We start from the raw sequence: 54,212 nt of genomic DNA on the forward strand, positions 1-54,212 counted from the left end.
GGCGCGGGGCGCGGGGCGCGGGGCGCGGGGCGCGGGGCGCGGGGCGCGGGGCGCGGGGCGCGGGGCGCGGGGCGCGGGGCGCGGGGCGCGGGGCGCGGGGCGGGCTGGGCGTGTGATTTCGGTCGCGTCCGGAAGGGCGGCGCTGCCGGGCCACGGATGCAGGTGCTGCGGCCAGGTCGGTCCACGGCCGATGTTTCTCCGCCGATGGCCCGTCGTTCGGTGCGGTCGTTGCAGGTGAACGACCGCGTCGGTGGAGGGCCGGACCGACGGTGGGCGGCCCGTGCGGTGGGAAAGCCTTCCCGGTCGGGCCGCCCGGCTGGGTAGCCTCGCGGGCATGAGGATCGGCATTGTGGGGGCCACCGGCCAGGTCGGTGGCGTGATGCGGCGGGTGCTGGCGGAGCGCGACTTCCCGGCGGAGCAGGTGCGGTTGTTCGCCTCGGCCCGCTCCGCCGGGCGCACCCTTCCCTGGCGGGACGGCGAGGTCACCGTCGAGGACGCGGCCACCGCGGACTACCGGGGCCTGGACATCGTGCTCTTCTCGGCGGGCAAGGGCACCGCCAAGGAGCTGGCCCCCCGGGTCGCCGAGGCCGGCGCGGTCGTCATCGACAACTCGTCCGCGTTCCGCATGGACCCCCAGGTGCCGCTGGTGGTGGCCGAGGTCAACCCGCACGCCATCGCCGACCGGCCGAAGGGCATCGTGGCCAACCCGAACTGCACCACCATGGCCGCGATGCCGGTGCTGCGCCCGCTGCATCAGGAGGCCGAGCTGGTCGGCCTGGTGGTCTCGACGTACCAGGCGGTCTCCGGCGCCGGGCTGGCCGGCGTGGCCGAGCTGGACGAGCAGGTCCGCAAGGTGGCCGAGCACGCCAGCGAGCTGACCTTCGACGGGTCCGTCGTGGAGTTCCCCGCGCCGCGCTCGTTCGCCCGCCCGATCGCGTTCAACGTGCTCCCGCTCGCCGGCTCGATCGTCGACGACGGCTCCTTCGAGACCGACGAGGAGCAGAAGCTGCGCAACGAGAGCCGCAAGATCCTGGAGATCCCCGGGCTGAAGGTCTCCGGCACCTGCGTCCGGGTGCCGGTCTTCACCGGCCACTCGCTCCAGATCAACGCCCGTTTCGCCCGGCCGATCAGCCCGGCCCGGGCCCGCGAGCTGCTGGCCGGCGCGCCCGGCGTGGCGCTGTCGGACGTGCCCACCCCGCTGCAGGCGGCCGGCCAGGACCCGACGTACGTCGGGCGGATCCGGGCCGACGAGACCGTCGCGCACGGCCTGGCCCTGTTCTGCTCCAACGACAACCTGCGCAAGGGTGCGGCGCTCAACGCCGTGCAGCTGGCCGAACTGGTCGCCGCCGAGCGCCGCTGACCCGGAACCAGGCATGACGGTGCTGCCTCGGGGGCGTCTCGACGCCGCCGAGGCGGCACGCTGTCCGGCCTCGTGCCGGCGCGGTCGGCCGATCGCCTCGCGGCGGGCCCGGCGGTGCGCTGGGATGGAGGCGACCACGACGCGTCGACCCGGGAGGCCGCCATGGCGGACGAGCAGACCCAGCAGGCCCTGACCGATCTCATCGCGAGCCGGTGGCTCGGCGTCCTCGCCACGCTCAAGCGGGACGGCCGGCCGCAGCTGTCCAACGTGGTCTACGCGTTCGACCGGGAGCCGGGCGTCATCCGGATCTCGGTCACCGACGGGCGGGCCAAGACCGCCAACCTGCGCCGCGACCCCCGCGCCAGCTTCCACGTCAGCAGCGAGGACGGCTGGGCGTACGCGGTGGCGGAGGCGCGCGCCGAGCTGACCCCGGTGGCCGAGCGTCCGGACGATCCGACCGTCGAGGAACTCGTCGGCCTCTACCGGACGGTCCAGGGCGAACACCCGGACTGGGCCGACTTCCGGCGGGCCATGGTCGCCGAGCGCCGCCTCGTGCTGCGGCTGCACGTCGAGCGGGTCTACGGCATGCCGCCACGCTCCTGATTCACCGGTCGGCCACCGCGGTCCGGGCCGGGTTACCCCGCCCGGAGCGGCGGGTAGACGGCGGTGCCGACACCGAGAGGGGAGCACCATGACAACGGTCGGAGAGTTCATGACGACCCGGTTGGTGACGATGGACGGCAACGACACCCTCACCGCCGCAGCCCAGGAGATGCGCGACAGCGCGATCGGCGACGTGGTGGTGACCGACGGCGACAACGTGGTCGGCATCATCACGGACCGGGACATCACGGTCCGCGCCGTCGCCGAGAACCTGAACCCGAGCACCACCCAGCTCAACCAGATCACCAGCAAGGACGTGGTGACGGTGAGCCAGTACGACGACGCGGTCGCCGCCGCCGACCTGATGCGGACGTACGCCGTCCGCCGATTGCCCGTGGTCGACGACGGCCGACTGGTGGGGCTGGTCTCGATGGGCGACCTCGCCGTCGAGCGGGAACCCCAGTCGGTGCTCGCCGACATCAGCGCCGACGAACCCAACAACTGAGCTGTCCGCCGCGGTGACGCCGGCCCCCGGTTCGGGGGTCGGCGTTCGCGTTGCCTGGGTCAGCCGCGTGGACCCGTACGGGGTCACCCACTCCTCGCCCGCGTCGGACGTCACCGCCCCGGCCGCACCGCAACGACCGGGCGACTCACCCGAACCGGGCGAGGTTGACCCCGTACCCGGCGGGGACCCCTCCTCGGACGCCGCACGCCGCGGATCGCGGGAGGAGTTGGAACCGATGGTGGACGCGACCACGAGGTTCTTCGAGGACCTCGACCGGCGGGGGTTCGAACCCCTGCTGGCGAAGACCGCCGGAACCCTGCGTTTCGATCTGCACGAAGGGGCACACACGACGCACTGGCTGCTGCACATCGACCGGGGCAAGCTTCAGGTCCGGCAGGAGGACCGGGAGGCCGACACGGTGGTGGGGACCGCTCCCCGGCTCTTCGGCGAACTGGTCACCGGCCAGGAGAACGCCATCTCGGCCCTCCTGCGGGGCGACATGACCGTGTCGGGCGACCTGCGCCTGGTGCTCCAGGTCGAACGGCTCTTTCCCAGCCCGCCGGACTCCCGCGGGCCGCACCACGCGTTCCGGAGGGAGGGACACTGATGGCCGACACCAACACCATCCGGATCCTCGACGGCAACACCTTCGTGGTCTCCGAGGACACCGGCGACATCGAGGCCACCCCGAGCGAGCCGACCGGCCTCTTCTCCATCGACACCCGGTTCCTGTCCCGCTGGGTGCTGACCGTCAACGGCGAGCGGCTCAACGCCCTGTCGTACGACGACCTCCAGTACTACGAGGCCCGGTTCTTCCTGGTGCCCGGCATGGCCACCCACTACATCGACGCCAAGCTGTCGATCATCCGGGAGCGGGCGGTGGGCGGCAGCTTCCGCGAGACGGTGACCATCCTCAACCACGACGAGAAGCCGGTCGACCTGGAGGTACGGATGGAGGCGGCCTCCGACTTCGCCGACCTCTTCCAGGTCAAGGACGAGATCCTGAACAAGAAGGGCGAGATCTACACGGAGGTGGAGCTGGACCGGTTGCGGTTGGGCTACCGCCGCGGCAACTTCCGGCGGGAGACGGTCATCTCCTCCTCCCAGACGGCCCGGTACGACCGCGACGGCTTCGCCTTCACCATCCACCTCGAACCCAACGAGCAGTGGGAAACCGCCATCGACGTGCAGACCTTCGCGGTCGGCCCGGGCGGCCGGGACCTGCGGATGGGGCTGCGCGCGCACGGCACCGAGCGGGTGGCCCTCCAGCGCGACCTGGAGGAGTGGATCGCCAAGGCGCCGAAGGTGAACAGCCAGCACCCAGAGCTGGCCTCCACCTACCGCCGGAGTCTGATCGACCTGGCGGCGTTGCGGTTCTCGCCGCTCTCCCTCGGCGGGCAGACGTTGCCGGCGGCCGGCCTGCCCTGGTTCATGACCATGTTCGGCCGGGACAGCATTCTGACCTGCCTCCAGGTGCTGCCGTTCGCGCCGGACATGTCCAAGACCACGCTGCGGATCCTCGGCGCGTTGCAGGGCACCCGGTTCGACGACTTCCGGGACGAGGACCCGGGCCGGATCCTGCACGAGATGCGGTACGGCGAGACCGCCGCGTTCGAGGAACAGCCGCACTCGCCGTACTACGGCTCGGTGGACGCCACCCCGCTGTTCGTGGTGCTGCTCGACGAGTACGAGAAGTGGACCGGCGACGTCGCGCTGGTCAAGGAGCTGGAACGGGAGTGCCGGGCGGCGCTGAAGTGGGTCGACGACTACGCCGACCTGGTGGGCAACGGCTACGTCTGGTACGAGCGCCGCAACACCGACACCGGCCTGGAGAACCAGTGCTGGAAGGACTCCTGGGACTCCATCTCGTACCGCGACGGCATGCTGCCGCCGTTCCCCCGGGCCACCTGTGAGGTGCAGGGGTACGCATACGACGCGAAGATGCGGGCCGCCCGGCTGGCCCGGGAGTGCTGGGACGACCCGGCGTACGCCGACCAGCTGGAACGGGAGGCCGCGGCGCTGAAGGAGCGGTTCAACCGGGACTGGTGGGTGGAGGACGGCGGGTACTACGCCCTCGGCATGGACCCGAACGGCCGGCTGTGCGACGTGCTCAGTTCCAACATCGGGCACCTGCTGTGGAGCGGCATCGTCGAGGACGACCGGGCGCCGCGGATCGCCGAGCACCTGGTCGGGCCCCGGCTCTTCTCCGGCTGGGGGGTCCGCACCCTGGCCGAGGGCGAGGTCCGCTACAACCCGATCGGCTACCACAACGGCACGATCTGGCCGTTCGACAACTCCTTCATCGCCTGGGGCCTGCGCCGGTACGGCTTTTCCGAGGAGGCCGCCACCATCGCCAGCGGCATCCTGGACGCGGCGAGGTACTTCGACGGCCGGCTGCCGGAAGCGTTCGGCGGGTACCCGCGGGAGCTGACCAAGTTCCCGGTGGAGTACCCCACCGCGTGCAGCCCGCAGGCCTGGTCCACGGGGACCCCGCTGCTGCTGATCCGGACCATGCTGGGCCTGGAGCCGCACGAGGGGCACCTGGCGGTCGACCCGCGGCTACCGGTGGGCATGGGCCGGATCGAGGTGCTGGACATCCCGGGCCGGTGGGGCCGGGTGGACGCGTTCGCCCGGGGGCGGATGGACATGCACAACCTCGCCGCCGGCTGAGGCGGCCGGGTTCCGTGGCGCCGTCGACCCCCGGGTCGGCGGCGCCACCGCCCGCTCAGTGCCCGGGCAACAGCGGGTCGGCGTGCGCCTCGGTGCGGGGGAGCAGGCAGAACTCGTTGCCCTCCGGGTCGGCCAGCACGGTCCACCGGGGCAGCTCGCGGACCACGGTCGCGCCCGCCTCCAGCACGGCGGCCCGCTCCTCGGCGTCCCCGACCAGGTCGAGGTGGATCCGGCCGGGGCCGGGCAGGTCGTCGGCGGGACTGATCCAGATGTCCGGCCGGTGCCCAGCGGCGTCCCGCAGCAGCACCGCCTCGGTCGGGCCGAGGGACCGCTCGGCGAGCTTCACCCGGTCCTCCTCGACCACCGGCAGCCCGGTGACCGCGCTCCAGAACGGGGCGAGCAGGTACGGGTCGCGGCAGTGGATGACGACGGCGGCGAGGTCGGGCATGCCCTGACCGTAGTCGGCTCAGCCGGGCGGCAGGACGGTGTCCAGGAACGCGGCGGTGACCGCCCGGATGTCCGGTCGGGCCAGGTCGAGGGCGTGCCCGCCGTCGGTGAGCCAGGTGTGCACCGGATGCCCGGCGGCGAGCAGCCGGCGCGCGAGGTCGAGCGACTGGCCGGCCGGCACCGACCCGTCCTCCCGGCCGTGGACCAGCAGCACTGGCACGCCGGAGCCGAGGTGGCTGGCGACCGTCGCGTCGACGGTGGCCGGGTCGCCCGCGGCCGGCGGGTGGCCGAGCAGGCCGGCCCACGGGTCGTCGTCGGCGCGCAGCCGCCGGTACTCCGGATCGAGCGGGTCGTGCGGCGCCCAGTACGCCAGCCCCGCCGCCACGTCGCCGGGCCGGTCCACCCCGCGCAGGGCGAGGTGCAGGGCGAGCATCCCGCCGGCCGAGTCGCCGCCGACCAGCAGCGGCAGCCCGCCCGCCACGGCGCGGGCCGACCGGGCCGCCGCGCGTACGTCGTCGAGCTGGGCCGGCCAGCGGGCCTCGTCCACGAACCGGTAGGTCGCCGCGACCACCCGCAACCCGAGCGGGGCCAGCGCCGCGCCGTCCTCGTGGTACCGGCCCCGCCAGCCGCCGCCGTGGATCCAGAGCAGCACCGCGCGTTCCGTCATCCGGCCATGGTGGCCGCTCGGCGGAGGTCACCGCGAGCCGCTCTGCCGCAGGCAGAAGGAGGGCGCCGAGGGCGGCATTCGCCCCTACGGTTGCGTAACCTACTCGGGGTAAAGTTGCCGGATGTCGGAACTCGTGTACCCGCCCGTGATCGCCCTCGCCAAGACGATGTTCCGGGTCCTCGACCTGCGGCTGACCGTCAAAGGCAGCCACCACGTGCCGCGTACGGGCGGCGCCGTGCTGGCCAGCAACCACGTGAGCTACCTGGACTTCATCTTCTGCGGGTACGGCGCGCACGAGTCCCGGCGCCTGGTCCGGTTCATGGCCAAGGACTCCGTCTTCCGGCACAAGGTCTCCGGCCCCCTGATGCGGGGCATGAAGCACATCCCGGTCAACCGGGCGGCCGGGGCGGGGTCGTACGCCACGGCGGTGAGCGCGCTGCGCCGCGGAGAGGTGGTCGGCGTCTTCCCGGAGGCGACCATCAGCCGGTCGTTCACCGTCAAGGAGCTCAAGAACGGGGCCGCCCGGATGGCCCAGGAGGCCGGCGTGCCGCTGCTGCCGGTCGCCCTCTGGGGCACCCAGCGGCTCTGGACCAAGGGCCGGCCGCGCACCCTGACCCGGCGGCACACCCCCATCACCATCCTGATCGGCGAGCCGATGGACCCGGCCGCGTACGCCGACGCCAACGGCCTGACCGCCGAGCTGAGGAGTCGGCTGGCCGCGCTGGTCGACCGGGCCCAGCGGGAGTACCCGGAGCAGCCCGCCGGCCCGGAGGACGCCTGGTGGCAGCCGGCCCACCTGGGCGGCACCGCGCCCACTCCGGAGGAGGCGGCCGAGCTGGACCGCCCGGGCCGCCGCGCTCCCGCCGCCTGACCGGATCGTTCCGCATCCGGTCCTGATGGTGCCTGCCCACCCGGCGCCCGCCCGGCAAGGATCGAGGCCATGAGCAGAGCAGCACTCGTCGTCATCGACGTCCAGGAGTCCTTCCGGCAGCGCCCGATCTGGGCGTACGCCTCGCAGCCGGACATCGTCGACCAGGTGAACCGGCTCGTCGACGCGGCCCGCCGCCGGGGTGACCTGGTGGTCTGGGTCCTGCACGCCGAGCCGGGCAGCGGTGGCGTCTTCGACCCGGCCAGCGGGCACGTCCGGCCGATCGAGGGCCTGGCCCCGGCCGCCGGGGAGCCGACGCTGGTGAAGACCGCGCACAACGCGTTCACCACCACCAACCTCCAGCAGATCCTGACCCTCGCCGGGATCCGCGAGCTCACCGTCTGCGGCATCCGCACCGAGCAGTGCGTGGAGACCACCACCCGGGTCGGCTGCGACCTCGGCTACGAGATGACCTTCGTGACCGACGCGACGGTCACCTTCCCCACCCCGCACCGGGACCTGCCGGCGGACGCCACCCTGGAGCAGATCCTCGCCGACCCGCGCACCCTGTCCACCGCGGACATGATCGCCCGGACCGAGTACGCCCTGGCCGGCCGGTTCGCCACCGTGCGTACCGTTGCCGAGGTGACCGCCGTCCCAGTCGGAGCCTGACCCGATGGCCCGGGTCGTGTTCCTGCTCGTCCCGCAGGTGCACCTGCTGGACCTCGCCGGGCCGGCCCAGGTCTTCTCCGCCGCCGCCGACATCGGGTACGACTACCGGCTGCACTACGTCGCGGCCACCCCCGAGGTGCCGACCGTGCAGGGGGTGACCCTGCGGGCCGACACCGAGTGGCCCGCGCTGGATCGCGAGGACCTGGTGGTCGTACCCGGGTGGCGGGTGTCCGCGCACGGCCCCGCGGGCCCGGTCGGCCCGGCGGACCTGCGGCGGCTGGCCGGCCACCACGCGGCCGGCGGCACCGTGGCGAGCGTCTGCGCCGGGGCGTTCGCGCTCGGCCGGGCCGGGCTGCTCGACGGGCGGCGCTGCACCACCCACCACGAGGTGCAGGACGAGCTGGCCCGGCGGCACCGGGCGGCCCGGGTGGTCCGCGACGTGCTCTACGTGGTCGACGACCGGGTGGTCAGCTCGGCCGGCATCGCCAGCGGGATCGACGTGGCGCTGCACCTGGTCGCCACCCGGCACGGGCCGGCGGCGGCCGCCCGGATCGCCCGCGCCCTGGTGGTGTACGCCCGACGCAACGGCCACGAGCAGCAGGCCAGCGCGATGATGCGGCACCGCTCGCACCTGTCCGAGGCGGTGCACCGGGCGCAGGACCTGATCGACGCGCGCTACGCCGAACCGCTGCCGCTGGCCGACCTGGCCGCCGCCTGCGGGGTCGCCGAGCGCACCCTGAGCCGGCTGTTCCGGCAGGCCACCGGGCTGACCCCGCTCGGCTACCAGCAACTGCTGCGGGTGGAGCGGGCCGAGCACCTGATCGGGCACGGCAGCACCGTGGAGGCGGCGGCCCGGGCGGTCGGCTTCACCGACGCGCGGATGCTGCGCCGGTTGCGTGCCCGGACCCGGCCCACCCTCGCCCTGGCCGGCTGACCACCCGCGCTCCGGCTGGTCGCCCCGCGGCCTGATCGACCCCGGTTGCCGCAGGCCGGGGCATCCCCGGACCAGGACACCGCGACATACCGCAAGCCGCGCGGATCAACCTGCCCGGCGGCAGGGTCAGCAGGCCGAGCCGGGCCGGCCGCGCGCCGGGGACACCTGGCGCGGCCAGTCGAACGTCTCCTCCTCGGCCGGACGGTAGTAGTCGTCGCGGGACAGGAACTCCACCGGCAGCGACCCCGGCAGGGTCACCGCGCCCCGGGCCGGGCCGGGCACCGCGCTCACCCGGGTCAGCAGGGTGTCCCGCTCCGGCGGGGAGAGGTCCACCAGTTCGGGGTGGACCAGCCGGAACGCGGCCACCGAGCGGCGTACCTGGCGGGCCAGCGCGGTGACCAGGGCGGCCGGGCCACCCAGGGCGAGGGCCGGCTGCCGGATCGTGCGCAGCGCGTCGCAGACCACCCGCAGCTCGACCGCGCCGTCCGGGTCGTCGACCAGCTCCAGCCGGGACGGCCACTGCCAGCGGATCTGGCCGCTGACCAGGCGGGACAGCCGGACCGGGCGCCGGTGCCGGGCGCCCGTCCGGCCGTCCCGCCCGGGGACCAGGGACAGCTCCGATCCGGTGCAGACGTACGCGAGCCGCCGGTCGGTCACCGTCACCGTCGCCGGACCGGGGAGGCTCCAGGCCCGGTCGCTCTCGGTGGGGCCGAGCAGGTGCCCGGTCACCTGCAGCCGGTGCTGCGCGAGCACCTGCTCACCCGGTTCGGGGACCAGCGCGTACCGCCGGTCGAGCACGGGCCGGGCGGTGTCGTCATCCGCGTCGAAGCGGTGCGGCCCGATGAAGAAGGGAGCGGCGTCCTCCTGCACGGTCACGACCTCCCGGGGGACGGTTGCGGTACGTCGAGCGTGGCCTACGCCACAGTGACTGTCATGACACCCGTTAGGGGGTCGGCCGGTCGGTCTGAGCCTGTGACCGGTAGATGCCGATCTCCTCCGGCCGGACGAGCCCATCCTCGATCGCCCGGGCGAGCAGCGCCGCCTTCGTGGCGGCCGGTCGACCCGCCCGGGTGTACTTGATCCGCGCCCGGTCCACGTACTGCTTCACGGTGTGCTCGCTGATCCGCATCCGGCGGGCCACCGACGCCTTCGACATGGACTGGAACCACAGCAGCAGCGCCTCGCGTTCCTTGTCGGACAGCGCCGGCCGGTCCGGCCGGGGGTCGCCCACCATCGCCCCGGCCAGCGTCGGCGACACGTACGGCCGGTCGGTCGCCGCGGCGAGCACGGTCGCCACGCAGTGTTCGCGTCCCTCGTGCTTGGCGAGGAACGCCACCGCCCCGGCGTCCAGCGCGGCCAGCATGGTGTCCGGGTCGGTGTGCTCGGAGTAGACCACCACGCGGCGCCCGGCCGCGCTCAGCTCGGCCAGCTTGTCGATCACCATCCGCCCGTGCAGCCGCAGGTCGAGCAGGACGACGTCGGCGCTCGGGGCGAGCCGCAGCACCTCGTCCGGATCGTCCCCCGTGGCCAGTACCCGCAGCCGCCGCTCGGTGGCCAGCCAGGCGCGTACGCCGTCGATCACCACCGGATGGTCGTCCACGATCGCCACCCCGATCGGCTGGTCGCCGGTCACGTCCTCCGCCACCGGGTCTGCGTCCATCTGATCTCCCCGTTCCGCTCGTGCACGTGTTCCACCGGCCCGCTCCCGTCCACCTCGGGCGGGCCGGTGGCGTCCGGCCCGTCGTGGTCGGGGGTGACCAGGCTGACCACCACCTCGTCCGGCCCGGCGACCACGGTCAGCCGGGCCCAGCCGCGGGCGTCGGCGAGCGCCGTGGTGAGCGGGTCGGCCAGCCGCCGGCGTACCTCGACGGGCAGCTCCGGCGGGGTGCCGAGGGCGACCAGGTCGATCGGCGGGCCGTTCCGTTCCGCCAGGTCGGCGGCGGCGCGCAGCTCGTGCAGCAGCGGGTCCGGCACGTCGTCCGACTCGGCGATCAGCCGGCGCAGCCGGGCCGCGGCCAGCACGCAGCGGCGGCGTACCTCCGGGTCGGCCGGGTCGGCGTCGCCGGCGGCGAGGGCCGCGAGCACCTCCTCGGCGGTGCCGCTGACCAGGCCGAGCCGGGCCTGCCGGTCCCGGCGGGCCCGTTCCGCCGCGTCCCGCTCCGCCGTCATGGCCAGGGCCGCCTCGGCGGTGCCGGCCCGCTCCCGCGCCAGCGCGGCGATCGCCGCCGCGCCGGCGAAGACCGCCACCGGCAGCGACGAGGTGCCGTAGACGTACATCGCGTACCGGGCGAGGTCGGCGGGGGCGGTGGCGTCGGAGCCGAGCACCGCGCCGAGCGCGATCGCCCCGTGCGCGCCGAGCAGCGCGAGCAGCCACCACACCGGCCGTCGCCAGAGCACCAGCAGGAAGAACCAGGCCAGCCCGTCCCACACCCAGTTCGCGGTGGTGAACAGGTACCGCTCGCCCGCCGCCGCGAAGACCGCCACGTCGACCACCAGCAGCACCGCCGCCAGCCGCCGGGCCGGCGGCAGCCCGTCGCGCAGCAGGCGTACGCCGGCCCCGACGCCGACCGCTGCGGTCACCAGCCAGCCCACCGTGACCACGGCCGGGGCGGCCATCCCGGGCCCGGCGTCGAGCACCGCCGGCAGGCTGATCGCCAGGTGCCAGGCCAGTGCGATGGTGGTCGCGGCGATCCGGGCGCCCCGGTCGGAGGCGTGCGCCACCGCGCTCGCCGCCGACGGGGCCGCCATCGTGGCCGGGGCCGGTCCGGGCGTGCCGCGTCGCCGGGTCGGGCGACGGAGCGCCGGGCCGCGCGCGCCGGCGCTCAGCGCCGTGCCGGATTCAGTGGACACCTGGCCACTCCAACCGGATCCGGGTGCCGGCGCCAGGGGCGGAAGTCACCACTGCCCGGCCGCCCACCGTGGACATCCGCCCGTGAATGGACTCGCGCAGCCCGTACCGGTGGGCCGGGACCGTGGCCGGGTCGAAGCCGGGGCCGTCGTCGCTCACCTCGACCACGACGGTGCCCGCGATCCGGGTCAGGCGCAGCTCGGCGGACGCGCCCGGCGCGTGCCGGGCCACGTTGGCCAGCGCGGCGGCCGCGCTGTCGGCGAGCGCGTCGGCGACCTCCGCCGGCACCGTGCACGGCTCCAGGGTCGCGGCGACGGTGTCAGCTCGCGGCGCGGCGCGAGACGCGCCGCGCTGACGTGGTCGCAGCGTGAGCTCCGGCGTCCGCGCGAGGACCGCCCGCAGCCGGTCGTCCAGCGCCACCGGGCCGGCGGCCGGCGTCGTGCGCGCGTCGGCCAGGGCGGCGAGGGTACGCAGGTCCGCCGCGCACCGCTCGCGGAGCGCGGCCGACGGTCCGGACACCGCGCCGAGCCCGACCATGGTCAGCGTGGCGAGCACGGTGTCGTGCAGGTCCCGGTTCTGCCGCCGCTCGGCCTCGCGGGCGGTCCGCGCCACCATCGCCGCGCGGGCCAGCCGGTGGTAGTCGGCGAAGGCGGCGTCCGCCCGCCCGATCCGCTGGCGCATCACCGCGGTCGTCATCGCCGTGCAGGCCGTCTGCACCAGCAGGGTGGCGGCGTGCCCGCGCGCCTCGACCGGGTTGCCGGCGGCGGCCGCGCCCCCGACGTACCCGGCGATGACCAGCAGCGCGGCCGGGACCGACCAGCGGGCCGGGGCGGTGGCCTGCGCGTTGATCACCGTGGTGCTGGCGAGCACCGCGATCCAGCTCCCCTCGCCGGGCAGCACCTCGGGCGCGACCAGCCAGGGAATCGCCGCCGCGGCCACCGTGGTGAGCGCGACGTCGCCGGCCACCAGGGCCGGGCCGATGCCGTGCCGCAGCGCGCGGACCGCGTACCAGACGGACCAGGCGGTCAGCACCGCGACCACCGGTGCCAGCAGCGCCACCCGCACGGGCGGGGTCCGCACCGCCAGGGCCACCACCGCGCCGGCCAGGCCGCAGGTCAGCCGCAGCAGCGCCGGCAGGGTGGTGAAGATCAGGGTGAACGCGCTGCCGGCCGGCCGGTCCAGCGGACCGGGCGGCGAGGTCGTGGCGGCTACGACCGGCATTGGGGGAGGTGTCCTTCCGGCAGCGACCCGGTCGGGTCCGCACGGCCTAGATCGACGCCGGAGAATAACATGTCGAACCGCAACTGGTCACCCTCGGTACGCGGCGCGTCGCTGCGTCGCTCGCGGCGAAGGGTTCAGGCCGGTGCCGGCGCGACCGCGAGCAGGTGGGAGCTGGCGCCGAGCACCGCCGGATCCCGCTCGAACGCCTCCGCGCAGGCGACCGCGTCGGCGAAGAGCCGGTCGTCCGGGGCGGTGTCGAGCGCGTTCAGCAACGGCCAGAGCGGACCCTCCACCCCGTACAGGGCCGGCGCCGGCAGGCCGGCCGCGGTGAACTCCGCCACCACCTGCTCGGGCCGGTGGAAGTACGCGGTGGTGAAGCCGGTCTCCGGGTCGTTCACCCCGGTGGCGTACGCCCGGTGCAGGAGCGGCCGGCTGCGCGCGTCCACCAGGCCCTTCGCGGTCAGGTCGAGCAGCGCCGCGTTGCGGCTGATCACCGCCGCGACCACCGGCCCGCCGGGTCGGGTCAGCCGGGCCGCCTCGCGCAGCGCGGTCACCCGGTCCGCCTCGGCGGTCAGGTGGTAGAGCGGCCCGAGCAGCAGGGTCGCGTCGACCGAGTCGTCGGGCAGCGGCAGCTCGCGGGCGTCCCCGACGGTCGCGGTGAGCCGCGGGTACGCCGCCCGGGCGGCGGCCACGTGCGCCGGCACCAGGTCGACCAGGTGCACCCGGTGACCGGCCGAGGCCAGCCAGCCCGCGTACGCCCCGGTGCCGCCGCCCACGTCGAGCACCGCCGCCGGCGGCGCGGGCAGCAGCCGGGCGAGCAGGTCCCGGGTACGCCTCGCCTCGAGCCGGCCCTGCGCGGTCCGGTGCAGCCGGTCCGCCTCGACGAAGACCTCGGTGTAGTAACGCTGGATGTCCGGCTCCGCCGGTCGATGCTGGGGCATCCGTCGATGGTGAACGAGCCGGTCCGCCCGGATCATCTCGTTTATCGGGTGGTGGCGGGCCCCGCCTACCCTCCGGGCATGACGTACCAGCCGGCCATGGTGCCGCCCCGGAAGTCGAACACGACAAGGACCGTGCTCATCGTCGTCGGTGTGGTGCTCGCGCTCTGCTGCGTGGGCGGCGTCATCGGCGGCTTCGCGATCTACCACGCCGTGCGAGAGGCCACCGGCCCGGCCCGGACCACCGTGGACACCTTCGCCGGCGCGCTGGTCGCCCGCGACTACCCGACCGCGTACGGGCAGCTCTGCCGCCCGGTGCGGGACCGGGTCAGCAGGGAGGAGTTCGTGCGCCAGCAGTCCGCCCGGCCCGCGCTGACCGGCTACGAGATCGTCGGCCTGAACGTCACCAACAACAACGGGCAGGTGAGCGGCTCGGCGAGCGTTCGCTTCAACCCGGCGAGCGGGACCTCGGAGACCCAGGCGTACCGCCTGGTCAAGGAGGACGGGAGCTGGCGGATCTGCGAGTGACCCCGGCGCGGCCGCCCGACCCGTCGCCGGGCGGCCGCTTTGCCGGTCAGGCCGGGCAGTTGTGGTACGCCTCGACCCGCCACCCGTCGTCGGCCCGGGACAGCACCCAGGTCGCCCGGCGACACCGGTCGGCGGGCAGCGTCTCCTCGCCGGGCAACAGGAAGCCGCTGCGGCTCACCACCACCGCGGTGTCCCCGCCGACGATCCGGACGCACTCCGGCTCGTCGACCGAGGTCGAGCCCTTCAGCGGGCCGCCGAACGCCCCGGCCATGTACCGGCGCACCTCCGCCCGGCCCCGGTGGAACACCCCGCCCGGGAGCACCACGGTGGCGTCGTCGGCGTACCGGTCGGCGAAGGCGTCGGCGTCGCCCGCCGCCCAGGCCGCGACGAGGTCGTGCAGCAACTCGCGTACCTCCCGCTCGGCGCGGGTGTCGATGGTCGCGGTGTCGGTCATGGTGGTTCCCTCCTGATCGGGTGTCTCGCCGGTACCTACTCGGCGGCCGCGCCGAACTCATCGGCCCCGCGCGGATGAATTTCGCGGACCCGGCCGGTAGGTATGGAGGGAGCGCGGCGAAGGGAGCGGAAGCGTGGCGATGGGCGGCGAGGACTTCGACCGGCGGACCGGGCCGTACCGGCCGGAGTTGCTGGCCCACTGCTACCGGATGCTCGGCTCGGTGCACGAGGCCGAGGACCTGGTGCAGGAGACGCTGCTGCGGGCCTGGCGGGCCTTCGACCGGTACGACGACCGCCGCGCCTCGCTGCGCACCTGGCTGCACCGGATCGCCACCAACGCCTGCCTCACCGCGCTGCGCGGCCGCGCCCACCGCCCGCTGCCGTCGGACTTCGTGGCGCCCAACCCGGACCCCGAGGCACCCATGGTGGTGGGCGAGGTGCCCTGGTTGCAGCCGCTGCCGGACGCGCTGCTGGACCCGGCCACCGTGGTCGCCGCCCGGGGCAGCCTGCGGCTGGCGCTGGTCGCCGCGATGCAGCTGCTGCCGCCCCGGCAGCGGGCCATCCTGATCCTGCGCGAGGCCCTCGACTGGTCGACCGCCGAGATCGCCGAGGCCCTGGACACCACCCCCGCGGCGGTGAACAGCGGCCTGCAACGGGCCCGTGCCCGGCTCGGCGCGGTGGCCGTCCGCGAGGAGCAGGTCGCCGAGCCGGCCGACCCGCAGCAGCGGGCGCTGCTCGACCGCTACGTGACGGCGTTCCAGCGCGCCGACATCGCCGCGCTGACCCGGCTGCTCACCGACGACGCCGTGCTGGAGATGCCGCCGGTGCTCAACTGGTACGTGGGCCGGGAGCGCTACGGCCGGTTCATCGCCCGGATCCTCGCGCTGCGCGGCACGGACTGGCGGATGCTGCCCACCGCCGCGAACGGGCAGCCCGCGCTGGCCGCGTACGTGCGGGACGGGGACGCGTACCTGCCGCACACGGTGCAGGTGTTCACCGTCTCCGGCGGGCGGATCAGCCGCACCGTGGTCTTCCAGGACCCGGCGGTGTTCACCGCGTTCGGGCTGGCGCCGCTGCCGGCCGACGGTCAGCCGACCGGGAGCACCCGCGTGCCGCCGCCCTTGATCGAGCGGGTCACCTTCTTCCCGCTGGACCAGTAGAAGCACCGGATGCCCCGGTCGCCCCGGGCCCACGCCTCCTCCGACGGCAGCTGGAACCGCGTGCCGGTGCGGTAGGGCAGCATCCGGTCGACCGGCACCTTGGCGTACCGGGCGACGAGGGTGCGGCACCGGGCGTGGATCGCCTTGGCGTCCCGATCGGCGTCGGCGTACCCGACGTCGGGCGCGGACCAGGAACCGACGTACTCGAACTGGTGGGCCTTCGTGCAGGAGGTCTGCTGCAACTCGTCCCACTTGTCCACGGTCAGGCAGCCGTACGCCAGCGGTGCCGGTCCCTTGAGCGCGTCCCGCAGGCTGCCGCGGTACGGCATCGAGTAGTCGGCGGACCGGCCGCCGAAGAGGCGGGGTTCCACGGTGGGCACCGCCATCAGGTCGCAACGGAACCAGCGGGCACCACCCGCCCACCCGGCGGGCGACGGCGGCACCACCCGGACCGTCAGGCGGGCGCCCCGCCAGTCGCCACCGACGAACGCCGTGGCCCGGGCGTCGCACTCGGCGAACGCGGGACGGATCGCGGCGGACCGGACCGGCGGGGGAGTGGGCCGGTCGGCGAGCGGACCGGTGAACGTGCCCAGATGGAAGGTCTCCGTCCCGCCGTGCGCCTGGCAGTCCACCGGGCGGTAGGTGGCCGGGTAGCTGACGGACTCGACCCTCAGGTGGCAGTCGCCCACCTTCGGGGCGAACTGCACGACCTCGCCCACCGGCCGCCAGTCGTCGGTCAGGTCGCCGTCCAACCCGGCCGGCGCCCCGCACCCGCCGGCCAGCGCCACCGTGAGCAGGGCGGCCGCCGCCCCGAGAGCCCGCCACCGTCGCATGTGAACCTCCCCCGTGCGGGCGCAGCATATGTCACCGGCTCGGGCGTCCGGCGCCGCGGACCTGCGCGGTTGCCCTAGCCTCGCGCACATGGCGAGCAGCAGGGACGGACGTGGCCGGCCGGTGGACCTGGTGGCCCGGGCGCGGGCGGAACTCGTGGCCCGGCCGGCCGAGGACGCCGGTTCGCCGTCCGCCGGGGTGGACCGTCCCGATCCGGTACGCGGACCCGGCACCGGGCCGCACGGCGGTGCGGACCGGACCGGCGGCCGTACGCTCGCGCTGCTCCTCCCGCTCGGGCTCATCGGCTACCTGGTGCTGCGCGTCGCGGCCGGGGACGAACTGCGGGCCCGGGTGGACGAGCAGGCCTGCGCGCTGACCGGCTGCACCGGCACCGGGATGGCGGTGGCGGGGTGGCTGATCGTCGCGCTGCCGGCAGTCTGGGCGGCGGCCGCCGCCCGGCTCTGGTCCCGGCTGAGCGGGCCGGCCCGGGTCGCGGCCGTGCTCGTCGGGCTGGCGCTCGGGCTGCTGGCCTGGGTGCACGTACCCGGAAGGGGCTCGTCGCCGGCGGAGATCCTCGCCGGACCGGCCGGCGGGGCGATGGCCAGCGGGCTCCGCTGGGCCGGCGTGGGTGTCGCGCTCAGCGTGGTCGCCGCCCTTGTCATGGCCGGCCGCCCGGCCGACGGCGGGCGGCCGGCCCGTCAGCTCGCCGGCCCCGCGCTCGTGGTGGCGGCGCTGCTCGGCTCGCTCGCCGTGGCGGTGGCGCGGGCCGAGCCGGTGCCGGTGACCCTCGCCGAGGCGATGCCGGAGAAGACGTTCCGCGCGGCGGGGGACACCCTGACCCGGACCGGCGGCAGGGACCTGCGCGGCTGCGCCGGCGTGCTCGCCGACGACGACCTGCTGGACGGCTGCGTGCGGGCCGTGCGGGTCAGCTACACCACCGACGACAGTGACGCCGTGGTGCACCTGGCGGCCGTGCTCTTCCCCAGCGAGCGGTGGGCCCGGGAACGGCGCGGCGGCCTGCGGCGCGGCGTGGGCCGGACCGGGGTGCCGGGGGACGCCGTCACGGTGAGTTCCACGACCGGGAGCTGGCTGCTGCTGACCAGCGTGGGGCACGCCGACGGGCGACCGGTAGCCGAGGCCGACCGGGGGTACCTGCTCTGGGCGGCGAAGCAGGTGGCGTACCGGTTCATCGGGCACCAGGTCGGCCTGCTTCTGGCCCCCTCACCCGCCGACGGCATCGGTCCGCGTACGCCCTGACCCGACGGTCCGCCGGCGCCGTCGCTGTCCGTCCGGCCGCGGTGCCCGGAAAGTGACGGTGTGACATCTGGCGCAAGGGTGGCGCTGAGGGGCACGGAATGAACGCACCGGACTCTCGACCAGCACGCCTCCGGCGTCACCGACTGATGACTCAGCGGCGCCGTCGGTACGTGCCGGTCGCCGGCCACCCCCAGCCGGTCCCCGGGCCGCCGGGTGCGTCCGTCCCACCTTCCGGCACCACCGCCGGAAGGTGCGCTGATCCGGAGGCACGCCGGGCGGCACGTCCGACAGCCAACCCCACAAACGGAGCCGTTCGATGTCCCAGTTCGCCCTCGCGAAACTGCTCACCCTCAAGGTCGGTACGGCGGTCCTCGCCGTGACCGCCACCGGTGGGGTCGCGCTCGCCGCCGCGACCGGCACCCTGCCGAACCCGCTCACCGACCCGAGCGCGAAGCCGTCGGCGCACGCCACGGGCAAGCCGTCCGACGCGGCTGACCAGGGCAAGGGCCCTGCCGGCGCGAAGGGCTCGCCCTCGCCGAACCTGGCCGGCCTCTGCCACGCCTTCCAGGCCGGTGCGGGCGACAACCCGGGCAAGGCGTTGGAGAATCCGGCCTTCCGGGCGCTGATCACCGCCGCCGGTGACCAGGAGAAGGTGGCGGCGTACTGCGACACGCTGCTCGCCGCCGAGAAGGGCAAGCCGAGCCAGGCGGCCCGGGCGACCGCCACCCCGAGCCACCCGACGGGCAAGCCCAGCGCCCGGCCGACCACCACCGAGACCGAGCGGACCGACGCCCCGGCCGGCGGGAACAAGCCGACCGCCCGGCCGACGAACTGACCTCCGACGCCGGGCGGGCACACACCCCCCCTCCCGCCCGCCCGGCGTCGGCCCGCGGCCCCGCCTGGACGACCGTCCCCCCCCCCGGTTCTCCGTAGGGCGTCGCGATCCGCGCCCGAGGGCGCGGCGAGGCGGCGGCCGGCCCCCCCCGGCCGCCGCCCCATCCCAGTTCCCTTCGCTAGCGGGCGGCCGTCGCGTCGACGCGCTCGCGCAGCCACTCCAGGGCCGCCCCGGCGTGCCGCAGCACCGAGATGTGGCCGTCCTCCGGGTAGCGGCGCAGTTCGGCGGTGGGGCAGTGCCCGGCCAGCCAGGCGCCGTGGGTCGCCGGCACGATCCCGTCGCGTTCGCCGTGCAGCAGCAGGACCGGTGGTGTGACCCGCTCGGGCCGGAACCCCCACGGCGCGACGTACGCCAGGTCGTCGTCGATCAGCGCGCCCGGACCGGCCTGCGTCGCCGGGCCGACGACGCTGTCGAACCAGGACCAGTCACCGTGCAGCTCGGCCAGGTCGGCCGGGGTGAAACCCGGGTCGTACTCGACGCCCGAGGTCTCGTACGCCTCCTTGGCGGCCCGCCCCGCGACGGCGGCGCGCAGCGACGCCACCCCGGACGGCACCATGCCGGCGAACCAGTCCAGCCCGTCGGCATCGTACGGCGCCAGCCCGGCGCCGCTGACCACCGCGACCACCCGGTCCGGCAGGAGCGCCCCGCAGGCCAGCGCGTGCGGGCCGCCGCCGGAGTGGCCCATCACCGCGAACCGCGCGATGCCCAGCGCGTCGGCGACCGCGGCGACGTCGGTGGCGGCCGAGGCGATGTCCCGTCCGGGGACCGGGGTCGAGCCGCCGTAGCCAGGGCGGTCGTGGGAGACCCAGCGGAGGCCGAGCCGGTCGGCGGCGGCGAAGAGGGGCGCGGGCGGCGCACCGATGTTGGGTGTGCCGTGGTGCCAGAAGACGGCGAGCCGGTCCGCGCCGCCGGTGTCGTAGACGTGCAGGACGCGGCCGTCGGCCAACCGGAGATCAGTCTCGGTCACCATGGGCGGGAGCGTATCCATCCGGGGTGACAGGATCCGGGCCGGCGGAATCCACCGGCGGCGACGGCGGTGTGGCCCAGGTCACATGTATCTCGAGGCTGGGCCTGTCGAATGGCAGGGCCTCCGGCCGTCGGCACGATGAGAGCCGGCGCAGGGCCGGCCAGTCGAGGGAGGCAGCACCATGCGACTCACCGTCACCACGTTCCTGACCCTGGACGGCGTCATGCAGGCCCCTGGCGGGCGGGACGAGGACGTCCGCGACGGCTTCGACCTGGGTGGCTGGCTGCCGCCGCACTTCGACGAGACGGTCGGCGGGTGGATGGGCGAGATCCTCGACCGCGCCGACGCCCTGCTGCTCGGCCGCCGAACGTACGACATCATGGCCGCGTACTGGCCGCACGTCACCGACCCGGCCGAGGGCGGCCCCGACAACCCGCTCAACCGGCTGCCCAAGTACGTCGCCACCAACCGCACCGACGAGCTGACCTGGTCGGGCTCGCAGCGCCTCGACGGGGACCTGGCCACCGCGATCACCGAACTCAAGAACCGCCCGGGCCGCGAACTCCAGGTGCACGGCAGCGGCGCGCTGGCCCAGTCGCTGATGCGCGAAGGGCTGGTCGACACGTACCACCTGCTGCTCTTCCCGGTGGTCCTCGGGCGCGGGCGGCGGCTGTTCGCCGACGGCGTCGTGCCGGCCGGCCTGCGGCTCACCGGCAGCCGCACCTCCGGCAGCGGGGTCACCATGCTGACGTACGACAGCGCCGGCACGCCGGCGTTCGGCACCGTCGGGGAGTGAGGCATGGCGACGGGGGCCGGTGGCGGTCCCGCCACCGGCCGCGCCGCCCTCACGGTCGGGTCAACACCGCCACACCCGCGGTCCGCGGTTCTGGTCTTCCTCGCCGCCAGTGGTCCGTCCCTGCCCCACGACCAGGCCGGTGTCGGACACGGCCGCCGCCAGGCTGGTCTCCTCGCTGGACGTCTGGAGTTCGACCGTGACGCCGTCGCGCCACACCGCGCCATTGGCGACGACCCAGCCGGAGGCGTTGACCGAGTCGCCCGGACCGTCCGTCGTCAGCTGGGTGACCTCGCCGGTCCGTAGGTTCCACAGCGCCGCCGACCGGGACGGCCACAGGCCGCCCGTCGCCCAGTCGCCCTGTGCCGCGTAGGCCGCGCCGGTCTCGCCGGCCGGCGCCGTCAGCTTCCGGCCCTTGCCCTGCTGGTCCCAGGCGTACGCCGCGTACGCGACGCCGTCCTTGTACATCGCGCCGACGATCGTCCCGTCATCGGTGATGTCGAAGGCGTTGGCGCCGTCGGGCAGCGGCAGCTTGACCGCTTTCGTCGACCCCGCCTTCCAGAGCAGGACGATGCTGTCCTTGCCGCCCGAGTTCCCGCGCGGCTCGGCGTTGATGACCACGTCGCCGGCCGAGTTGATCGCCGGGGTCGGGTAGACGTGCCAGTTCCCCGGGGGCGTGCGCAGCCGCGTGTACGCGCCCTTCTCGTAGCGGAAGACGTACTCCTGCTTCGCGTCCTCCACGAGGCCGACCGCGACCCCGCCGGCGTTGACCGCGGTCACCTGGACCGACTTGCCGGGCACCGGCAACGCCTGCGGCTTCCCGTCGGTCCACAGCACCGGGCGGAAGTCCTGCCCGACGACGTCGTTGCCGACCACGTACCGCCCGGTCGGATCCACCCCGCCCGCCGTGACGTCCGTCATCCCGGACGGCACGGGCAGTTCGGTCGCCGGGCACGGACCGGTCGTCGCCGTCGCCGTCGCTGTCGCTGAGGCGGTCGCCGTCGCCGACGCGTTTGCGGTGCCGGTCGATGCCGCTGAGCCGCTGGCCGGGGCCGCGCCCGGTTGCGCTCCCGCGGTGGTCACGATCGACGGCACCGCCAGCAGCACGGCTGTCGCCAGCGCCACGCCTCCGGCCCCCTGTACCGAGCGGCGGCGAAAGGCGCGCCGGCGGCCGGCGCGGACCAGTGCGTCGATCTCGATCCGGCTGGCCGGCACGTCGACCGCGCGCAGCCGGTCCCGCAGTTCCTGTTCCTCGTTCATGACCGGGCCCTCCCTCCCTGTGCGATCGTGACCGGACGCCCGGCGTCGAGCACCTCGCGCAGCGCGGCGAGCCCGCGCGAGCACTGGCTCTTGACGTTGCCCGCCGAGCACCCCAGGGCCTCGGCGGTCGCCTCGACCGACAGGTCACCGAAGTAGCGCAGCACCACGACGGCCCGCTGGCCCCTGGGCAGCGCCCGCAACGCCGTCACCAGCGCGTCCCGCTCCTCGACCACGTGGTCCGCGGGGGCGGGCAGTTCCGGCAGGCGGTCGCCGAGCAGCACCCTGGACCACCCGCGCCGCCGCTCGTCGAGGTAGCGCCGCACCAGGATGCGGTGCACGTACCCGTCGAGATTGTCGGCGCCGGCGGCCCGCTTCCAGTTCACGTAGAGCGCGGTGAGCGTCGCCTGGACGATGTCGTCCGCCTGGAAGGCGTCGGCGCAGAGCAGGTACGCCGTGCGGTGCAGGCGGGGTAACCGCGCCGTCACGTACTCGACGTACTCCCTTTCGAGGTCGGGCCGCATCGTGCTCCCTCTGGTCAGCCGGCGTGGACGTTGGGCTCTGGTCGTCTCTTTGTCGGAGCTGGCCGACAGGAAGGTTGCACCCGGGCGGCGGTCAGTCCCACCAGAACGACCAGTGGTCGGCGGGCGCCTGCCGGCGGGCGACGTCGTCCACCTCCCCGAGGATCTGGGACAGGTCGTCGCAGTAGGAAAACTGCTCGATCGCGCAGGTGGCGATCGCGACCGGGTCGCGCGGCGGCCGGGTGACCGCCAGCTCCAGGTCGACGAAGCCCGGGTGGTACAGGTCCGCGCCCCAGGCCCGCTCCCAGTGCCGCAGCACGAAGACGTGGTCGGCGTAACGCAGGTCGGGGTACGAGGGGCCGCCGTTCCAGTTGTTCATGATCGCCATGAGTCCCGGCACCAGGGCGAGCACCTCGTGCCCGGCCGCCGCCGGCACCAGCAGCACCTCCGTGGGCGGGTACGAGCTGGTCTGGCGGCGGATCCCGGGCGGGATCCCGGTGAGCGGGCCGAGCATCGCGGCGAGCCGCACCGGGTCGAACGCCGCCCGGTCCTCCTCCTGCCACTGCGCCACCTGCGGGTCGGCGGGATCGCCCCCGCCGAGCGTCCACTCCAGCTTGGACCGGACGATCAGCGCCATCCGCTCCGCCGGGTCGACCTCGCGCAGCGCGGCCAGCCAGGCGGGCCCCTGGTGCCGGCGACACCAGTTGTACGTCCCCTCGGCCGCGCTGCCCGCCGTCCAGCCCAGCACCGGCCACAGCCCCGTACGGGACTGCTCGGCCCGCAGCGTCCGCCAGACCCGGTCGTGTTCACCCGCCGGGAAGGTCCCGCTGACCAGCGGCACACCGGCCACCGTCTCGGCGCGCTCGATCCCGTCGAGCCGGTTGAGCAGGGTCTCCATCCGGCGATCATCACCGCCGCCCGGCCGGCCGGCCCACCGGTTTTTGCCGGCCGCCGGTCGACTCGCCAGCCCCTTCGGCTGCGCCGCGTCCTCAGTCGGCCGGCGAACCGGATTCCCGATTCCGATGAGCGCCGCCGGACGGCATACCAATCAAATGCGTTTGATGTATTGTACGGTTCATGGCCGCTTCGAGTCAGGACGTTCCGGCGTTCCTGCGCCTGGCCGCACACCCGCTGCGGTGGCGGCTGCTGACCGAGCTCGCTCGCAGTGACCTGCGGGTCCGCGAGCTGGTCGCGCTGATCGGCCAGCCGCAGAACCTCGTCTCCTACCACCTGCGGCTGCTACGTGACGGCGGCCTGGTCACCGCCACGCGGAGCAGCTTCGACGGCCGCGACAGCTACTACCACCTGGACCTGGACCGCTGTGCCGAAGCGCTGGCCGGCACCGGTCCCGCCCTGCATCCGGCCCTGCGCGCGGATGGCGCCTCGCCGGCCCCGCCGCTCCACCAGCGGCGGTCACCCCGCCGCGCCGTGCTGTTCGTCTGCACGGGCAACAGCGCCCGCTCACCGATCGCCGAAGCCCTGTTGCGCCACCACACCGCCGGAACTGTGGTGGTCACCAGCGCCGGCAGCCGCCCCCGGCCGGAGCTGCACCCTCACGGCGTGCGGGTGCTGCGCGACCGGTACGGCATCGACCTCGCCGGCCAGCGCCCCCGCCACCTGGACTCCCTCACCGGCCGCCGGTTCGACTACGTGATCACCCTCTGCGACAAGGCCCGCGAGGTCTGCCCCGAGTTCGGGGGCCAGGCGCGCCGGATGCACTGGAGCATCCCCGACCCCGCCTCGGCCGGCGACCGCGACCAGGCCGGCTACTCGGCCTTCGCCCGCACCACGGCCGAGATCGACACCCGCATCCGCCACCTGCTACCCGTCATCGCCACCCACCGAATCACGAGTCAAGGAGGTTGAGCCATGACTGGATCCAACGAGTACGCCAGCGTCCGCTACCTGGTGGACGACGTCCAGGCAGCCGTCGACTTCTACACCACGCACCTGGGCTTTCAGCTGAGCACCCAGGCCGGAAACGCCTTCGCCGACGTGGTCCGCGGCCCGCTGCGGCTGCTGCTGTCCGGGCCGGCCAGTTCCGGTGCCCGAGCCACACCCGAGGACGCCGCGACTCCCGGCCGCAACCGCATCCACCTCGTCGTCGACGATCTGGACGCCGAGATCGACCGGCACCGGGCCGCCGGACTGCCGTTCCGCAGCGAGGCGGTCTCCGGCCCCGGCGGGCGGCAGATCCTGCTGGCCGACCCCGCCGGCAACCTGATCGAACTGTTCCAACCAGCCCGGCGCTGACCAGGGGGCGTGGCGCCCCCGGTGACTGGTCCCGTGATGATCATTTGGCTGAACGGCTCGGTCGCAGGGGGCAGACTGGCGGGCATGGCTGACATGGGCGACCCGAAGACCGTGCTGCACCACTACCTTCAGGCAACGCGCGAGGACCTGATCTGGAAGCTCGACGGACTTGGTGAACGCGATGCCAGATTGCCTCGCACCTCGACCGGCAACAACCTGTTGGGAGTTCTCAAGCACTGCCTCAATGTCGAAGCTGGCTACTTCGGTGCCACCTTCGGCCGCGAGTTCCCGACGCCCGAGGAGCTGGTCCCGATGGAGGCGTACGAGAAGGACCCTCAAGCAGACTGGTATGCGCGGGAGGACGAGACGAAAGACGGGCTGATCGACCTCTACCGTCGGGTCGGGGCCTTCGCGGACCAGACGATCGAGCAGCTGCCGCTCGACGCCCCGGGGCGGGTGCCGTGGTGGCGGCCAGGCAGCCAGGACGTGACTCTGCAACGGATCATCGTGCACGTCATCTATGACCTGGCCCGTCACGCAGGCCATGCCGACATCATGCGGGAGCAGCACGACCGGGCGGTCGGCTGGCAGCGGGAGAACACCAACGTCCCCGATGACTACGACTGGCCGGCGTACGTGGCCAAGCTGACCGAGCTCGCCGACCGGTTCCGGTAGCCGGCCGCTCCCGCCGATATGAACACGGCCGAGCAGCCCGTGCCACCGATAACGGTTTCACTGTGGACAAAGCGCCGATGCGTACCCACCGCGATAGCCGCGACATCGATCAGGAGCCCCGAGGCCTTCACGGTCTTGTCGTCCCCCATGCGTGACCGGCCGGCCCGGCCGATGCCGGCCGGACGCGGCAGATCCGGGTGTCTGATCGAGGTGTATCGGTGTGTACTGGCCTGCGAGCGGTAGGTCACGTGTGGGGACGGCTGGTGATGCCGTCCAGGATGGTGATCAGGTTGTGGTGGAAGGTTTCCTCGGCGTTGAGGTGGGCGCCGTCGATGACGAGCCGGGCGACGGTGGGGTAGCGGCCTGTCTCGAGCATGCGTGTCAGGTAGGGCCCGAGGGCGGCCTGCCAAGCGGACACGTCGGTGCCGGTTGAACGGGCGGTGCGGCGCTCGGTGATCTCCCTGCGGAGTGCTCCGACGATGAACGCGTTGAGGGCGCCCAAGGCCCGCTGGAGATCGTCGATACCGCGCACGCCAGGGGCCTGGCTGAGCGCCGCCGCGGTCGATTCGCCCACGGCGAGCGCGTGAGGTCCCAAGTGTGGCCTTGCGCCGAGCAGGTCGACGAACCACTCATGATCAAGAGCGGCTTCGCGGGTCCGGTGAACGATGGCCAGTACCGTGGCGCGCCACTCGGAGTGCTGGCCGGCCTCGGCGATCTGCGCGTACACGGCGTCGACCATCAGATCGAGCAGTTCGGACCTGTTGATCACGTAGTCGTAGAGCCGCATCGGACCGACACCGAGCTCTTTGGCGATCTTGCGTACCGACAGCCCGTCGAGGCCGTGTGCGTCGGCGATCCGGATCGCCGTGGCGGCGATCTTCGCGCGGCTCAGCGGCACCGGCGCCGCCCGCGGCTGGGGCTCGGGCCGTTCCCAGACGGGCAACGGTGCGCTACCGTACGGCGTATCCATGAGGTACAGCGTACGGTAACGGAGATGATGATGCGAATTGCGATCGCCGGTGGTGGCCTCGGCGGCCTGACGCTGGCCCGAATCCTGGACCGGCAGGGGATCGGCGCGGTGGTGTACGAACGCGAGGCAAGCCGATCGGCGCGATTACAGGGCGGCTCGCTCGACCTGCACCCGGAGTCCGGGCAACGGGCCCTGGCCGCGGCGGGTCTCGCCGGCCGATTCCGGTCCGAGGCACGGCCGGAGGGCGAGGAACATCGCATCCTCGACCCGGCCGGACGCACCCTCGTGCACCACAAGCCACAACCCGGCTCATTCTCCGGACGCCCCGAGATCGACCGCAGCGCACTGCGTGACCTTCTGCTCGATTCGCTCCCCGCCGACGCGGTGGCCTGGCAGCACCGGCTCGTCTCGGCGACGCCACGACCCGACGGAGGCTTCGGGCTGACGTTCGATGGCGGCCACCGCGCCGACTGCGACGTCCTCATCGGCGCGGACGGCGCACGCTCGGTCGTCCGACCGCTGCTGACCGAGGCGACACTGTCCTCCGTGGCCACCTTGGTGGAGCTCGGCATCAGCGACGCCGACCGGCGCCACCCGGATCTCGCCGAGCTGGTCGGCCCCGGAAACCTCTGGTGCATCGGCGTGAGCCAGATCCTGGCAGCGCAACGCCTCGGCGACGGCAGCATCCGCGTCGGGATCTCCCTACCCGCGGACGATCGCCACCTGGACACCTACCGCAGCAAGCGCGCTCTGCTGGACATCTTCGATGGCTGGGACCCCAGCCTCACCGCACTCATCGAAGCCGGCGACAGCCCGCCGACCCCACGCAGGATCGAGGCGATGCCCACCGGTACACGCTGGACCCACCAGCCGGGCATCACCCTCATCGGCGACGCCGCGCACCTCATGCCGCCGGTCGGCGAGGGCGCCAACCAGGCCATGCTCGACGCCGCCGAACTCGCCGCCGAACTCGCCACCAACCCCGCCGACCCCGACTCGGCGATCCGGACGTACGAGGAGGCGATGTTCACCAGAATCCACCCGATCGCCGAAATGTCCACACGAGTCCAGGCAATGATGCTGTCCCCCACCGCAGCCGACGACATCATCCGCTTCTTCACGCCGCGGCCACGTCCTGCCAGAGATCGAGCGGGCGGCCGTGGAGGCCGCGAAGGAGCTCTTGGCTGACTTGGCCGACACGGCTGTACGGGGGCCGTGGTGATCGGCTGGACCGGGAGCGACAAGCCGTTGACCAGGAGCGATGCTGGTGCGCCCGGCAGGATTCGAACCTGCGGCCTTGGGATTAGAAGTCCCCTGCTCTATCCGCTGAGCTACGGGCGCGCGGCGACGTGTCGCGCCAAGAGGGTACCGCCGTGCCGGGGCTCGCCGGGGGAACGGGTGGTCGTGGCCACGTCGGTGATCAGGGTGCCATGAGCCACCCTCTGCCGACATCCGGGATACGCGGGTCCGGGCCGGCGACGGTGTCCGGTTCCGTACCCTCGGCGTCGTGCTGCTCGACCAGGAAACCGAGAACGAGATCGTCTACGAGCTGTGCCAGCTGCTCGGGCGCGCCATCGTGCCCGTCAGCCGGTCCGACCGGCCGGGCGGGGCCGGCGAGGGCTTCGGCACCGCCTTCTTCTACACCGAGCTGGTCGGTGCCACCGACGACGGGGAGGTGGTGCACGAGTGGCTGCTCACCGCGGACGTGGCCACCCGGGCGGCGTACGGGGAGATCGGTCTGCGGCCCAGCGTCACCGAGCCGGCCGACGCGGCGTCCGAGCCGATCACGCTGCCGGACTTCGCCGACCAGTGGCTGCACGTGCCGGCGGTGGGGCTGGCCGCGATGCCCACCGGCGGGCTGCACGGGTACGCCGAGGACCGGGGCTGGCGCTGGCGTACCCAGCAGGTGACCGACGCGGTGGCCGCGGGCGTTGACGCCGTCGCCCGGATCGGCGCGGCGCCGGGCTCGGCGTTCGTGCTGGCGCTCGGCGTCGCGGACGACGGCTCGCGGCCGCTGGAGGCGGTGATCGAGCGGGTCGTCCGGGACGGCGACGTGCCGCGGATCACCACCGAGCTGCCGGCCGGGTACGTCGGCGCGCCGGTGTTCGGCGTCGAGACCGGCCCGGACGGCGAGCTGGCGCTGCACTGCCTCGGCCTGGTGCTGCCGGCCGAGGACGGTGGTCACCCGGTGGCGACGTTCGACCGGATCCGCTCGGCCCTCGCCGAGGCCACCGCCGGCTTCCGCTGACCGGCCGGCTCAGCCCTCGGCGTTCGCGCCGGCCCGGTCCTCGACCGGCCGGCGCGCCGCCGGCGGACCGGTGGGCTCCGGGTCGGTCGGCCCGGCCCCGAGGAACCCCTCCGCCCACCGTCCGACCTCCGCGAAGACCTTCTCGCGTACGGCGGGGCCGGAGAGCGTGAGGTCGTGCAGGCCACCGTCGAAGCGGGCCAGGGTGACGTGCGGACCGAGCCGGGGTGCCCAGCGGACCATGTGCTCCACGTCCAGCACCGCGTCGGCGAGGGTGGCCGACTCGTGCCACTTCGTGCCCCGGTAGCTGCGGGTGGAGCAGGCGAGCAGCACCGGCACCTGGATGTCCAGGCCGGCCCGGAGCTGCCGCTGGCCGGTCCGGATCGCGTTGATCCAGCCGGCCCGCACCGGGAACCCGGCGAGCGGCTTCCAGGCCAGGTCGTACCGCCATTCGCCGCGGTGGTCGGCGTGCAGGCTCTCGCCGTACACGGTGCCGAGCCCGAACGGGAGGATGCGCTGCGGCGCCCGGCGGCCCAGCCGGGAGACGGCGGCCGCGAGGGGTCGACGGACCAGCCAGGGCGCGTTGATGTCGAAGAAGGGGCTGTTGAGGACGATCCCGTCGACCAGGCCGGCCGCGCGGCGGGCGTGCGCCCAGAGCGAGATGATCAGGCCGCCGGTGGAGTGGCCCATGGCGAGCAGGGTGTCGTGGCCCTCGTCCTCGCGGATGATCTTCGCGGCGGCGTCCAGCTCCGGGAAGTACTCGCTGAGGTCGCGGCAGAAGTTCGGGGTCTGGTGCGGTTGCAGGCTGCGGCCGTACTTGCGCAGGTCGAGCGCGTAGAAGTCCCAGCCCCGCTCGGCGAAGAAGTCGGCGACGTGGGTCTGGAAGAAGTAGTCGACGAAGCCGTGCACGTAGAGCACGGCCCGGCCGGTCGGGCGTTCGGCCCGGCGGCGGACCAGGGTCGCGACGACCGGACCCTCGTCGTCGGTGCCCAGGTCGATGGTCTGCCGCTCGTACGGCGGTCCCAGCACGTCGGGTTCCACGACCGCGACGGTACGCCGCCACGCTACCGGGCGGTAGCCCCTGCGGGTCTGCCCTCCTCCGCATGCGGCATGTCGGGGTGTGCCGTCTCCGGACACCCCGACATGCCGCACCGCGGCGTAGATCACCACCGGTGGTCGGAGCGTTGGTCCGGTCAGGCGGTCTCGGCGTCGGCCGGGCTGAGGTCGGCGTCGCCGTCCGCCACCGGAGCCGCGCCCGGCCGGGCCGGCTCCCGGACGTGCTTGTTGTGTCGCGGCTCCTGCCGGGTCTTCGCGTCGTTGAGCCGGCGGCGCAGGTCGTCCCGGACGTCGTTCAGCGCGGCGTGCAGGTCCTCCTCGGCGGAGGTGGTGACGATCTTCTGCCGGCCCGCGATCCAGCACTCCAGGGTCACCTTCTGGCCCCGGGCCGCGCGGTCCTTCACCGACACCTCCAGCTCGGTGGCGTCGGCGTGGAACCCGGCCAGCCGGGCGTCCAGGGTGGCGAACTGCTCCGCGATCCAGTTCCGGTCGCCCTGGGAGAACCCGGCGCCGACCCGCAGGCACTCGGCCACGGTCGCGGGGTTCGCCACGGCACTCATCGAGGGGCCTCGCAGACGTCTCGGAGAAGCATCGTCGCTCCCTTTCTCTCGGTTGATCAACGCCATACCCGGTCGACGCGGGTCCGGAAACCGCTCCACCGCCGCCCCTCTCGATCGTGCTGCGACGCAGGTCGGCGGCGCAGGGGCCGTTGGTACCTAGCAGACGGGACCTTGATCAGGTCGTTGTCCACAGGTCGCCCCGCCGTCCACAGCCCGTGCCGGCGCGGCTGGTGGCGGGGCCGCTGCCGGTCGAGGCTCGGCCCGACAAGCCGAGTCTCCCTGGGAGGGGCGATGTTCGATACGTACGTCACCGTCGTCGGCAATGTGCTGACCGCGCCGGAGTGGCGCCGTACCACGCAGAGCAACACCCTGGTGGCCAACTTCAAGGTCGCCTCCACCGCCCGCCGGCTCGACCGGGACTCCGGCCGCTGGGTCGACGGCAACAGCCTGCGCGTCCGGGTGAACTGCTGGCGGAAGCTGGCCGAGGGGGTGGCCGCCTCGGTGATGGTCGGCGACCCGGTGGTCGTCGCGGGCCGCCTCTACACCCGCGACTGGACCGACGACGCCGGCAACCACCGCACCCTCTACGAGCTGGAGGCGGTCGCGGTCGGGCACGACCTGTCCCGGGGGCGCGGCCGCTTCCTGCGCAACCGTCCCGGCATGGCGACCAGCATCGTCGAGGACGCCGAGGCGGAGCGCCGGGTGCACGGCGAGGCGACCGAGCCGGTGCCGGACGCGCACGCGCCGGCCTCGCTCGACGACCGCCCGTTCGACGACGAGTTCGAGGCGCTGGAGTTCGCCGCGCCACGCGCCGGGCACGGGCTCGCCGACGACCCGGACGGGTCGCCGACGGGTGAGTTCGACGAGGCGGCCGACCCGTTCGACGACCTGGGCGACGGGGACGGTGACGAGGAGGACGGCGAGGTGACCGCCGAACCCGACGAGGCCGGCGAGCCGACGCCGGCCGGCGACGCCGACGGGGTCACCCCGACCGGTCGGGGCCGGCGGGGCGGGCGGCGGGCAGCCGTGCCCGCCTGAGCCCAGGCGGATCGTGCAACGGGGGAGCGGGGTGGCGACGCCGACGTGGCCACCCCGCCGTACGGCATGGCCTAGGCTGGCCGGCCGGAGGTGGTGACGGGTGCGGCAGGCGACCGCCATGGCGACCGCGGCGGGACTGGTGGCGGGCTACGCCCTGGACTCGCTGCTCGGCGATCCCCGCCGGTGGCATCCGGTGGCCGGCTTCGGCCGGGCCGCCGGCGCCCTGGAGCAGCGGATCTACCGGCCGGAGCGGGCGGCGGGGGCGGCGTTCACCGCGCTCGCCGTCGGCGCCCCGGTGCTGCTCGGGGTGGCCGGCACCCTCGCCACCCGGCGTCGGCCGCTGGCCCGCGCCGCGCTGGTGGCCGCGGGCACCTGGACGGTGCTGGGCGGCCGCACCCTGCGGCACGAGTCCCGGGCGATGGCCCGGTCGCTGGGCGCCGGTGACCTGCCCGCCGCGCGCCGCCGGCTCAACCACCTCTGCGGCCGCGATCCGTCGGCGCTGGACGAGCCGGAACTGGCCCGGGCCACCGTCGAGTCGGTCGCCGAGAACACCTCCGACGCGGTCGTCGCACCGCTGGTCTGGGGTGCGGTCGCCGGGCTCCCCGGCCTGCTCGGCTACCGCGCGGCGAACACCCTCGACGCGATGGTCGGCCACCGCTCGCCCCGCTACGCCCGGTTCGGCACTCCGGCCGCCCGGCTGGACGACCTGCTCAACCTGGTCCCGGCCCGGCTGACCGGGCTGCTCACCGTCGCCGTGGCGCCCACCGCGCACGGTGACCGCCGGGCGGCCTGGCGGGTCTTCCGGCGGGACCGCAGCGACCACCCGAGCCCCAACGCCGGGCAGTGCGAGGCGGCGATGGCCGGGGCGCTCGGCGTCCGGCTCGGCGGGCGCAACGTCTACTTCGGGCGTTCCGAGACCCGGCCGTTCCTCGGGGACGGGCCCCGGCCGGAGGCGCGGCACCTGAAGCGGGCGGCCCGGATCTCCGGCGCGGTCGGCCTGGCCGCGCTCGGGCTCGCCGCGGCGTACCCGGTGACGGTGGGCCGGCTGGTCGGGGCGGCCGGTCGGTCGGCCCTGGGCGGGCTGCGCCGGGTCGCCGCCGGTCCCCGGCGGGCAGGTGAGGTCGACGCGGCGCTCGGCCGGGCCTCGGCGGCGACGTCTGCGCTGGCGAGCACGGCGCGGTCGGGGGCCGGGCGATGAGCGGCGGGCTGCTGGTCGCCGGCACCACCTCCGACGCCGGCAAGAGCGTGCTCACCGCCGGCATCTGCCGGTGGCTGCGCCGCCGAGGGGTCCGCGTCGCGCCGTTCAAGGCGCAGAACATGTCCAACAACTCGGCCGTGGTGGTCGGCCCGGACGGGCGCGGCGGCGAGCTCGGCCGGGCCCAGGCGATGCAGGCCGCCGCCTGCGGGCTCGCCCCGGACCTGCGATTCAATCCGGTGCTGCTCAAGCCGGGCAGCGACCACGCCAGTCAGGTGGTGCTGCTCGGCGAGGCGGTCGACACCGTCACCGCGGGCAACTTCCGGGAGCTGCGGCCCCGGCTGGCCGAGACCGCGTACCAGGCGCTGGCCGAGCTGCGGGCCGCGTACGACGTGGTGATCTGCGAGGGGGCCGGCAGCCCGGCCGAGATCAACCTGCGGGCCGGGGACTACGTGAACATGGGGCTGGCCCGGCACGCCAACCTGCCCACCATCGTGGTCGGCGACATCGACCGGGGTGGCGTGTTCGCCTCGATGTTCGGCACCGTGGCCCTGCTCGACCCGGCCGACCAGGCCCTGGTCGCCGGCTTTGTGATCAACAAGTTCCGGGGCGACCTCGGGCTGCTCCGGCCCGGGCTGGACATGCTGCACCGGGTCACCGGCCGCCCCACGTACGGGGTGCTGCCGTGGGAACTGGACCTCTGGCTGGACGCCGAGGACTCGCTCGCCTACGGCCGGGTGCTCGGTCGCCCGGCGGCCCCGCGCGGCACCGACTGGCTCGACGTCGCCGTCGTCCGGCTGCCCCGGATCAGCAACGCCACCGACGTCGAGGCGCTCGCCACCGAGCCGGGCGTCCGGGTGCGGCTGACCGTCGAGCCGGCCGAACTGGCCGCCGCCGACCTGGTCGTGCTCCCCGGTTCCAAGTCGACCGTGGCCGACCTGGCGTGGCTGCGGGAGACCGGTCTGGCCGACGCCGTGTCGGCGCACGCCGCCGCCGGCCGGCCGCTGCTCGGCATCTGCGGCGGGTTCCAGATGCTGGCCCGGGCGATCCATGATCCGGTGGAGAGCCGGCAGGGCAGCGTTCCCGGGCTGGGGCTGCTGCCCGTCGAGATCACCTTCGATCCGCGCAAGACGGTCCGCCGCGCCGCCGGCACCGCCGACGGCGACGTCCCGGTCCACGGCTACGAGATCCACCACGGGTACGTCTCCACCGCCGACCCCGGCCTGCCGCCGCTGCTCCGCCACGCCGACGGCACCGGCGAGGGCGCGCGGCTCGGCGCGGTGCACGGCACGCACTGGCACGGCGCCTTCGAGTCCGACGGCTTCCGCCGCCGGTTCCTGACCGAGGTCGCCCGGCTGGCCGGGCGGACCGGCTTCAAGGTTGCCCCGGACACCGAGTTCGCCGCCGCCCGCGAGCGGACCCTGGACCTCCTCGGCGACCTGGTCGAGGAGCACCTCGACACCGTCGCCCTGTGGCGGCTGATCGAGTCCGGCCCGCCACCGCACCTGCCGTTCATCCCGCCCGGCGCGCCGGGCTAGCGCGCCCCCGGGGGGCTGCCGGCGAGCGGGGCCCACCAGCAGGGCCGCCCCGGGGCGGTCGGGCCGCCGCGCGGCCGCCTGCCGTCAGTACCGGACGTCGGCCGGGCGGTCGGACATCGGTAGGCCGGCCTCCTGCCACCCCTGCACGCCACCGATCATGTCGGTGGCCCGGCGCAGGCCGAGCGCCTGCAGGCTGGCGGCGGCCAGGCTGGAGCTGTAGCCCTCGCGGCACACCACCACGACCTCGCGGTCGTACCCGGTCGCCTCGGGGATCCGCCAGGCGCTCCCCGGGTCCAGCCGCCACTCCAGCACCGTCCGGTCGACGACGATCGCCCCGGGCAGCTCGCCCTGCTCCCGCCGCTGCGCCTCGGTGCGCGTGTCGACCAGCAGCGCCCCGGCGCGGACCGCCTCGACGGTCTCGTGCGGGGTGAGCCGGCGAAGCCCGGCCCGGGCCTGTTCCAGCAGGGCGTCGACGCCCGGACTCATCACGTCATGGAGCACCACCCGATGATGCCGGCCGGCCGGCGGCCACGGCGGGTGAACGACCAGCCCACGTCGGGCCGCCACGACGAAATCCCTCGGAGGCGTTAGCCCCGCCCCGTCTCAGGCCGCGGCGAGTCCGGCCGCCACCACCGTCGTGAACTCCTCGGGCGCGTCGAGCATCACGTTGTGCCCGGCATCGGGCACGGTCACCACGCGTACGCCGGCGGCGGAGAGGCCGGCCGCGTCGTCGACGGGCCCGGTGCGTCCACCCTGCACGTACAGCCGGGGCATCGGCAGCCGCTCCAGGAGGTGGCGCATCGTGGGCCGGGTGCCGGCGACCAGGCCCACCGCGCTCCGGTGCAGGCCGACCGGATCGGCGAGGCGCATGGTGGCGGCCCACAACGGCCCGACGCGGTCCAGTGTCTCGGCATAGCCGCCGGCCAGGAAGTCCGCCAGGGCGTAGCGGGTGACGCCGCTGCTGGCGGCCGTCAGGGGCGGGTTCGGGTCGAGGTTCGCCTCGACCAGCACCAGCCGGCGCACCAGATCCGGCCGCTGGTGGGCGAGGACGATCGCGACCGCGCCACCCATGCTGTGCGCCACCACGTCGGCGCCGCGGACGCCGGCCACGTCGAGCGTCGCGGCCAACGCCGTTGCGTGGTCGGCCAACGTGTAGCCGAAGCCGGCCGGCCGGTCGCTCAGCCCGAAACCGAACAGGTCGACGAAGAGCGAGCGGTGCCCGGCCAGCCCGGGCCGGGTCGCCACCGGCACGAAGTACGCCGCCGACGTGGCGCCCAGCCCGTGCACGTACACGCGGGCCGGCTCCTCGCCGGCGATCTCCACCCAACGCATCCGGGCCCCGTCCGGGCCCACCACAGCTGCCTGCATGACCGTCACTATACATCCGCGCCGAGGTATATCGGAAGCGGGATATGATCGGCCCGTGCTCGAACTCGCGATCCTCGGCCTCCTCGCCGAGCAGCCCCTGCACGGCTACGACCTCAAGCGGCGGGTGGCCCAGCTGACCGGGCACGTACGCCCGATCGCCGACGGCACGCTCTATCCGGCGATCAAGCGGCTGGAGCGGGCCGGCTGGCTGACCCGGCGCGCCGAACCGGGATCCCGGGCGGCGCCCCGGCAGATGCTGGTCCTCACCGAGCAGGGCCGCGCCGAGCTCCGGCGCCGGCTGGCCGAGCCGGAAGAGGTGGAGATCAGCGACGAGAACCGCTGGTTCACCCTGCTCGCCTTCCTCCGCCACCTCGACGACCCGGCGGCCCGGGACGCGGTGCTCCGGCGCCGGCTGGCCTTCCTGTCCACCCCGAGCAGCTTCTTCTACGAGGGGGACCGGCCGGTACGCGCGGAGGAACTGGACGACCCGTACCGGCGGGGGTTGCTCACCATCGCCCGGGCCACCACCCGGGCCGAGCTGGCCTGGCTGCGGGAGACGCTGGGCGAACCGGAGTGAGGCCGGTGGCGGTGGTCGAGGCGTACGCCGGGCTGGCCCGGCGGGTGCTGGCCGGGCCGGCGCGGTTGGGGCGTACCCGACTGGTGGCGGTCGACGGGCCCAGCGGCGCGGGCAAGAGCGTCTTCGCGGCGCGCCTCGCGGACGCCTTCGCCGCGCTGCCCGGCGGTGACCGGCCGCCGGTGGTCCGCACCGACGACCTGCTCGACGGGTGGGACGACCAGCTCACCTTCTGGTACCGGCTGGAGGAGTGGGTGCTCGGCCCGGTCCGCGCCGGGCGGCCCGGGACCTACCGCCGGTACAGCTGGGTGCGCCGGTGCTTCCTGGACCGGCCGGTGCCGGTGCCGGCCGGGCCGGTGCTCATCGTCGAGGGGGTGAGCGCGGCGCGGGCGGCGGTCCGGCCGGAGCTGACCCTGTCGGTCTTCGTCACCGCGCCGGCGCCGCTGCGGCTCTCCCGCGCGCTCGACCGCGACGGCGCGGAGATCCTGCCCGAACTGCGCCGGTGGCACGCGGGGGAGCGGGCGCACTTCGCCGCCGACCGCACCGAGGCGGCCGTGGACGTCGTGGTCGACGGCGCCCCGGGACTCCCGCACGACGCGGACCGGTATTACGTCCGCCGGCCCTGATCACGGGCCTGGCCCGCGGGCGCAGGGGACCGCCGACGGAAGCAGGCTCCGGCGCTGCCCGCGGTAAGGCCGGCATACGATGCCGGTCATGACCACACCGATCATGTCCGAGTCCGAGGTGCGGGCCGCCGTCGAGCGGGAACTGCCCGGAGTCCGTGCCGACCTCGAACGCCTCGTCCGCATCCCGGGCATCGCCTTCGAGGGCTTCGACCACTCGCACGTCGAGCGATCCGCCGAGGCGGTGGCGGAGCTGCTGCGCGGCTGCGGCCTCGACACGAAGATCGTGCGCTCCGGCGGCCAGCCGGCGGTGATCGGGAAGAAGCCCGCCCCGCCCGGCGCGCCCACCGTGATGATGTACGCCCACCACGACGTCCAGCCGGTCGGTGACCTCACGCTCTGGCTCTCCGACCCGTTCGAGCCGGTGGAGCGGGACGGCCGCCTCTACGGGCGGGGTGCCGCCGACGACAAGGCCGGCATCATGGCGCACATCGCCGCGCTGCGCGCGTTCGGCGACCGGCTCCCGGTCGGCGTGGTCCTCTTCATCGAGGGCGAGGAGGAGTACGGCTCGGACTCGCTGGAGCGGCTGCTCGCCGAACACCGCGAGGAACTGGCCTCCGACGTCATCGTGATCGCCGACTCCACCAACTGGGACATCGGGGTACCGGCGCTGACCACCTCGCTGCGCGGCATCGTCAACTGCTTCGTCGAGGTGCGCACCCTCGACCACGCCGTGCACAGCGGGATGTTCGGCGGCGCCGTGCCGGACGCGCTCACCGCCCTGGTCAAGCTGCTCGGCACGCTGCATGACGACGCCGGGAACGTGACGGTCGAGGGTCTGGTCGGCCGGGAGGGCGCCAGCGTCGACTACCCGGAGGACCGGTTCCGCGCCGAGGCCGGCCTGGTCGACGGGGCCGAGCTGTTCGGCACCGGCCGGATCACCGACCGGCTGTGGACCAAGCCCGCCCTCGCGATCCTCGGCGTCGACGCCCCGGCCACCGGTGAGGCGCCGAACGCGCTGGTCCCGTCGGCCAAGGCGAAGCTGAGCGTGCGGCTGGCGCCCGGCGACGACCCGAAGAAGGCGTACGCCGCGCTCACCGCGCACCTGGAGCGGCACGCCCCGTGGGGCGCGCAGGTGACGGTGACCTTCGAGCACGACGGCGCGCCCTGCGTCATCGACGCCACCGGGCCGATGTTCGAGGCGGCGCGGGCGGCGTTCCGCGGAGCGTGGGACGGCACCGACCCGGTGGACATCGGTGTCGGCGGCTCCATCCCGTTCATCGCCACCTTCCAGGAGATGTTCCCTGCGGCGGCCATCCTGGTGACCGGCGTGGAGGACCCGCACGCCCGGGCCCACGGTCCGAACGAGAGCCTGCACCTGGGCGAGTTCGCCCGGGTCTGCCTGGCCGAGGCGCTGCTGCTGGCGAAGGTCGCCGAGGCGGGGGCCGACCGGAGTTAGGTGTCGGAACCGTAACTTCGGGGCCGATGTCGGAGTTTGCGGTGTGTCGGGCGGCGGGGTGTTATAGCCTTTCGAACATGCGTACGAACGACGAGATGGCGCGGCTCCAGGCCGCCATCAGTGCTCTGGGGGACGTCGATGTCTCCGCGTGGCCCGAGGACACGCTCAAGGAACAGCTCGGTGAGCTGTCCGCCGCGCTGGTCACGCTCGACGCGCTGCTGAGCCGGGTCGCCGACGAGGTTCGCGCCCGCGGCCTGCGGATCGAGGAGCCGGTCTCGGCCTGACCGCGACCGGCCCCCGGTCACCGCCCCCGGCCCCGGCAACCCGGCCGGCCCTCGGCGGGCCGTGGTGATCGACTCGGGCTGCCGGAATCCGGGTGGATCGTCGGCGGACGAGGCCGGGCGGTGTGGCCGGGGTGGCCTGGCCGGGTGGCGTACGGGACCCGTCGCCCGGCCAGGATGCCCCGCCGCGTCAGGGGTGGCTGGCAGGATGAGTCCGTGCGGTTCCTCGACCTGGCGGCCACCTCCGCCGCCGTGGGCGCCACCAGCGGCCGGCGGGCCAAGGTGGAGCTGCTCGCCGCGGCGCTGCGGTCGCTCGACCCCGACGAGATTCCGGCCGGCGCCGGCTACCTGGCCGGGGAGCTGCGCCAGCGACAGACCGGGGTGGGCTGGGCGAGCCTGCGTGACCTGCCGCCACCGGCGGCCGAGCCGACGCTGACCGTGGGCGGGGTCGACGCGGCCGTCGAGGAGATCGCCGGCGTCCACGGTCCCGGCTCGCAGGCCCGCCGGCGGGACCTCGTCGGCCGGCTCTTCGCCGCCGCCACCGCCGACGAACAGCGGCTGCTCGCCGGCCTGTTCCGCGGTGAGCTGCGCCAGGGCGCCCAGGCCGGCCTGCTCACCGACGCGGTGGCCCGGGCCGCGGAGGTGCCCGTGGCCGCCGTACGCCGGGCCCTGCTGCTCGCCGGCGACCTGCGCGCGGTGGCCGTCGCCGCGCTCACCGGCGGTGCCGCGGCGCTGGCCGGGTTCGGGCTCCAGGTGGGTCGCCCGCTGGCCCCGATGCTGGCCCAGAGCGCGCCCACCGTGGACGAGGCGCTCACCGCCACCGGCACCCCGGCGGTGGTCGACGTGAAGCTCGACGGCATCCGGATCCAGGTGCACCGGTCCGGCCAGGACATCGCGGTCTTCACCCGCAGCCTGGACGACATCACCACCCGGCTGCCCGAGGTGGTGGCCGCGGTGCGCGCGCTGCCCGCCCGGGAGCTGGTGCTGGACGGCGAGGCGATCGGGCTGGACGCCACCGGCCGCCCGCTGCCGTTCCAGGAGACGTCCAGCCGCGCCGCCCGGCGCACCACCCCCAGCACCACCGGGGGCACCCCGGTGGCGCCGGCGGTGCTCGCCGCCGCCGAGCGGACCGGCGACGCGGTGCTGACGCCGTACTTCTTCGACCTGCTGCACCTCGACGGCGCGGACCTGATCGACCTGCCGGGCCGGGACCGGTGGGCCGCGCTGGCCGGCGCGGTCGACCCGACCCTGCTGGTGGGGCGGGCGGAGGTGGACGACGCGGAGCAGGCCGGCGCGGCGTTCGCCGCCGCGATCGACGCCGGCCAGGAGGGGGTGGTGGTCAAGGATCCGGCCGCCCCCTACGACGCCGGGCGGCGCGGCTCGGCCTGGGTCAAGGTCAAGCCCCGGCACACGCTCGACCTGGTGGTGCTGGCGGTCGAGTGGGGCAGTGGCCGGCGGCAGGGCTGGCTCTCCAACCTGCACCTGGGCGCCCGCGACCCGCGCACCGGGGAGTTCGTCATGCTCGGCAAGACGTTCAAGGGGCTCACCGACGAGCTGCTCCGCTGGCAGACCGAGCGCTTCCTCGGCCTGGCGGTGGAGAAGGGGGACTGGGTGGTCCGGGTCCGGCCGGAGCAGGTGGTCGAGATCGCGTTCGACGGGGTGCAGACGAGCAGCCGCTACCCGGGCGGCATGGCGCTGCGGTTCGCCCGGGTGGTGCGCTACCGCGACGACAAGACCGCGGCCGAGGCCGACACCATCGACGCCGTTCGGGCCATCCACGAGGGCCGGGTCACCGGCTGAGGCCGCTCCGGCGGGCCGGTCAGGCGGAGGCCGGCGCGGCGGGCTCGGCGGCCCGGTCCACCGGCGTACGCGGCCGGTCGAGGCCGGCCATCCGGCGCGCCTCCCGGCGGGCCACCCAGCCGTAGCCGACCAGGCTCATGCCCGCGAAGAGCCACCACTGCACCACGTACCCGAAGTTCTGCCAGTTGTTCGTGTGGCCGATCGGGACCGCCTGGAACGCCGGGTCGGCCGCCGGCGTCTGCTGGTCGAGCAGCACGTAGCCGCCGGCCACCGGGTAGGGGAGCTGCTTCGCGATCCGGGGGATGCTGATCCGCCGGGTCTCCAGCTTGCCCTCGCGCCGGTCCACCCCGCCGCCGCCGCTCTCGCTGGACACCACCCGGCCGGTGACCGTGACGTCGCCGGCCGGCGCGGCCGGGACCTGCGGTTGGGTGGTGGCGCTGCCGCCCGGGGCCGGCGGGATCCAGCCCCGGTCCACCAGCACGGCGGTGCCGTCGGCGAGCACCAGCGGGGTGAGCACCTCGAACCCGACCTCGTTGTCGACCGTACGGCCGCGGACCAGGACCACGTTCGCGCCGTCGTACCGGCCGGTGGCGGTCACCTTGGTCCAGGTGACCCGCTCCGCCGGGGCCGGCCCGGTGCTGCCGGCGCCGCCGCTCGGCGCGGGCAGGGCGTCCCGCAGCGGTACGGGGGCCATCGTCGAGCCCGCGTCGATCCGCTCGTTGATCGCGGTACGGCCCCGGTAGCGGTCCAGCTGCCAGTTGCCGAGGAACACCATCAGCGCGGCGGCGACCAGGGTCAGCGCGAGATAGCCCAGCCAGCGCGGGGTCAGCAGGAACCGGTACACGTTTGCCAAGGCTACCCGTGTGAGCGGGGCCACCGGCCCGCGCCGGGCCGGAAGCCGTTGCCGGGCCCGGCAGCGGCCGGGCCGGAACCGACCGGTCGGCGGCCGCCGCGCGTCGGCCCGGGCGGGTATGGTCACGCGGGCGGAAACCACCCCAGACCAGGAGTCGACGATGACCCTCGTGCCGCGCGTCGTGCTCAGCGCCCCCTCGTCGGGGCACGGCACCGGTGGCCTCGCCCTCGGCCTGCTCGCCGCGCTCGCCGACCGGGGGCTGGACGTGGCCGGCTGCAAGGTCGGGCCGGACCAGGTGGACGCGGCGTACCTCGGGCTGGCCGGCGGGCGCCCGGGGCGGAACCTGGACCCCCGGCTGGTCGGCCCGGAGCGGGTGGCGCCGCTCTTCGCGCACGGCGCGGCCGGGGCCGACTTCGCGCTCGTGCAGGGCACCATGGGCCTCTACGACTCGGTCGCCGGCCGTCCGGAGACCGAGTCCACCGCCGCCGTGGCCACCGCGCTGCGCAGTCCGGTGGTGCTGGTGGTGGACGTGGCGGCGATGGGCCAGTCGGTGGCCGCCCTGGTGCACGGCTTCCGGGCGTACGACGAGCAGCTCTGGCTGGGCGGGGTGATCCTCAACCGGGTGGCGTCGCCCCGGCACGAGGCGATGCTGCGCGAGGCGCTCGACGACGTCGGCGTGCCGGTCTACGGCGCGCTGCGCCGGCACGAGCTGCCCCCGGTGCTCCCCGCCCGCCGGCACGGGATGGTCCCGGCGGTCCAGCGGGACGGCGAGGCACTGCGGGCGGTGCGCCGCCTCGGCGAGGCCGTCGCCGCCACCGTCGACCTGGACCGGTTGCTGGGGCTGGCCCGCTCCGCGCCGGAGTTGCCGGTCGAGCCCTGGTCGCCGGCCCCGGCCGGTGACCCGCCGACCGGCGAGCGGCCGGTGGTCGCGCTGGCCGGCGGCCCGGGCGGCAGCTACAGCCACCCGGAGACGGCCGAGCTGCTGCGCGCCGCCGGGGCCGAGGTGGTCACCGTCGACCCGCTGCGCGACGAGGCGCTGCCCGCCGGGACCCGCGCGCTGGTCGTCGGCGGCGGCCTCCCCGAGACGTACGCGGACCGGCTCTCCGCCAACCGCCGGCTCTGCATCGCCGTGGCGGAGCTGGCCCGTACCGGCCGGCCGGTGATCGCCGAGGGGGCCGGCCTGCTCTGGCTGGCCCGGGAGCTGGACGGGCTGCCGATGTGCGGGGTGCTCGACGCGATCGGCGCGAGCCGGGACGGCCTGGTGATCGGCTACCGGGAGGCGACCGCCGCCGCCGACAGCGTGGTGGCCGCGGCCGGCGCCACGGTGGTCGGGCACAAGCAGCACGCCGCCGTGGTCACCCCGCGGGCCGGCGAGCGGGCGGCGTGGAGCTGGGACGGCGGCACCCCGGAGGGCTTCGTCTGGCGGGGCGTGCACGCCTCGCAACTGGTGCCGCACTGGGCCGCGTACCCGGAGATCGCGGCCCGGCTGGTCGCGGCGGCCGGGGCTCCGGCGGAGGCCCCGGCGTGATCGGGCAGGTGGCGGTCCGCCGTTTCCCGACGCTGACCGTCTCCACCCCGCGCACCGAGGTACGCCCGCTGGTGGTGGCGGACGTCGAGGCGGTGGACGAGGTGTTCGCCGACCGGCAGACCCAGCGCTGGCTGCCGCTGGCGGACGCGTCCGGGCAGATCGACGGTCAGGCGTGGTGCACCGAGCTGGCCCGGCAGCGCCGGGACAGCGGCGACGGCGACCACTACGGGGTGGTCCGCCGGGAGGACGGGCGGCTGGTCGGCTGCCTCTGGACCCGGCGCACCGACTGGGGCGCCCGGTTGACCGAGGTCTCGTACGCGCTCGCCCCGCACGCCCGGGGGTTCGGCCTGGCCGCCGAGGCGGTGGACGCGGTGGCCATCGCGCTGCTCCTGGAGCACGGTTTCCAGCGGGTCGAGCTGCGGGTCGCGCCGGGGAACGTGGCCTCCCGCCGGGTGGCGGAGAAGGCCGGGTTCAGCTACGAGGGGCTGCTGCGCAACGCGGGCGTCGTCCGGGGCGCCCGGGTCGACCTCGAACTCTGGTCCTTCGTCGCCGCCGACCTGCGCTGAAGCGGCGGTCAGGGGGTTCGCGGCCGGTACCGCGAACCCCCTGACCGGTCAACCCGGGCGCACCCCCGGGTGGTCAGCCGACGATCTGGTCGGACGGTGGGGTGAACTGGCGGGTGGGCTTGCCCTTGAGCGCATCGCGCAGGGTCATCGCCACCGCGTCCACCGGGACCTGCGACAACCCGTCACCCACCGCGTTGAACGGGTTGTCCGGGTCGGCGATGAAGCTCGCCGCGGCCAGCTCCGGGGTGTAGCCGACGAACCACGCGGACCGGGTGCTGTCGGTGGTACCCGTCTTGCCGGCGACCGGGCGGCCGACCGTGCCCCGGACGCTGTCGGCGGTGGACCAGCCGCCGCAGCCGCCCTTGGCCGGCGTGTCACCCGTCGGGCAGCGGGCGGCGTCGGTGGCGGCCCGGGCGGCGTCCGCGTTGACCACCTGCCGGCATCGCGGCTTGGCGACCTCCCGCTCCACGCCGCCGGCCGTCGTGTACATCGCCGGCGTGCCGTCCCGGTTCATGATCGAGTTGACCGGGATGGCCTCGCAGTACCGGCCGTCGGCGGCGATCGCGGCGTACGCGTTCGCCATCTCCAAGGGAGTGGCGTCGGAGACGCCCAGGGTGAACGCGCCCCACTTGTTCGCCTTGTCCGGCGCGGCGTGCTCGCGGTCCACATCGGTACGCCAGCGCAGCCCGAGCTGCTCGGCCAGGCGTACCCCCTTCTCGGCGCCGATCTGCTCCTCCAACTGCACGAAGTAGGTGTTCACCGACTTGCCGAAGCCCGACCACATGGTCTGCACGCCGGTCATCGCACCACTGGCGTTCGAGGGCGCCCAGCCGTCGTACACCTTGGACGTGTAGCGGTACGGCGAGTTGATGGAGGTGGAGAGGGTCATGCCGGAATTGAGCGCGGCGAGCATCGGGAACATCTTGAACGTCGATCCGGCCTGGTAGCCCGGGAGCGTGCCGCCGCCCAGCAGGGGCGCGACGGTGTTCGGGTAGTTCGCCTTGACCTTCGGGCCGGCCTCCGGGTTGGAGCTGTTCGGGTTCTCGCTCAGATCGAGCGAGTAGGTCCGGTTCACCGCCATGGCCTTGATCCGTCCGGTGCCCGGTTCGGCCACCACGATGCCGTTGGCGAACGGGCTGCCCGTCCCGTCCTTGGCGCCCACGTTCTTCTCCGCCGCTTCCTGGATCTTCGGGTCGAGGGCGAGCACGATCCGGTAGCCGCCCCGGCGCAGCCTGTCCATCCGCTCGAGCCGGTTGCTCCCGAACGCGGGCTGCGCGCTCCACCAGTTCTTCAGGTAGTCGCAGTAGAAGCCCCAGGTCGCCCGGTACTTCTCGTCGAGCGCGGCGCAGTCGTTCGGCGGGTTGGTGAGCTTGAGCTTGATCGGCTCGGCCTTGGCCCGCGCGACGGCGTCCGGGGACAGGTAGCCGAGCCGGGCCATGTTGTCGAGCACGTAGTTGCGCCGGCCGGTGGCGTCCTTCTGGTCGGAGGTGATCGGGTCGTACTCGGACGGGGACTTGACCAGGCCGGCGAGGGTGGCCGCCTCGACCGGGCTGAGCGTGGCCGGGGTCTTGGAGAAGAAGATCTGCGCGGCCGCGTAGATCCCGTACGCCCGGTGGCCGAAGTAGGCCGAGTTGAGGTAGCGCTCCAGGATCTGTTCCTTGCTGAGATGCTTCTCGATGTCCAGCGCCATCCGCATCTCCTTGACCTTGCGGAGGCTGGTCTGCTGGGTGGCCTCCTGGACCTCCTTCGGCGTCTTGGCGCTGTCCCGCAGGGCCATCCGGACGTACTGCATGGTGAGGGTCGAGGCGCCCTGGGAGACGCCGCCGGAGCGGGCGTTGGACACGAAGGCGCGGGCCACGCCCTTCGGGTCGACGCCGTGGTGCTGGTAGAAGCGGTTGTCCTCGGCGGCGACGATCGCCTGCTGGATGTTCGGCGACATGTCCTCGATCTTGGTGTACTGCCGGTACTCCTCGTAGAACATCGTCAACACGGTCTTGCCGTCCGGCGCGTAGACGTACGAGGTCTCGGCGGGTAGCGCGGTCTTCAGGATGCTCGTCTTCTGCTCCACGGCGTGCGCGGTGGCCTTCGCGCCGATGCCGGTCACGGCGGCGAGCGGGTACGCCGCGGCGGCGACCACGATGCCGGCGATCAGCCCGGCGCGGAGAAGGGGAATGGCACGACCAGCGGAGGCAAGGGGTCGGTTGCTCACATGGTCAAGCTATGACATTTCCGATTCGGAAATGAGAAGAATTCATAAACGGGCGAGCGGGTGGAGTGGTGGTGACGCGTCCCACGCCGGGATCCGCTGTCCCGGGCGGCGGCTTCCCGGCAGGATCGCGGACATGCGCGCTCAGCCCACCGGGACCGCGCCGGCCGCCGCCGCGCCGGACGTACGACAACTCCAGCTCGGCGCGCCTGACGCCGCGCCGCGACCTGACGCCGTCGAGCCCGACCTCGGGCACCACGGGGACGCCGAGGCCACCCCCGGCCTGGTCGACCTGGCGGTCAACGTCCGCCGTGCCCCGATGCCCGACTGGCTGGCCGATCCGCTGGTCGCCGCGATGGGCCGGCTGGCCGCGTACCCGGACCCCGGCCCGGCCCGGGCCGCCGTCGCTCACCGGCACGGGCGACCCCCGGAGGAGGTACTCCTCACCGCCGGCGCGGCCGAGGGCTTCGTGCTGCTCGCCCGGGCGCTGCGCGACGCCCGGCGGCCGGTGGTGGTGCACCCGCAGTTCACCGAGCCGGAGGCCGCGCTGCGGGCCGCCGGCCACCCCGTGGAGCGGGTGCTGCTCGATCCGGCCGAGGACTTCCGGCTCGACCCGGCCCGGGTGCCCGCGGACGCCGACCTGGTGATGATCGGCAACCCCACCAACCCGACCTCGGTGCTGCACCCCGCCGAGTCGCTCGCCGCGCTGGCCCGCCCCGGCCGGGTGCTGGTGGTTGACGAGGCGTTCGCCGACACCACGCTCGCCCCCGGCGTCGACGGCGAGCCCGAGTCCCTCGCCGCCCGCCGCGACCTGCCGGGCCTCGTGGTGGTCCGCAGCCTCACCAAGACCTGGGGGCTGGCCGGGCTGCGCGTCGGGTACCTGCTCGGCGACGCCGACCTGCTCGCCCGGTGCGCCGCCGCCCAGCCGCTCTGGGCGGTCTCCACCCCGGCGCTCGCCGCCGCGACCGCCTGCGCCTCCCCGGCCGCCGTCGCGGCCGAGCGCGCCATCGCCGCCGGGCTCGCCGCCGACCGCGACCACCTGGTGGCCCGCCTCTCCACCCTGCCCGGCGTACGCGTCGCGGGCCGCCCGGCCAGCGCCTTCGTCCTGGTCCACCGGCCCGGTGCCGCGGCGGTGCGGGAGCGGCTGCGCGAGCGTGGCTGGGCGGTACGCCGGGGCGACACCTTCCCCGGGCTGGGCCCGGACTGGCTGCGGATCGCGGTGCGCGACCCGGCGACGACCGACGCGTTCATCGACGTGCTGGCGGAGATCCTGGAGGCATGATGTTGGAGTCCACCGTCGCGGCAATCGGGCCGCTCGACGAGGCCGCCATGGCGGCGGCCGGTGAGCTGCAGGGCCGGCTGACCAAGCCCGCCGGCTCCCTCGGCGCCCTGGAGCCCCTCTCGGTACGCCTCGCCGGGCTGGCCGGGGCCTGCCCGCCGCCGCTGCCCGAGCCGGCCGCAGTGGCGATCTTCGCCGGCGACCACGGCGTGCACGCCCAGGGCGTCACCCCCTGGCCGCAGGAGGTCACCGCCCAGATGATCGGCAACTTCCTGGCCGGCGGCGCGGTGGTCAACGCGTTCGCCCGGCAGGCCGGCGCCTCGGTCACCGTGGTGGACGTGGGCGTGGCCACCCCGCTGCCGCTGGACCCGGCAGCCGACCCGGCCGGTCCGCGCCTGGTCGCCGCGAACGTACGGGCCGGCACCCGGGACCTGACGGTCGCCGCCGCGCTCACCCGGGACGAGGCACGCACGGCGGTGGAGACCGGCATCCGGGTCGCCGGCGAGCTGATCGACGGCGGGGCCGGCATCCTGCTCACCGGCGACATGGGCATCGCGAACACCACCCCGGCCGCCGCGCTGATCGCCGCGTTCACCGGCGTCGACCCGGCCGAGGCGACCGGGCGCGGCACCGGGGTCGACGACGAGACGTACGCGCGGAAGGTCGGCGTGGTGCGGGCCGCGCTGGACCGGCACGCGCCCGACCCGGCCGATCCGCTGGGCGTGCTGGCCGCCGTCGGCGGGCTGGAGCACGCCGCGCTGGCCGGGTTGATCCTCGGGGCCGCCGCCCGCCGGGTGCCGGTGCTGCTGGACGGGGTGATCGCGGTCAGCGCCGCGCTCGCCGCCACCGCGTTCGCCCCGCAGGCGGTCGGGGCGATGGTCGCCGGGCACCGCTCGGCGGAGCCGGGCGCCACGGCGGCGCTGCGGCACCTCGGCCTCGACCCGCTGATCGACCTCGGGCTGCGCCTCGGCGAGGGCACCGGCGCGCTGCTCGCGCTCCCGGTGGTCACCGGCGCGGTCCGGGTGCTGCACGAGGTGGCCACCTTCGACTCGGCAGGAGTGGCCGAGAAGTGACCAGCCCATACCCCCTGGGGCTGCGGCTGGCCGGCCGGCGGGTGGTCGTGGTGGGCGGGGGAGCGGTGGCCACCCGGCGGGTGCCGGCGCTGCTCGACGCCGGCGCGGACGTCCTGCTGGTGTCGCCGGAGCTGACCCCGGCGCTGCGCGCCCACGTCGACGCCCGCCGGCTGCACTGGGTGCCGCGCCGGTTCGCCCCCGGCGACCTGGACGGCGCCTGGCTGGTCCAGGTGGCCGTGAACGACCCGGCCGCCGCGGCCGCGGTCAGCGCCGCCGCCGCCGAGCGCCGGATCTTCTGCGTCCGCGCCGACGACCGGGCCGCGGCCACCGCGTGGACCCCGGCGGTCACCCGGCACGGCCCGGTCACCGTCGCCGTGCTCGGTGGTGGTGACCCCCGCCGGGCGATGACCGTCCGCGACGCGATCCGCCACCTCCTGACTGACAGGAAGGGCCCCCTGCCAACGCCTGCGGTAGCGGAGGGGGCCCCGGTTGGCGGCGGCGGCCGGGTGGCGCTGGTGGGCGCGGGCCCGGGCGATCCGGAGCTGATCACGCTGAAGGGCTGGCGGCTGCTGACCGAGGCGGACGTGGTGGTCGCCGACCGGCTCGTCCCCGGGCTGCTCCTCGACGAGCTGCGCCCGGACGTCGAGCTGGTCGACGCCTCGAAGATCCCGTACGGGCCGTCCCGCGCCCAGGAGGAGATCAACCGGATCCTGGTGGACCGGGCCCTGGCCGGGAAGTCCGTGGTGCGGCTCAAGGGCGGCGACCCGTACGTCTTCGGCCGCGGCGGGGAGGAGTTGCTGGCCTGCGCCGAGGCGGGCGTCCCGGTGACCGTGGTGCCCGGGGTGACCAGCGCGATCGCCGTACCGGCGGCGGCCGGGGTGCCGGTCACCCACCGGGCGGTGGCGCACGAGTTCACCGTGATCTCCGGGCACGTCGCGCCGGACTCGCCGGCGTCACTCGTGCGCTGGGAGGCGCTCGCCGGCCTGCGCGGCACCCTGGTGATCCTGATGGGCCTGAAGAACCTGGCCGCGATCAGCGCCACCCTCGCCGCCCACGGCAGGCCGCCGGAGACCCCGGCGGCGGTGATCCAGGAGGGCACCACCAGCGCCCAGCGGACGCTCCGGTCGACCCTCGGCGAGGTCGCCGCCGACGTGGCCGCCGCCGGCCTCCGTCCCCCCGCCATCGTGGTGATCGGCGACGTGGTGGGGGCGCTCGACGTCTGATCCCGTGTCCGGGTCCCCGGAAACCCGGTCGTGGGTGGGGCCATCCGTCGCTGAGAGGGAACAACAGGACGGCGGCCGGAGACGAAGTCTGCGGCCGCCGTCGTTGCTGGTCAGGTCATTGCTTGAGCATGTTGTCCAGCAGCAGGGCGCAGCGGATCAGGCCGAGGTGGCTGTAGGCCTGCGGGTGGTTGCCCAGGCCCCGCTCGGCGAGCGGGTCGTACTGCTCGGGGAGCAGCCCGGTGGGGCCCGCGGTGTCGATCATCTGGGCGAACAGCTCCTCCGCGTCGACCCGTCGGCCGGTGCGCAGGTACGCCTCGATCAGCCACGCCGTGCAGATGTGGAAGCCGCCCTCCCGGCCGGGCAGGCCGTCGTCCCAGTGGTACCGGTAGACGACCGGACCGCTGCGCAGGTCCGCCTCGATCTTCAGCACGGTCGACAGGAAGCGCGGGTCGTCGCCCGGGAGCAGCCCGGAGATGCCGATCCAGAGCGACGAGGCGTCCATCTCCTCGTGCCCGTACGCGACGCTGTACGCCTCGGCCGCCTCGTGCCAGCCGTGCTCCAGCACGTTGGCGGCGATCCGGTCGCGCAGCTCCACCCATTCCGGCCGGTCCTCGCCGCCGTGCTGCCGTACGACGTGCAGTGCCCGGTCGACGGTCATCCAGAGCATGACCTTGGAGAAGACGTGGTGCCGCGGGGGGAGGCGGGCCTCCCAGATGCCGTGGTCGGGCTCGTGCCAGCGGCGGCGGACCGCCTCGACCATGTTCTCCAGCACCCGCCACTCGTCGTCGCGTACCGAACCCCGGGCGTCGGCCACCGCGGCGATCAGGTCGGCGACCGGGCCGAAGACGTCGAGCTGGAGCTGGTGGTTGGCGAGGTTGCCGACCCGGACCGGCCGAGAGCCGGCGTACCCGGGCAGGGTGTCGATCACCGCCTCGGCGCCGAGCTCGTACCCGTCGACCGTGTAGAGCGGGTGCAGCCGCTCCGGGTGGCCGCCGGTCCGCTCGACCACGCCGTCGATCCAGCGCAGCAGGCCCTCCGCCTCCTCGGTCGAGCCGAGGTCGACCAGCGCCCGCGCGGTCATCGCCGCGTCGCGCAGCCAGCAGTAGCGGTAGTCCCAGTTCCGGACGCCGCCCAGCTCCTCGGGGAGCGAGGTGGTCGCCGCGGCGAGGATCGAGCCGGTGGCCTCGTGGCAGAGCCCGCGCAGGGTGAGCGCGCTGCGGGCCACCAGGTCCCGGGCGGTGGTGGGCAGCCGCAGCGAGGCCACCCAGTCCTTCCACGGCTGCTCGGCGGCCGCCTGCCGCTCGTGGATCGGCACCCGGTGGTGCTCCAGGCTGTGGGTGCCGAAGCGCAGCTCCAACACGACCTGCCCGCCGGCGGCGCGCAGGTCGACGACCGCCTTCGCGCTCTCGTTCACCCCGTCGCTGGTGACCTGCCACTCGACGCCGGGGGAGTAGAGGGCGACCGGCTCGTTGGAGCCCAGCACCAGCAGACCGTCGTCCAGCGGCTGGAGCTGCACGGCGACCTGGCCGAACTCGGGCCGCGGGGCGAAGTCGATCCGGGCCCGGCCGGTGCCGCTGAGCACCCGGACGAGCGTCGAGTCGCCGGTCACGACCGCCTCGCCGTCCGGCGTCGTCTCCCGGGCCGGCAGGTCCAGCCAGTCGGTCACGGTCAGGCCGGACCAGCGGGTCTCCACGGTCATCGTGTTGCTGCGGTAGCGCTGGCCGAGCGGGATACCGCCGCGCTCCGGGGCCACGCTGAAGTGCCCGGCCGGGCTGCCGCCGACCAGGTCGGCGAAGATCGCCGCCGAGTCCGGCTTCGGGTGGCACAGCCAGGTGATCTTGGCGTCCGGGGTGACCAGCGCGACCGTCCGCCCGTTGGCCAGCATCGAGTGCCGCTCGATCGGCACCGCCCGCTCGCCGAAGAGCCAGTGCCGCCGGGTCTCCAGCAGCAGGCCCAGCGCCCGGGCCGCCTCGATCGGCTCGGCCACCCGGTAGTCGGCCCGGGTGTCACCGGGGCCGATCTTGATCCCGACGTCCGGTCCGTGCAGGTTGCCGAAGGCGTTCTCGTCGGTGACGTCGTCGCCGATGAAGAGCACCGCGCTGGCGGCGAGCTGGGTGCGGAGCTGGTCCACGGCGGTGCCCTTGTGGGTGGCGACCACCGACAGCTCGATGACCTCCTTGCCCTGGGTGACCGTCACGTCGTCCCAGAGCGCCGGGCCGCTGCGGACCGCCTCGACGGCGGACGCGGCGACCTGCGGGTCCACCCCACGGGTGTGCACCGCGACGCTGGCCGGCTTGCGCTCCAGCCGTACGCCGGGGTGGGCCGCGGCGATCTCGCGCAGCGCGTCGCGCAGCCGGGTCCGGGTCGCGATCAGCTCGGGGGAGAGCCGCTCGACGAAGCCGATGTCGAACTCGGAGCCGTGGCTGCCGACCAGGTGGACCTCGCTGGGCAGCCGGGAGAGCGCGGCCAGGTCGCGCAGCGCACGGCCGGACACCACCGCGACGGTGGTCTGCGGCAGCGAGGCCAGCGCGCGCACCGCGGCCACCGACTCGGGCAGCGGTACGGCCTTGCTCGGGTCCTCGACGATCGGGGCCAGGGTGCCGTCGTAGTCGCAGGCGACCAGGAGCTGCGGGACGCGGGCGATCCGGCCGATGGCGGCGCGCAGCTCGGGGTCCAGCACCCCGCCGGACGGGGTGGTGGTGGCGGGCGAGTTCACGCAGCCTCCGCATCGGGCACGCCGAGTTCGGTGAGGAAGGACTTGGCCCAGTGCCCCACGTCGTGGGTGCGCAGGTGGCGCTGCATGACCCGCATGCGGCGACGCGCCTCGGGCCGCTCGACGTGCACGGCGCGCAACAGCGCGTCCTTCACCGCGTCGGGGTCGTGCGGGTTGCACAAAAATGCCTGGCGCAGCTCTGTCGCGGCGCCGGCGAACTCACTGAGCACGAGCGCGCCGCCCTGGTCGGCGCGCGATGCGACGTACTCCTTGGCCACCAGATTCATTCCGTCTCGCAGCGGGGTCACCATCATCACGTCGGCCGCGACGTACATCGCGGCCAGTTCGGAGCGACTGTACGACTGATGCAGATAATGCACCGCCGGCACGCCGACCCGTCCAAATTCACCATTAATCCGGCCGACCTCGCGTTCCACCTTCACTCGAAGTGCCTGGTAGTGCTCCACACGCTCGCGGCTCGGCGTAGCGACCTGCACCATAACCGCGTCGGGAACTGTCAACTTTCCGTCAGCGAGGAGTTCCCGGAAGGCCTTCAGCCGGAGCTCGATGCCCTTCGTGTAGTCCAGCCTATCGACCCCGAGGATGATCGTCTTCGGGTTGCCCAGCTCCTCGCGGATCTGCTTGGCCCGCGCCTGGATCGCCGGGTCGGCGGCCATCCGCTCCATCTCCTTGGTGTCGATGGAGATGGGGAACGCGCCGGCCTTCACCTGCCGGCCGTCGACCTGGATCATCTGCCCCTCGTATCGCAGGCCGAGCAGGTGGCGGGCCAGCCGGACGAAGTTCTGCGCGGCCAGCCGCTGCTGGAAGCCGACCAGGTCGGCGCCGAGCAGCCCGCGCAGGATCTCGGTGCGGAACGGCATCTGCATGAACAGCTCGATCGGCGGGAACGGGATGTGCAGGAAGAACCCGATCCGCAGGTCCGGCCGCAGCTCGCGGAGCATCGCCGGGACCAGCTGGAGCTGGTAGTCCTGCACCCAGACCGTCGCGCCCTCGGCCGCCACGTCCGCAGCGGCCTCCGCGAACCGGGCGTTGACCAGGCGGTACGCCTCGCGCCAGCGGCGCTTGTAGGCCGGCGTCTCGACCGCGTCGTGGTAGAGCGGCCAGATCGTGGCGTTGGACTGCCCCTCGTAGTAGCGCTCCAGCTCCTCGGCGCTCAGCGGCACCGGGTGCAGCCGGATGCCCTCCAGGTCGAACGGCTCCGGCGCGGCGCCGGTGCCGCCCGCCCACCCCACCCAGGTGCCCTGGTGCTCGGCGAGGACCGGATGCAGCGCGGTCACCAGCCCGCCCGGGCTGCGCCGCCACTGCCGCCCCTCGGGTGTGCTCACCTCGTCGACCGGCAGTCGGTTCGCCACTACGACAAAGGAGCTACGGACGGTCACGATCGGCCACCTCCGGGTGCTGTCGGGTCCACCGCGATGAGCGTACTGAGCGTAGCTGCGGCGTCTGTTCCCCCGTGCCTGAGTTTCCTACCCGTCCCAGAACCACCGAACCCGTCATCGTGATCTTGCCGACAGCCGGGTCCGGCCGCCACGCGTCCGTGCCGCCGGGCGGGGTGATGTGGGCGGAGCGGGACGTACCTGTCAGGATTGACGATGGCGTGCGCGTGGCCGGCCCCGGCCGGCGGCGGCGGGCGGAAGTCCGGGCCCGCGCCCGCGCCCTGAGCAAGCTCGCGATCGCAACCGACGGAGGTAGCCCGCACCGTGGCCCAGTTCATCTACGTCCTGGAAAAGGCGCGCAAGGCGCACGGCGACAAGGTCGTGCTCGACAACGTGACGCTGAACTTCCTGCCGGGGGCCAAGATCGGTGTGGTCGGTCCGAACGGCGCCGGTAAGTCCAGCCTCCTCAAGATCATGGCAGGCTGGGACCAGCCGAGCAACGGCGAGGCCCGGCTGATGCCCGGCTACACCGTCGGCATGCTGGCGCAGGAGCCGCCGCTGAACGACGCCAAGACCGTCCTCGGCAACATCGAGGAGGCGGTCGCCGAGACCAAGGCCAAGCTGGAGCGGTTCAACAAGATCGCCGAGCAGATGGCGACGGACTACTCCGACGAGCTGATGGAGGAGATGGGCCGGCTCCAGGAGGAGCTGGACCACGCCGACGCCTGGGACATCGATTCGAAGCTCGAGCTCGCCATGGACGCGCTGCGCTGCCCGCCGCCGGACGCCGACGTCGTCAAGCTCTCCGGCGGCGAGCGCCGCCGGGTGGCGCTGTGCAAGCTGCTGCTGGAGGCGCCGGACCTGCTGCTGCTCGACGAGCCCACCAACCACCTGGACGCGGAGAGCGTGCAGTGGCTGGAGCAGCACCTGGCCAAGTACGCCGGCACGGTCATCGCGATCACCCACGACCGGTACTTCCTCGACAACGTGGCCGGCTGGATCCTCGAGCTGGACCGCGGTCGGGCCATCGGCTACGAGGGCAACTACTCCACGTACCTGGAGAAGAAGGCGGCCCGGATGGCCGTCGAGGGACGCCGCGACGCCAAGATGAAGAAGCGCCTCGACGAGGAGCTGGAGTGGGTCCGCTCCAACGCCAAGGCGCGGCAGACCAAGTCCAAGGCCCGGCTCGACCGGTACGAGGAGATGGCCACCGCGGCGGAGCAGACCCGCAAGCTCGACTTCGAGGAGATCCAGATCCCGCCGGGCCCGCGCCTGGGCAGCACGGTCATCGAGGTCAACCACCTGACCAAGGCCTTCGGCGACCGGGTGCTGATCGACGGCCTC

52 protein-coding genes, 1 tRNA gene and 2 pseudogenes (1 of these 55 only partly in view) are annotated in these 54,212 nt (G+C 74.4%); 32 read left to right on the top strand and 23 right to left on the bottom strand.

The annotated features are described in order from the left end of the window. Positions 1-334 precede the first annotated feature (334 nt). From ACGFI9_RS23960 to ACGFI9_RS23980, 5 genes are all read left to right on the top strand, one after another. Positions 335-1,360 carry an aspartate-semialdehyde dehydrogenase gene (locus tag ACGFI9_RS23960; RefSeq protein ID WP_393181098.1) on the top strand — a complete coding sequence of 342 codons (1,026 nt, stop codon included), beginning with the start codon at positions 335-337 and terminating at the stop codon, positions 1,358-1,360. 162 nt (positions 1,361-1,522) lie between these two features. Further along, positions 1,523-1,963 carry a PPOX class F420-dependent oxidoreductase gene (locus ACGFI9_RS23965; protein ID WP_393181100.1) on the top strand — a complete coding sequence of 147 codons (441 nt, stop codon included), beginning with the start codon at positions 1,523-1,525 and terminating at the stop codon, positions 1,961-1,963. Positions 1,964-2,051: 88 nt separating this feature from the next. Continuing rightward, positions 2,052-2,468, top strand: coding sequence for a CBS domain-containing protein (locus ACGFI9_RS23970; RefSeq protein WP_393181102.1), 417 nt, complete (start codon positions 2,052-2,054; stop codon positions 2,466-2,468). 235 nt (positions 2,469-2,703) lie between these two features. After that, complete coding sequence (locus ACGFI9_RS23975) at positions 2,704-3,075, top strand: SCP2 sterol-binding domain-containing protein (RefSeq protein WP_393181104.1); 372 nt, start codon at positions 2,704-2,706, stop codon at positions 3,073-3,075. Next, a complete protein-coding gene (locus ACGFI9_RS23980) occupies positions 3,075-5,138 on the top strand; it encodes a glycogen debranching N-terminal domain-containing protein (RefSeq protein ID WP_393181106.1) in 2,064 nt (687 codons plus the stop codon). The genes ACGFI9_RS23975 and ACGFI9_RS23980 overlap by 1 nt, the downstream gene beginning before the upstream one ends. Before the next feature lie 55 nt (positions 5,139-5,193). On the opposite strand, the gene ACGFI9_RS23985 is transcribed toward ACGFI9_RS23980, so the two are convergent. Both ACGFI9_RS23985 and ACGFI9_RS23990 read right to left on the bottom strand, forming a co-directional pair. Beyond that, positions 5,194-5,586: a VOC family protein gene (locus ACGFI9_RS23985; protein ID WP_393181107.1), complete on the bottom strand. Its 393-nt coding sequence runs from the start codon at positions 5,584-5,586 to the stop codon at positions 5,194-5,196. A gap of 18 nt (positions 5,587-5,604) precedes the next feature. Then, positions 5,605-6,252, bottom strand: coding sequence for an alpha/beta hydrolase (locus tag ACGFI9_RS23990; protein WP_393181109.1), 648 nt, complete (start codon positions 6,250-6,252; stop codon positions 5,605-5,607). A gap of 121 nt (positions 6,253-6,373) precedes the next feature. On the opposite strand from ACGFI9_RS23990, the gene ACGFI9_RS23995 reads away from it, so the two are divergent. From ACGFI9_RS23995 to ACGFI9_RS24005, 3 genes are all read left to right on the top strand, one after another. After that, complete coding sequence (locus ACGFI9_RS23995; protein WP_393181111.1) at positions 6,374-7,123, top strand: lysophospholipid acyltransferase family protein; 750 nt, start codon at positions 6,374-6,376, stop codon at positions 7,121-7,123. A 69-nt stretch (positions 7,124-7,192) separates the two neighbouring features. Continuing rightward, positions 7,193-7,792 (top strand): isochorismatase family protein, encoded by a 600-nt coding sequence (locus tag ACGFI9_RS24000; protein ID WP_393181112.1) that lies wholly within the window; start codon positions 7,193-7,195, stop codon positions 7,790-7,792. A gap of 4 nt (positions 7,793-7,796) precedes the next feature. Continuing rightward, positions 7,797-8,726 (top strand): GlxA family transcriptional regulator, encoded by a 930-nt coding sequence (locus ACGFI9_RS24005; protein ID WP_393181114.1) that lies wholly within the window; start codon positions 7,797-7,799, stop codon positions 8,724-8,726. Between the two features lie 126 nt (positions 8,727-8,852). Here the strand turns inward: ACGFI9_RS24005 and ACGFI9_RS24010 are convergent, their stop codons facing one another. From ACGFI9_RS24010 to ACGFI9_RS24030, 5 genes are all read right to left on the bottom strand, one after another. Next, positions 8,853-9,596 carry a hypothetical protein gene (locus ACGFI9_RS24010; protein WP_393181262.1) on the bottom strand — a complete coding sequence of 248 codons (744 nt, stop codon included), beginning with the start codon at positions 9,594-9,596 and terminating at the stop codon, positions 8,853-8,855. A 73-nt stretch (positions 9,597-9,669) separates the two neighbouring features. Then, positions 9,670-10,386 (bottom strand): response regulator, encoded by a 717-nt coding sequence (locus ACGFI9_RS24015; protein ID WP_393181116.1) that lies wholly within the window; start codon positions 10,384-10,386, stop codon positions 9,670-9,672. Continuing rightward, on the bottom strand, positions 10,356-11,474 hold the full coding sequence (locus tag ACGFI9_RS24020) for a hypothetical protein (RefSeq protein WP_393181263.1): 1,119 nt from the start codon (positions 11,472-11,474) through the stop codon (positions 10,356-10,358). The genes ACGFI9_RS24015 and ACGFI9_RS24020 overlap by 31 nt, the downstream gene beginning before the upstream one ends. A 91-nt stretch (positions 11,475-11,565) precedes the next feature. Continuing rightward, complete coding sequence (locus tag ACGFI9_RS24025) at positions 11,566-12,795, bottom strand: sensor histidine kinase (protein ID WP_393181118.1); 1,230 nt, start codon at positions 12,793-12,795, stop codon at positions 11,566-11,568. 134 nt (positions 12,796-12,929) lie between these two features. Further along, positions 12,930-13,736 (bottom strand): class I SAM-dependent methyltransferase, encoded by an 807-nt coding sequence (locus ACGFI9_RS24030; protein ID WP_393181120.1) that lies wholly within the window; start codon positions 13,734-13,736, stop codon positions 12,930-12,932. A gap of 78 nt (positions 13,737-13,814) precedes the next feature. On the opposite strand from ACGFI9_RS24030, the gene ACGFI9_RS24035 reads away from it, so the two are divergent. Continuing rightward, complete coding sequence (locus ACGFI9_RS24035) at positions 13,815-14,261, top strand: hypothetical protein (protein ID WP_393181122.1); 447 nt, start codon at positions 13,815-13,817, stop codon at positions 14,259-14,261. A 46-nt stretch (positions 14,262-14,307) separates the two neighbouring features. Here the strand turns inward: ACGFI9_RS24035 and ACGFI9_RS24040 are convergent, their stop codons facing one another. Continuing rightward, positions 14,308-14,715: an SgcJ/EcaC family oxidoreductase gene (locus ACGFI9_RS24040; RefSeq protein WP_393181124.1), complete on the bottom strand. Its 408-nt coding sequence runs from the start codon at positions 14,713-14,715 to the stop codon at positions 14,308-14,310. Between the two features lie 139 nt (positions 14,716-14,854). On the opposite strand from ACGFI9_RS24040, the gene ACGFI9_RS24045 reads away from it, so the two are divergent. Continuing rightward, positions 14,855-15,874, top strand: coding sequence for a sigma-70 family RNA polymerase sigma factor (locus tag ACGFI9_RS24045; protein ID WP_393181265.1), 1,020 nt, complete (start codon positions 14,855-14,857; stop codon positions 15,872-15,874). Here ACGFI9_RS24045 and ACGFI9_RS24050 read toward each other — a convergent pair. Next, positions 15,802-16,707, bottom strand: a complete 906-nt coding sequence (locus tag ACGFI9_RS24050) for a septum formation family protein (protein WP_393181126.1) — start codon at positions 16,705-16,707, stop codon at positions 15,802-15,804. The two genes, ACGFI9_RS24045 and ACGFI9_RS24050, sit on opposite strands and share 73 nt — an antisense overlap. An 88-nt stretch (positions 16,708-16,795) precedes the next feature. Here ACGFI9_RS24050 and ACGFI9_RS24055 point away from each other — a divergent pair, with 88 nt between their 5' ends. Next, on the top strand, positions 16,796-17,962 hold the full coding sequence (locus tag ACGFI9_RS24055) for a hypothetical protein (protein WP_393181128.1): 1,167 nt from the start codon (positions 16,796-16,798) through the stop codon (positions 17,960-17,962). A gap of 316 nt (positions 17,963-18,278) precedes the next feature. Then, complete coding sequence (locus ACGFI9_RS24060; RefSeq protein ID WP_393181129.1) at positions 18,279-18,797, top strand: hypothetical protein; 519 nt, start codon at positions 18,279-18,281, stop codon at positions 18,795-18,797. A gap of 178 nt (positions 18,798-18,975) precedes the next feature. On the opposite strand, the gene ACGFI9_RS24065 is transcribed toward ACGFI9_RS24060, so the two are convergent. Beyond that, a complete protein-coding gene (locus ACGFI9_RS24065) occupies positions 18,976-19,827 on the bottom strand; it encodes an alpha/beta fold hydrolase (RefSeq protein ID WP_393181131.1) in 852 nt (283 codons plus the stop codon). Positions 19,828-20,005: 178 nt separating this feature from the next. Between ACGFI9_RS24065 and ACGFI9_RS24070 the strand changes: the two genes are divergently transcribed. Then, positions 20,006-20,620, top strand: a complete 615-nt coding sequence (locus tag ACGFI9_RS24070) for a dihydrofolate reductase family protein (protein WP_393181133.1) — start codon at positions 20,006-20,008, stop codon at positions 20,618-20,620. 60 nt (positions 20,621-20,680) lie between these two features. On the opposite strand, the gene ACGFI9_RS24075 is transcribed toward ACGFI9_RS24070, so the two are convergent. The 3 genes from ACGFI9_RS24075 to ACGFI9_RS24085 form a co-directional block, all read right to left on the bottom strand. Continuing rightward, a complete protein-coding gene (locus tag ACGFI9_RS24075; protein ID WP_393181135.1) occupies positions 20,681-21,877 on the bottom strand; it encodes a hypothetical protein in 1,197 nt (398 codons plus the stop codon). After that, the gene (locus tag ACGFI9_RS24080) at positions 21,874-22,398 is read right to left on the bottom strand and encodes a SigE family RNA polymerase sigma factor (protein ID WP_393181137.1); all 525 of its coding nucleotides are present in this window, start codon (positions 22,396-22,398) and stop codon (positions 21,874-21,876) included. The genes ACGFI9_RS24075 and ACGFI9_RS24080 overlap by 4 nt, the downstream gene beginning before the upstream one ends. Positions 22,399-22,489: 91 nt before the next feature. Beyond that, on the bottom strand, positions 22,490-23,293 hold the full coding sequence (locus tag ACGFI9_RS24085) for a DUF4253 domain-containing protein (protein WP_393181139.1): 804 nt from the start codon (positions 23,291-23,293) through the stop codon (positions 22,490-22,492). A 179-nt stretch (positions 23,294-23,472) separates the two neighbouring features. On the opposite strand from ACGFI9_RS24085, the gene ACGFI9_RS24090 reads away from it, so the two are divergent. From ACGFI9_RS24090 to ACGFI9_RS24100, 3 genes are all read left to right on the top strand, one after another. Beyond that, complete coding sequence (locus ACGFI9_RS24090) at positions 23,473-24,261, top strand: ArsR family transcriptional regulator (RefSeq protein WP_393181141.1); 789 nt, start codon at positions 23,473-23,475, stop codon at positions 24,259-24,261. 3 nt (positions 24,262-24,264) lie between these two features. Continuing rightward, the gene (locus ACGFI9_RS24095) at positions 24,265-24,648 is read left to right on the top strand and encodes a VOC family protein (protein ID WP_393181142.1); all 384 of its coding nucleotides are present in this window, start codon (positions 24,265-24,267) and stop codon (positions 24,646-24,648) included. Between the two features lie 84 nt (positions 24,649-24,732). Next, positions 24,733-25,323 (top strand): DinB family protein, encoded by a 591-nt coding sequence (locus tag ACGFI9_RS24100; protein WP_393181144.1) that lies wholly within the window; start codon positions 24,733-24,735, stop codon positions 25,321-25,323. 244 nt (positions 25,324-25,567) lie between these two features. On the opposite strand, the gene ACGFI9_RS24105 is transcribed toward ACGFI9_RS24100, so the two are convergent. Next, positions 25,568-26,293: a TetR/AcrR family transcriptional regulator gene (locus ACGFI9_RS24105; protein WP_393181146.1), complete on the bottom strand. Its 726-nt coding sequence runs from the start codon at positions 26,291-26,293 to the stop codon at positions 25,568-25,570. A gap of 30 nt (positions 26,294-26,323) precedes the next feature. On the opposite strand from ACGFI9_RS24105, the gene ACGFI9_RS24110 reads away from it, so the two are divergent. Further along, positions 26,324-27,481, top strand: a complete 1,158-nt coding sequence (locus ACGFI9_RS24110) for an FAD-dependent oxidoreductase (RefSeq protein WP_393181267.1) — start codon at positions 26,324-26,326, stop codon at positions 27,479-27,481. 77 nt (positions 27,482-27,558) lie between these two features. On the opposite strand, the gene ACGFI9_RS24115 is transcribed toward ACGFI9_RS24110, so the two are convergent. Beyond that, positions 27,559-27,634 (bottom strand) — tRNA-Arg (locus ACGFI9_RS24115). 166 nt (positions 27,635-27,800) lie between these two features. Here ACGFI9_RS24115 and ACGFI9_RS24120 point away from each other — a divergent pair. Next, positions 27,801-28,541 (top strand): hypothetical protein, encoded by a 741-nt coding sequence (locus ACGFI9_RS24120; protein ID WP_393181147.1) that lies wholly within the window; start codon positions 27,801-27,803, stop codon positions 28,539-28,541. A gap of 9 nt (positions 28,542-28,550) precedes the next feature. On the opposite strand, the gene ACGFI9_RS24125 is transcribed toward ACGFI9_RS24120, so the two are convergent. Continuing rightward, positions 28,551-29,579, bottom strand: coding sequence for an alpha/beta hydrolase (locus ACGFI9_RS24125; RefSeq protein WP_393181148.1), 1,029 nt, complete (start codon positions 29,577-29,579; stop codon positions 28,551-28,553). A gap of 152 nt (positions 29,580-29,731) precedes the next feature. Next, positions 29,732-30,154, bottom strand: coding sequence for an HPF/RaiA family ribosome-associated protein (locus ACGFI9_RS24130; protein ID WP_393181150.1), 423 nt, complete (start codon positions 30,152-30,154; stop codon positions 29,732-29,734). 291 nt (positions 30,155-30,445) lie between these two features. Here ACGFI9_RS24130 and ACGFI9_RS24135 point away from each other — a divergent pair, with 291 nt between their 5' ends. The 3 genes and pseudogenes from ACGFI9_RS24135 to ACGFI9_RS24145 all read left to right on the top strand — a co-directional run bounded on the left by ACGFI9_RS24135 (position 30,446) and on the right by ACGFI9_RS24145 (position 33,925). Beyond that, positions 30,446-31,192, top strand: coding sequence for a single-stranded DNA-binding protein (locus ACGFI9_RS24135; protein WP_393181152.1), 747 nt, complete (start codon positions 30,446-30,448; stop codon positions 31,190-31,192). Positions 31,193-31,310: 118 nt separating this feature from the next. Next, positions 31,311-32,303: pseudogene (locus tag ACGFI9_RS24140) on the top strand (cobalamin biosynthesis protein); the annotation flags it as partial. Between the two features lie 83 nt (positions 32,304-32,386). After that, positions 32,387-33,925: a cobyric acid synthase gene (locus ACGFI9_RS24145; protein ID WP_393181153.1), complete on the top strand. Its 1,539-nt coding sequence runs from the start codon at positions 32,387-32,389 to the stop codon at positions 33,923-33,925. An 84-nt stretch (positions 33,926-34,009) separates the two neighbouring features. Here the strand turns inward: ACGFI9_RS24145 and ACGFI9_RS24150 are convergent, their stop codons facing one another. Beyond that, entirely contained in the window at positions 34,010-34,411 is a 402-nt protein-coding gene (locus tag ACGFI9_RS24150; RefSeq protein ID WP_393181269.1) for a rhodanese-like domain-containing protein, read from the bottom strand. Between the two features lie 117 nt (positions 34,412-34,528). Then, positions 34,529-35,293 (bottom strand): alpha/beta fold hydrolase, encoded by a 765-nt coding sequence (locus ACGFI9_RS24155; protein WP_393181155.1) that lies wholly within the window; start codon positions 35,291-35,293, stop codon positions 34,529-34,531. 55 nt (positions 35,294-35,348) lie between these two features. Here ACGFI9_RS24155 and ACGFI9_RS24160 point away from each other — a divergent pair, with 55 nt between their 5' ends. From ACGFI9_RS24160 to ACGFI9_RS24180, 5 genes and pseudogenes are all read left to right on the top strand, one after another. Then, on the top strand, positions 35,349-35,870 hold the full coding sequence (locus ACGFI9_RS24160; RefSeq protein WP_393181157.1) for a PadR family transcriptional regulator: 522 nt from the start codon (positions 35,349-35,351) through the stop codon (positions 35,868-35,870). Further along, positions 35,837-36,604: pseudogene (locus ACGFI9_RS24165) on the top strand (uridine kinase); the annotation flags it as partial. The gene ACGFI9_RS24160 and the pseudogene ACGFI9_RS24165, both read left to right, overlap by 34 nt. Continuing rightward, positions 36,597-37,949 (top strand): dipeptidase, encoded by a 1,353-nt coding sequence (locus ACGFI9_RS24170; protein WP_393181271.1) that lies wholly within the window; start codon positions 36,597-36,599, stop codon positions 37,947-37,949. The pseudogene ACGFI9_RS24165 and the gene ACGFI9_RS24170, both read left to right, overlap by 8 nt. Positions 37,950-38,026: 77 nt before the next feature. Further along, positions 38,027-38,233 (top strand): hypothetical protein, encoded by a 207-nt coding sequence (locus ACGFI9_RS24175; protein ID WP_393181159.1) that lies wholly within the window; start codon positions 38,027-38,029, stop codon positions 38,231-38,233. 213 nt (positions 38,234-38,446) lie between these two features. Continuing rightward, a complete protein-coding gene (locus tag ACGFI9_RS24180) occupies positions 38,447-40,030 on the top strand; it encodes an ATP-dependent DNA ligase (protein WP_393181161.1) in 1,584 nt (527 codons plus the stop codon). A gap of 19 nt (positions 40,031-40,049) precedes the next feature. Here ACGFI9_RS24180 and ACGFI9_RS24185 read toward each other — a convergent pair whose 3' ends face one another. After that, positions 40,050-40,874: an SURF1 family protein gene (locus ACGFI9_RS24185; protein WP_393181162.1), complete on the bottom strand. Its 825-nt coding sequence runs from the start codon at positions 40,872-40,874 to the stop codon at positions 40,050-40,052. Positions 40,875-41,043: 169 nt separating this feature from the next. On the opposite strand from ACGFI9_RS24185, the gene ACGFI9_RS24190 reads away from it, so the two are divergent. Together ACGFI9_RS24190 and ACGFI9_RS24195 are read left to right on the top strand one after the other, a co-directional pair. Then, positions 41,044-42,411 carry a cobyrinate a,c-diamide synthase gene (locus tag ACGFI9_RS24190; protein ID WP_393181164.1) on the top strand — a complete coding sequence of 456 codons (1,368 nt, stop codon included), beginning with the start codon at positions 41,044-41,046 and terminating at the stop codon, positions 42,409-42,411. Then, positions 42,408-42,977: a GNAT family N-acetyltransferase gene (locus tag ACGFI9_RS24195; RefSeq protein WP_393181166.1), complete on the top strand. Its 570-nt coding sequence runs from the start codon at positions 42,408-42,410 to the stop codon at positions 42,975-42,977. Before ACGFI9_RS24190 ends, ACGFI9_RS24195 begins: the two co-directional genes overlap by 4 nt. A 73-nt stretch (positions 42,978-43,050) precedes the next feature. On the opposite strand, the gene ACGFI9_RS24200 is transcribed toward ACGFI9_RS24195, so the two are convergent. After that, the gene (locus tag ACGFI9_RS24200) at positions 43,051-45,186 is read right to left on the bottom strand and encodes a transglycosylase domain-containing protein (RefSeq protein WP_393181168.1); all 2,136 of its coding nucleotides are present in this window, start codon (positions 45,184-45,186) and stop codon (positions 43,051-43,053) included. 133 nt (positions 45,187-45,319) lie between these two features. Here ACGFI9_RS24200 and cobC point away from each other — a divergent pair, with 133 nt between their 5' ends. From cobC to cobA, 3 genes are read left to right on the top strand one after another with little or no spacing between them, the layout of a single operon-like run. Beyond that, the gene (cobC, locus tag ACGFI9_RS24205) at positions 45,320-46,465 is read left to right on the top strand and encodes an Rv2231c family pyridoxal phosphate-dependent protein CobC (protein ID WP_393181170.1); all 1,146 of its coding nucleotides are present in this window, start codon (positions 45,320-45,322) and stop codon (positions 46,463-46,465) included. Beyond that, positions 46,465-47,535 carry a nicotinate-nucleotide--dimethylbenzimidazole phosphoribosyltransferase gene (gene cobT / locus ACGFI9_RS24210; protein WP_393181273.1) on the top strand — a complete coding sequence of 357 codons (1,071 nt, stop codon included), beginning with the start codon at positions 46,465-46,467 and terminating at the stop codon, positions 47,533-47,535. The genes cobC and cobT overlap by 1 nt, the downstream gene beginning before the upstream one ends. After that, the gene (gene cobA, locus ACGFI9_RS24215; RefSeq protein WP_393181172.1) at positions 47,532-48,758 is read left to right on the top strand and encodes a uroporphyrinogen-III C-methyltransferase; all 1,227 of its coding nucleotides are present in this window, start codon (positions 47,532-47,534) and stop codon (positions 48,756-48,758) included. The genes cobT and cobA overlap by 4 nt, the downstream gene beginning before the upstream one ends. Positions 48,759-48,873: 115 nt before the next feature. Here the strand turns inward: cobA and otsB are convergent, their stop codons facing one another. Then, complete coding sequence (gene otsB / locus ACGFI9_RS24220) at positions 48,874-51,474, bottom strand: trehalose-phosphatase (protein ID WP_393181174.1); 2,601 nt, start codon at positions 51,472-51,474, stop codon at positions 48,874-48,876. After that, complete coding sequence (locus ACGFI9_RS24225) at positions 51,471-52,871, bottom strand: trehalose-6-phosphate synthase (RefSeq protein ID WP_393181175.1); 1,401 nt, start codon at positions 52,869-52,871, stop codon at positions 51,471-51,473. Before ACGFI9_RS24225 ends, otsB begins: the two co-directional genes overlap by 4 nt. 321 nt (positions 52,872-53,192) lie before the next feature. Between ACGFI9_RS24225 and ettA the strand changes: the two genes are divergently transcribed. Then, positions 53,193-54,212, top strand: partial view of an energy-dependent translational throttle protein EttA gene (gene ettA / locus ACGFI9_RS24230; RefSeq protein WP_393181177.1) — the 5' portion only. 657 nt of this gene lie beyond the right edge of the window; only the first 1,020 of its 1,677 coding nucleotides appear in the window; it begins with the start codon at positions 53,193-53,195; its stop codon lies beyond the right edge, outside the window.

This window comes from Micromonospora sp. NPDC048930 (genome assembly GCF_043197935.1).
Taxonomy (GTDB): domain Bacteria; phylum Actinomycetota; class Actinomycetes; order Mycobacteriales; family Micromonosporaceae; genus Micromonospora.

What these genes read in the sequence shown, in the direction of transcription:
- ACGFI9_RS23965 (WP_393181100.1), top strand. Translation starts at nt 1,523, where the DNA reads ATGGCGGACGAGCAGACCCAGCAGGCCCTGACCGATCTCATCGCGAGC.
- ACGFI9_RS24045 (WP_393181265.1), top strand. Translation starts at nt 14,855, where the DNA reads ATGGGCGGCGAGGACTTCGACCGGCGGACCGGGCCGTACCGGCCGGAG.
- ACGFI9_RS23995 (WP_393181111.1), top strand. Translation starts at nt 6,374, where the DNA reads ATGTCGGAACTCGTGTACCCGCCCGTGATCGCCCTCGCCAAGACGATG.
- ACGFI9_RS23980 (WP_393181106.1), top strand. Translation starts at nt 3,075, where the DNA reads ATGGCCGACACCAACACCATCCGGATCCTCGACGGCAACACCTTCGTG.
- ACGFI9_RS23985 (WP_393181107.1), bottom strand. Translation starts at nt 5,586, where the DNA reads ATGCCCGACCTCGCCGCCGTCGTCATCCACTGCCGCGACCCGTACCTG.
- ACGFI9_RS24020 (WP_393181263.1), bottom strand. Translation starts at nt 11,474, where the DNA reads ATGGCGGCCCCGTCGGCGGCGAGCGCGGTGGCGCACGCCTCCGACCGG.
- ACGFI9_RS24100 (WP_393181144.1), top strand. Translation starts at nt 24,733, where the DNA reads ATGGCTGACATGGGCGACCCGAAGACCGTGCTGCACCACTACCTTCAG.
- ACGFI9_RS24170 (WP_393181271.1), top strand. Translation starts at nt 36,597, where the DNA reads ATGTCCGAGTCCGAGGTGCGGGCCGCCGTCGAGCGGGAACTGCCCGGA.
- ACGFI9_RS24065 (WP_393181131.1), bottom strand. Translation starts at nt 19,827, where the DNA reads ATGGTGACCGAGACTGATCTCCGGTTGGCCGACGGCCGCGTCCTGCAC.
- ACGFI9_RS24005 (WP_393181114.1), top strand. Translation starts at nt 7,797, where the DNA reads ATGGCCCGGGTCGTGTTCCTGCTCGTCCCGCAGGTGCACCTGCTGGAC.
- ACGFI9_RS24025 (WP_393181118.1), bottom strand. Translation starts at nt 12,795, where the DNA reads ATGCCGGTCGTAGCCGCCACGACCTCGCCGCCCGGTCCGCTGGACCGG.
- ACGFI9_RS24110 (WP_393181267.1), top strand. Translation starts at nt 26,324, where the DNA reads ATGCGAATTGCGATCGCCGGTGGTGGCCTCGGCGGCCTGACGCTGGCC.
- ACGFI9_RS23975 (WP_393181104.1), top strand. Translation starts at nt 2,704, where the DNA reads ATGGTGGACGCGACCACGAGGTTCTTCGAGGACCTCGACCGGCGGGGG.
- ACGFI9_RS24085 (WP_393181139.1), bottom strand. Translation starts at nt 23,293, where the DNA reads ATGGAGACCCTGCTCAACCGGCTCGACGGGATCGAGCGCGCCGAGACG.
- ACGFI9_RS23990 (WP_393181109.1), bottom strand. Translation starts at nt 6,252, where the DNA reads ATGACGGAACGCGCGGTGCTGCTCTGGATCCACGGCGGCGGCTGGCGG.
- ACGFI9_RS24015 (WP_393181116.1), bottom strand. Translation starts at nt 10,386, where the DNA reads ATGGACGCAGACCCGGTGGCGGAGGACGTGACCGGCGACCAGCCGATC.
- ACGFI9_RS24105 (WP_393181146.1), bottom strand. Translation starts at nt 26,293, where the DNA reads ATGGATACGCCGTACGGTAGCGCACCGTTGCCCGTCTGGGAACGGCCC.
- ACGFI9_RS24060 (WP_393181129.1), top strand. Translation starts at nt 18,279, where the DNA reads ATGTCCCAGTTCGCCCTCGCGAAACTGCTCACCCTCAAGGTCGGTACG.
- ACGFI9_RS24155 (WP_393181155.1), bottom strand. Translation starts at nt 35,293, where the DNA reads ATGCAGGCAGCTGTGGTGGGCCCGGACGGGGCCCGGATGCGTTGGGTG.
- ACGFI9_RS24035 (WP_393181122.1), top strand. Translation starts at nt 13,815, where the DNA reads ATGACGTACCAGCCGGCCATGGTGCCGCCCCGGAAGTCGAACACGACA.
- ACGFI9_RS24150 (WP_393181269.1), bottom strand. Translation starts at nt 34,411, where the DNA reads ATGAGTCCGGGCGTCGACGCCCTGCTGGAACAGGCCCGGGCCGGGCTT.
- ACGFI9_RS24135 (WP_393181152.1), top strand. Translation starts at nt 30,446, where the DNA reads ATGTTCGATACGTACGTCACCGTCGTCGGCAATGTGCTGACCGCGCCG.
- ACGFI9_RS24130 (WP_393181150.1), bottom strand. Translation starts at nt 30,154, where the DNA reads ATGAGTGCCGTGGCGAACCCCGCGACCGTGGCCGAGTGCCTGCGGGTC.
- ACGFI9_RS24050 (WP_393181126.1), bottom strand. Translation starts at nt 16,707, where the DNA reads ATGCGACGGTGGCGGGCTCTCGGGGCGGCGGCCGCCCTGCTCACGGTG.
- ACGFI9_RS24075 (WP_393181135.1), bottom strand. Translation starts at nt 21,877, where the DNA reads ATGAACGAGGAACAGGAACTGCGGGACCGGCTGCGCGCGGTCGACGTG.
- cobT (WP_393181273.1), top strand. Translation starts at nt 46,465, where the DNA reads ATGTTGGAGTCCACCGTCGCGGCAATCGGGCCGCTCGACGAGGCCGCC.
- ACGFI9_RS24175 (WP_393181159.1), top strand. Translation starts at nt 38,027, where the DNA reads ATGCGTACGAACGACGAGATGGCGCGGCTCCAGGCCGCCATCAGTGCT.
- ACGFI9_RS24145 (WP_393181153.1), top strand. Translation starts at nt 32,387, where the DNA reads ATGAGCGGCGGGCTGCTGGTCGCCGGCACCACCTCCGACGCCGGCAAG.
- ACGFI9_RS24055 (WP_393181128.1), top strand. Translation starts at nt 16,796, where the DNA reads ATGGCGAGCAGCAGGGACGGACGTGGCCGGCCGGTGGACCTGGTGGCC.
- ACGFI9_RS24070 (WP_393181133.1), top strand. Translation starts at nt 20,006, where the DNA reads ATGCGACTCACCGTCACCACGTTCCTGACCCTGGACGGCGTCATGCAG.
- ACGFI9_RS24095 (WP_393181142.1), top strand. Translation starts at nt 24,265, where the DNA reads ATGACTGGATCCAACGAGTACGCCAGCGTCCGCTACCTGGTGGACGAC.
- ACGFI9_RS23970 (WP_393181102.1), top strand. Translation starts at nt 2,052, where the DNA reads ATGACAACGGTCGGAGAGTTCATGACGACCCGGTTGGTGACGATGGAC.
- ACGFI9_RS24040 (WP_393181124.1), bottom strand. Translation starts at nt 14,715, where the DNA reads ATGACCGACACCGCGACCATCGACACCCGCGCCGAGCGGGAGGTACGC.
- ACGFI9_RS24090 (WP_393181141.1), top strand. Translation starts at nt 23,473, where the DNA reads ATGGCCGCTTCGAGTCAGGACGTTCCGGCGTTCCTGCGCCTGGCCGCA.
- ACGFI9_RS24080 (WP_393181137.1), bottom strand. Translation starts at nt 22,398, where the DNA reads ATGCGGCCCGACCTCGAAAGGGAGTACGTCGAGTACGTGACGGCGCGG.
- cobC (WP_393181170.1), top strand. Translation starts at nt 45,320, where the DNA reads ATGCGCGCTCAGCCCACCGGGACCGCGCCGGCCGCCGCCGCGCCGGAC.
- ACGFI9_RS24190 (WP_393181164.1), top strand. Translation starts at nt 41,044, where the DNA reads ATGACCCTCGTGCCGCGCGTCGTGCTCAGCGCCCCCTCGTCGGGGCAC.
- ACGFI9_RS24000 (WP_393181112.1), top strand. Translation starts at nt 7,193, where the DNA reads ATGAGCAGAGCAGCACTCGTCGTCATCGACGTCCAGGAGTCCTTCCGG.
- ACGFI9_RS23960 (WP_393181098.1), top strand. Translation starts at nt 335, where the DNA reads ATGAGGATCGGCATTGTGGGGGCCACCGGCCAGGTCGGTGGCGTGATG.
- ACGFI9_RS24030 (WP_393181120.1), bottom strand. Translation starts at nt 13,736, where the DNA reads ATGCCCCAGCATCGACCGGCGGAGCCGGACATCCAGCGTTACTACACC.